Origin of the sequence: Paenibacillus arenilitoris (genome assembly GCF_014705655.1) — a bacterium.
Taxonomy (GTDB): Bacteria; Bacillota; Bacilli; order Paenibacillales; family Paenibacillaceae; genus Pristimantibacillus; species Pristimantibacillus arenilitoris.
Window position 1 is genome coordinate 56,947 of record NZ_JACXIY010000019.1, and the last position, 56,636, is coordinate 113,582.

Annotated in this window: 52 protein-coding genes, 3 pseudogenes and 2 riboswitches (1 of these 57 running past the window's edge); of the genes and pseudogenes, 19 read left to right on the forward strand and 36 right to left on the reverse strand. The window is 58.2% G+C overall.

All coding sequences use genetic code 11. The features are described 5' to 3' along the window. Positions 1–909: the 5' portion of a LacI family DNA-binding transcriptional regulator gene (locus IDH41_RS16975; RefSeq protein WP_190863073.1), read on the reverse strand. Its footprint begins 168 nt before the window's first position; 909 of the gene's 1,077 nt are visible here — the first part of the coding sequence; its start codon is at positions 907–909; the stop codon falls past the left edge of the window. Between the two features lie 381 nt (positions 910–1,290). Between IDH41_RS16975 and IDH41_RS16980 the strand changes: the two are divergent. Beyond that, positions 1,291–2,223: pseudogene (locus tag IDH41_RS16980) on the forward strand (glycoside hydrolase family 172 protein). Between the two features lie 427 nt (positions 2,224–2,650). On the opposite strand, the gene IDH41_RS16985 reads toward IDH41_RS16980, so the two are convergent. From IDH41_RS16985 to IDH41_RS17045, 13 genes are all read right to left on the reverse strand, one after another. Continuing rightward, positions 2,651–4,210: a DUF3369 domain-containing protein gene (locus tag IDH41_RS16985; protein WP_223829799.1), complete on the reverse strand. Its 1,560-nt coding sequence runs from the start codon at positions 4,208–4,210 to the stop codon at positions 2,651–2,653. Then, positions 4,191–6,302 (reverse strand): sensor histidine kinase, encoded by a 2,112-nt coding sequence (locus IDH41_RS16990; RefSeq protein WP_190863075.1) that lies wholly within the window; start codon positions 6,300–6,302, stop codon positions 4,191–4,193. Before IDH41_RS16990 ends, IDH41_RS16985 begins: the two co-directional genes overlap by 20 nt. Before the next feature lie 231 nt (positions 6,303–6,533). After that, positions 6,534–7,625: a 23S rRNA (adenine(2503)-C(2))-methyltransferase RlmN gene (gene rlmN, locus IDH41_RS16995; RefSeq protein ID WP_190863076.1), complete on the reverse strand. Its 1,092-nt coding sequence runs from the start codon at positions 7,623–7,625 to the stop codon at positions 6,534–6,536. A 141-nt stretch (positions 7,626–7,766) separates the two neighbouring features. Further along, complete coding sequence (locus tag IDH41_RS17000; RefSeq protein ID WP_190863078.1) at positions 7,767–8,429, reverse strand: glycosyltransferase; 663 nt, start codon at positions 8,427–8,429, stop codon at positions 7,767–7,769. Positions 8,430–8,573: 144 nt separating this feature from the next. After that, positions 8,574–8,807 carry a hypothetical protein gene (locus tag IDH41_RS17005; RefSeq protein ID WP_190863079.1) on the reverse strand — a complete coding sequence of 78 codons (234 nt, stop codon included), beginning with the start codon at positions 8,805–8,807 and terminating at the stop codon, positions 8,574–8,576. Next, positions 8,804–9,940 (reverse strand): GerAB/ArcD/ProY family transporter, encoded by a 1,137-nt coding sequence (locus IDH41_RS17010; protein ID WP_190863080.1) that lies wholly within the window; start codon positions 9,938–9,940, stop codon positions 8,804–8,806. The genes IDH41_RS17005 and IDH41_RS17010 overlap by 4 nt, the downstream gene beginning before the upstream one ends. Before the next feature lie 42 nt (positions 9,941–9,982). Continuing rightward, a complete protein-coding gene (locus IDH41_RS17015) occupies positions 9,983–11,161 on the reverse strand; it encodes a Ger(x)C family spore germination protein (RefSeq protein ID WP_190863082.1) in 1,179 nt (392 codons plus the stop codon). Between the two features lie 3 nt (positions 11,162–11,164). After that, positions 11,165–12,739, reverse strand: coding sequence for a spore germination protein (locus tag IDH41_RS17020; protein WP_190863084.1), 1,575 nt, complete (start codon positions 12,737–12,739; stop codon positions 11,165–11,167). A 283-nt stretch (positions 12,740–13,022) separates the two neighbouring features. Beyond that, on the reverse strand, positions 13,023–14,183 hold the full coding sequence (locus IDH41_RS17025; RefSeq protein WP_190863086.1) for a trans-sulfuration enzyme family protein: 1,161 nt from the start codon (positions 14,181–14,183) through the stop codon (positions 13,023–13,025). A 24-nt stretch (positions 14,184–14,207) separates the two neighbouring features. Further along, a complete protein-coding gene (locus IDH41_RS17030) occupies positions 14,208–15,035 on the reverse strand; it encodes a carbohydrate ABC transporter permease (protein WP_190863088.1) in 828 nt (275 codons plus the stop codon). Continuing rightward, on the reverse strand, positions 15,035–15,901 hold the full coding sequence (locus IDH41_RS17035) for a carbohydrate ABC transporter permease (RefSeq protein WP_190863090.1): 867 nt from the start codon (positions 15,899–15,901) through the stop codon (positions 15,035–15,037). Before IDH41_RS17035 ends, IDH41_RS17030 begins: the two co-directional genes overlap by 1 nt. A 70-nt stretch (positions 15,902–15,971) precedes the next feature. Beyond that, complete coding sequence (locus IDH41_RS17040) at positions 15,972–17,300, reverse strand: ABC transporter substrate-binding protein (protein ID WP_190863091.1); 1,329 nt, start codon at positions 17,298–17,300, stop codon at positions 15,972–15,974. A 92-nt stretch (positions 17,301–17,392) separates the two neighbouring features. After that, entirely contained in the window at positions 17,393–18,076 is a 684-nt protein-coding gene (locus IDH41_RS17045) for a FadR/GntR family transcriptional regulator (protein ID WP_190863093.1), read from the reverse strand. Between the two features lie 164 nt (positions 18,077–18,240). Here IDH41_RS17045 and IDH41_RS17050 point away from each other — a divergent pair, with 164 nt between their 5' ends. From IDH41_RS17050 to IDH41_RS31815, 4 genes are read left to right on the forward strand one after another with little or no spacing between them, the layout of a single operon-like run. Then, a complete protein-coding gene (locus IDH41_RS17050) occupies positions 18,241–19,839 on the forward strand; it encodes a spore germination protein (RefSeq protein WP_190863095.1) in 1,599 nt (532 codons plus the stop codon). 17 nt (positions 19,840–19,856) lie between these two features. Further along, the gene (locus IDH41_RS17055; RefSeq protein ID WP_190863097.1) at positions 19,857–21,032 is read left to right on the forward strand and encodes a Ger(x)C family spore germination protein; all 1,176 of its coding nucleotides are present in this window, start codon (positions 19,857–19,859) and stop codon (positions 21,030–21,032) included. A gap of 42 nt (positions 21,033–21,074) precedes the next feature. Beyond that, positions 21,075–22,172 (forward strand): GerAB/ArcD/ProY family transporter, encoded by a 1,098-nt coding sequence (locus IDH41_RS17060; protein ID WP_190863099.1) that lies wholly within the window; start codon positions 21,075–21,077, stop codon positions 22,170–22,172. Next, positions 22,173–22,301: a hypothetical protein gene (locus tag IDH41_RS31815; RefSeq protein WP_263364588.1), complete on the forward strand. Its 129-nt coding sequence runs from the start codon at positions 22,173–22,175 to the stop codon at positions 22,299–22,301. It begins immediately after the preceding gene. A gap of 31 nt (positions 22,302–22,332) precedes the next feature. On the opposite strand, the gene IDH41_RS17065 is transcribed toward IDH41_RS31815, so the two are convergent. Together IDH41_RS17065 and IDH41_RS17070 are read right to left on the reverse strand one after the other, a co-directional pair. Next, the gene (locus tag IDH41_RS17065) at positions 22,333–23,073 is read right to left on the reverse strand and encodes a Bax inhibitor-1/YccA family protein (RefSeq protein WP_190863101.1); all 741 of its coding nucleotides are present in this window, start codon (positions 23,071–23,073) and stop codon (positions 22,333–22,335) included. Positions 23,074–23,151: 78 nt separating this feature from the next. Further along, positions 23,152–23,514 (reverse strand): winged helix-turn-helix transcriptional regulator, encoded by a 363-nt coding sequence (locus IDH41_RS17070; RefSeq protein WP_190863102.1) that lies wholly within the window; start codon positions 23,512–23,514, stop codon positions 23,152–23,154. Positions 23,515–23,670: 156 nt separating this feature from the next. Between IDH41_RS17070 and IDH41_RS17075 the strand changes: the two genes are divergently transcribed. Together IDH41_RS17075 and IDH41_RS17080 are read left to right on the forward strand one after the other, a co-directional pair. Beyond that, a complete protein-coding gene (locus IDH41_RS17075; RefSeq protein WP_190863104.1) occupies positions 23,671–24,876 on the forward strand; it encodes an MFS transporter in 1,206 nt (401 codons plus the stop codon). Positions 24,877–24,888: 12 nt separating this feature from the next. Beyond that, positions 24,889–25,734, forward strand: coding sequence for an aldo/keto reductase (locus IDH41_RS17080; RefSeq protein ID WP_190863106.1), 846 nt, complete (start codon positions 24,889–24,891; stop codon positions 25,732–25,734). A gap of 567 nt (positions 25,735–26,301) precedes the next feature. Here IDH41_RS17080 and IDH41_RS17085 read toward each other — a convergent pair. The 3 genes from IDH41_RS17085 to IDH41_RS17095 form a co-directional block, all read right to left on the reverse strand. Continuing rightward, positions 26,302–26,706 carry a DUF1761 domain-containing protein gene (locus tag IDH41_RS17085; RefSeq protein WP_190863108.1) on the reverse strand — a complete coding sequence of 135 codons (405 nt, stop codon included), beginning with the start codon at positions 26,704–26,706 and terminating at the stop codon, positions 26,302–26,304. 26 nt (positions 26,707–26,732) lie between these two features. Next, complete coding sequence (locus IDH41_RS17090) at positions 26,733–27,677, reverse strand: AraC family transcriptional regulator (protein WP_190863110.1); 945 nt, start codon at positions 27,675–27,677, stop codon at positions 26,733–26,735. 63 nt (positions 27,678–27,740) lie between these two features. After that, entirely contained in the window at positions 27,741–28,190 is a 450-nt protein-coding gene (locus IDH41_RS17095; protein ID WP_190863112.1) for an SRPBCC family protein, read from the reverse strand. Between the two features lie 210 nt (positions 28,191–28,400). On the opposite strand from IDH41_RS17095, the gene IDH41_RS17100 reads away from it, so the two are divergent. Genes IDH41_RS17100 through IDH41_RS17110 form a run of 3 tightly spaced genes read left to right on the forward strand, consistent with a single transcriptional unit; the run spans position 28,401 to position 29,376 of the window. Beyond that, on the forward strand, positions 28,401–28,724 hold the full coding sequence (locus tag IDH41_RS17100; protein ID WP_190863114.1) for an ArsR/SmtB family transcription factor: 324 nt from the start codon (positions 28,401–28,403) through the stop codon (positions 28,722–28,724). Further along, positions 28,708–29,169: an SRPBCC family protein gene (locus IDH41_RS17105; protein WP_190863115.1), complete on the forward strand. Its 462-nt coding sequence runs from the start codon at positions 28,708–28,710 to the stop codon at positions 29,167–29,169. Before IDH41_RS17100 ends, IDH41_RS17105 begins: the two co-directional genes overlap by 17 nt. A 27-nt stretch (positions 29,170–29,196) precedes the next feature. Then, complete coding sequence (locus IDH41_RS17110) at positions 29,197–29,376, forward strand: hypothetical protein (RefSeq protein WP_190863117.1); 180 nt, start codon at positions 29,197–29,199, stop codon at positions 29,374–29,376. Positions 29,377–29,436: 60 nt separating this feature from the next. Here the strand turns inward: IDH41_RS17110 and IDH41_RS17115 are convergent, their stop codons facing one another. The 4 genes from IDH41_RS17115 to IDH41_RS17130 all read right to left on the reverse strand — a co-directional run bounded on the left by IDH41_RS17115 (position 29,437) and on the right by IDH41_RS17130 (position 32,414). Then, on the reverse strand, positions 29,437–29,952 hold the full coding sequence (locus IDH41_RS17115) for a DUF2179 domain-containing protein (RefSeq protein WP_190863119.1): 516 nt from the start codon (positions 29,950–29,952) through the stop codon (positions 29,437–29,439). Between the two features lie 136 nt (positions 29,953–30,088). Next, positions 30,089–30,583 carry a hypothetical protein gene (locus IDH41_RS17120; RefSeq protein ID WP_190863121.1) on the reverse strand — a complete coding sequence of 165 codons (495 nt, stop codon included), beginning with the start codon at positions 30,581–30,583 and terminating at the stop codon, positions 30,089–30,091. A gap of 4 nt (positions 30,584–30,587) precedes the next feature. Continuing rightward, positions 30,588–31,361: a DUF5683 domain-containing protein gene (locus IDH41_RS17125; RefSeq protein WP_223829800.1), complete on the reverse strand. Its 774-nt coding sequence runs from the start codon at positions 31,359–31,361 to the stop codon at positions 30,588–30,590. A gap of 267 nt (positions 31,362–31,628) precedes the next feature. Continuing rightward, positions 31,629–32,414, reverse strand: coding sequence for a phosphotransferase (locus IDH41_RS17130; protein ID WP_190863125.1), 786 nt, complete (start codon positions 32,412–32,414; stop codon positions 31,629–31,631). A gap of 280 nt (positions 32,415–32,694) precedes the next feature. Here IDH41_RS17130 and IDH41_RS32280 point away from each other — a divergent pair. After that, positions 32,695–32,958 (forward strand): annotated as a pseudogene (locus IDH41_RS32280) (hypothetical protein); the annotation flags it as partial. Positions 32,959–34,165: 1,207 nt separating this feature from the next. After that, a complete protein-coding gene (locus IDH41_RS17140; protein WP_190863130.1) occupies positions 34,166–35,233 on the forward strand; it encodes a phosphatidylglycerol lysyltransferase domain-containing protein in 1,068 nt (355 codons plus the stop codon). A gap of 311 nt (positions 35,234–35,544) precedes the next feature. On the opposite strand, the gene IDH41_RS17145 is transcribed toward IDH41_RS17140, so the two are convergent. Continuing rightward, positions 35,545–37,074 carry a sulfatase family protein gene (locus IDH41_RS17145; protein WP_190863132.1) on the reverse strand — a complete coding sequence of 510 codons (1,530 nt, stop codon included), beginning with the start codon at positions 37,072–37,074 and terminating at the stop codon, positions 35,545–35,547. 15 nt (positions 37,075–37,089) lie between these two features. Then, positions 37,090–37,200, reverse strand: a pseudogene (locus IDH41_RS31450) (carbohydrate ABC transporter permease); the annotation flags it as partial. 160 nt (positions 37,201–37,360) lie between these two features. On the opposite strand from IDH41_RS31450, the gene IDH41_RS17155 reads away from it, so the two are divergent. After that, on the forward strand, positions 37,361–38,398 hold the full coding sequence (locus tag IDH41_RS17155; protein ID WP_190863263.1) for an LLM class flavin-dependent oxidoreductase: 1,038 nt from the start codon (positions 37,361–37,363) through the stop codon (positions 38,396–38,398). Positions 38,399–38,468: 70 nt separating this feature from the next. Here the strand turns inward: IDH41_RS17155 and IDH41_RS17160 are convergent, their stop codons facing one another. Next, positions 38,469–38,840: a winged helix-turn-helix transcriptional regulator gene (locus IDH41_RS17160; protein WP_190863136.1), complete on the reverse strand. Its 372-nt coding sequence runs from the start codon at positions 38,838–38,840 to the stop codon at positions 38,469–38,471. A gap of 258 nt (positions 38,841–39,098) precedes the next feature. On the opposite strand from IDH41_RS17160, the gene IDH41_RS17165 reads away from it, so the two are divergent. Further along, entirely contained in the window at positions 39,099–39,647 is a 549-nt protein-coding gene (locus tag IDH41_RS17165; protein WP_190863138.1) for an NAD(P)H-dependent oxidoreductase, read from the forward strand. 761 nt (positions 39,648–40,408) lie between these two features. On the opposite strand, the gene IDH41_RS17170 is transcribed toward IDH41_RS17165, so the two are convergent. Further along, a complete protein-coding gene (locus IDH41_RS17170) occupies positions 40,409–40,912 on the reverse strand; it encodes a VOC family protein (protein ID WP_190863139.1) in 504 nt (167 codons plus the stop codon). A 230-nt stretch (positions 40,913–41,142) separates the two neighbouring features. Here IDH41_RS17170 and IDH41_RS17175 point away from each other — a divergent pair, with 230 nt between their 5' ends. Next, positions 41,143–42,060 carry an aldo/keto reductase gene (locus tag IDH41_RS17175; RefSeq protein ID WP_190863141.1) on the forward strand — a complete coding sequence of 306 codons (918 nt, stop codon included), beginning with the start codon at positions 41,143–41,145 and terminating at the stop codon, positions 42,058–42,060. A 63-nt stretch (positions 42,061–42,123) separates the two neighbouring features. On the opposite strand, the gene IDH41_RS17180 is transcribed toward IDH41_RS17175, so the two are convergent. Beyond that, positions 42,124–42,732 (reverse strand): TetR/AcrR family transcriptional regulator, encoded by a 609-nt coding sequence (locus IDH41_RS17180; RefSeq protein WP_190863142.1) that lies wholly within the window; start codon positions 42,730–42,732, stop codon positions 42,124–42,126. Between the two features lie 144 nt (positions 42,733–42,876). On the opposite strand from IDH41_RS17180, the gene IDH41_RS17185 reads away from it, so the two are divergent. The 3 genes from IDH41_RS17185 (at position 42,877) to IDH41_RS17195 (ending at position 45,528) form a co-directional block, all read left to right on the forward strand. Next, positions 42,877–43,569, forward strand: a complete 693-nt coding sequence (locus tag IDH41_RS17185) for a DUF1295 domain-containing protein (RefSeq protein WP_190863144.1) — start codon at positions 42,877–42,879, stop codon at positions 43,567–43,569. Positions 43,570–43,719: 150 nt separating this feature from the next. Beyond that, positions 43,720–44,184 (forward strand): MarR family winged helix-turn-helix transcriptional regulator, encoded by a 465-nt coding sequence (locus tag IDH41_RS17190; RefSeq protein ID WP_190863145.1) that lies wholly within the window; start codon positions 43,720–43,722, stop codon positions 44,182–44,184. A 54-nt stretch (positions 44,185–44,238) separates the two neighbouring features. Then, a complete protein-coding gene (locus IDH41_RS17195; RefSeq protein WP_190863147.1) occupies positions 44,239–45,528 on the forward strand; it encodes an MFS transporter in 1,290 nt (429 codons plus the stop codon). A 1-nt stretch (position 45,529) separates the two neighbouring features. Here IDH41_RS17195 and IDH41_RS31455 read toward each other — a convergent pair whose 3' ends face one another. The 5 genes from IDH41_RS31455 to IDH41_RS17215 all read right to left on the reverse strand — a co-directional run bounded on the left by IDH41_RS31455 (position 45,530) and on the right by IDH41_RS17215 (position 52,450). Beyond that, entirely contained in the window at positions 45,530–45,922 is a 393-nt protein-coding gene (locus IDH41_RS31455; RefSeq protein ID WP_223829801.1) for an allophanate hydrolase-related protein, read from the reverse strand. A 22-nt stretch (positions 45,923–45,944) separates the two neighbouring features. Further along, entirely contained in the window at positions 45,945–47,321 is a 1,377-nt protein-coding gene (locus IDH41_RS17200; protein WP_223829802.1) for an allophanate hydrolase, read from the reverse strand. Between the two features lie 24 nt (positions 47,322–47,345). Continuing rightward, positions 47,346–50,966, reverse strand: coding sequence for an urea carboxylase (gene uca, locus IDH41_RS17205; protein ID WP_190863149.1), 3,621 nt, complete (start codon positions 50,964–50,966; stop codon positions 47,346–47,348). Between the two features lie 64 nt (positions 50,967–51,030). Next, the gene (locus IDH41_RS17210) at positions 51,031–51,687 is read right to left on the reverse strand and encodes an urea amidolyase associated protein UAAP2 (protein ID WP_190863151.1); all 657 of its coding nucleotides are present in this window, start codon (positions 51,685–51,687) and stop codon (positions 51,031–51,033) included. Positions 51,688–51,721: 34 nt separating this feature from the next. Beyond that, complete coding sequence (locus IDH41_RS17215; RefSeq protein ID WP_190863153.1) at positions 51,722–52,450, reverse strand: urea amidolyase associated protein UAAP1; 729 nt, start codon at positions 52,448–52,450, stop codon at positions 51,722–51,724. 95 nt (positions 52,451–52,545) lie between these two features. Continuing rightward, positions 52,546–52,647: riboswitch (guanidine-I (ykkC/yxkD leader) on the reverse strand. A 131-nt stretch (positions 52,648–52,778) separates the two neighbouring features. Further along, positions 52,779–52,877, forward strand: a riboswitch (guanidine-I (ykkC/yxkD leader). Between the two features lie 154 nt (positions 52,878–53,031). Here IDH41_RS17215 and IDH41_RS17220 point away from each other — a divergent pair. Then, a complete protein-coding gene (locus IDH41_RS17220; RefSeq protein ID WP_190863155.1) occupies positions 53,032–54,378 on the forward strand; it encodes an APC family permease in 1,347 nt (448 codons plus the stop codon). A 401-nt stretch (positions 54,379–54,779) separates the two neighbouring features. On the opposite strand, the gene IDH41_RS17225 is transcribed toward IDH41_RS17220, so the two are convergent. The 3 genes from IDH41_RS17225 to IDH41_RS31820 form a co-directional block, all read right to left on the reverse strand. After that, the gene (locus IDH41_RS17225) at positions 54,780–55,529 is read right to left on the reverse strand and encodes a hypothetical protein (RefSeq protein WP_190863157.1); all 750 of its coding nucleotides are present in this window, start codon (positions 55,527–55,529) and stop codon (positions 54,780–54,782) included. Between the two features lie 292 nt (positions 55,530–55,821). Beyond that, entirely contained in the window at positions 55,822–56,364 is a 543-nt protein-coding gene (locus IDH41_RS17230; protein WP_190863160.1) for an NADPH-dependent FMN reductase, read from the reverse strand. A gap of 94 nt (positions 56,365–56,458) precedes the next feature. Next, positions 56,459–56,635 (reverse strand): helix-turn-helix domain-containing protein, encoded by a 177-nt coding sequence (locus tag IDH41_RS31820; RefSeq protein ID WP_190863162.1) that lies wholly within the window; start codon positions 56,633–56,635, stop codon positions 56,459–56,461. Position 56,636 lies beyond the last annotated feature (1 nt).

Sequence of the window (56,636 nt, forward strand, 5' to 3'; positions counted from 1 at the left end):
AACCGTGGTCAGCGGCGGATCGACGATCGAGCCCAAATAGACCCCTTCGTAACCGCCGATCGAGATGTCGTCCGGAATGCGGAGACCCATCTTCTTGATCGCGATATAGACTGACGTCGCCGTAATATCGTTGCATACGAACAGCGCGGTCGGACGGTTGCCGCTCCGCAGGGCGCGCTCGAATGCCGGATTCGACTCCAATATCGCGTTGTCGTCCATATCCTCGAGATTATAGTGCAGAGCGAAGGGAAGAAGCCTATCGTCGCCGTGCTCGATGCCCTGCTCGGCCAGCGCCCGTCTCATTCCTTTCAGCCGCTCGACGACTTCAGACGATTCCTTCAGCTTCTCGTCGTATACAAAACCGATGTCGACGTGGCCCAACTCGAGCAAATGGCGCGTCATCAGGTAGCCGCCCAGTTCGTCGTTGCATACGACATAGTCGCTCTCGAGGTCGTAGAAAAACTTCGTGTACAGCACGTAAGGCATTCCGTCGTCCTTGAGCTTCCGGTAGTTTTTGACCTCCGGCGACGGGAAGGCCATGACGCCGTCCGCGACGATGTCTTTGAATTTCTCGATATAAGAGCTTTCACGCTCCGGATTGCCGGCCATCGGACTGACGGAGATCGTATACCCGCGCTTCATCGCATACGGCACGGCGCCTTTAATGATTTGATTCTGGTAATCGTCATGAAACGGCCCGGCGATGACGAGGGCAATCGTATACGATTTGCCGCGAACGAGGCCTTGCGCCATCCGATTGGGGGTATAGCCAAGCTCGCTCGCCTTGCTTCTCACCCGTTCCGTCGTTTCCTTGCTGATCGAGGTGTCTCCTCTTAGCGCCATGGAGACCGCCATCTTCGACAAGCCCAGCTCGTTTGCGATATCCGCAAGTTTTACCCGTTTCTTCATCTTATCGAAGTCTCCTTGAGCAAATGATCGTAATAGGGAGCAAATTAACGAATAAGTTAATTATAAGTGGCCGTTCCAGTCAAATCAAATGAATATCGCTCCTTGCGGATCAGAATAAAGCGCTTGCAATTATATCGCGACTCATTTTATAATCGCTTTATCGATAAAGTGAAATTGGGAGATGATGAAGCCGTGAACAGCACATTAAGCGGACTGTACCAATTCCGCGAGGCAAAAACGAAGCGCGTATCGAGCTACGACCGCTCCGGAGGAAACGACGACCGAATCCCCATTCAGGCCGGGGAGACGGCCGTCATCGCCGACATTCCGGGTGCCGGCATCATTAAGCACATCTGGATTACCGTCAATTCGGAGGACCCGATGTACAACCGCAATTTGATCCTCAGAATGTACTGGGACGGCGAGGAGGAGCCAAGCGTGCAATCGCCGCTCGGCGACTTCTTCGGCCAAGGCTGGGGCGAGAACTACGCGTACGCGTCCCTGCCGCTCGCAGCGGCGCCGAAGAACGGAAGAGGGCTGAACTGCTACTTCCCGATGCCCTTCGCCAGCGGGGCAAGAATGACGATCGAGAACGATTCGGAATTCCCGGTCATGGCCTTTTATTTCTGTGTCGATTACGAGGAGCATGCCGCCATACCGGACAACGCGGGCCGCTTTCACGCTTGGTGGAACCGCGAGGTTACCGAGCCGTCGATCGAGCGGGAGAACGAGTGGGGCACCTTCGCTCCGCCGCCTTCCAACGTCTCGGACAAGGACAACTATTTGTTCGCCGATATTGAAGGACGCGGCCATTTCGTCGGCGTGAATTATTACGTGGACAGCCCGGGTCCGATGTGGTAAGGCGAGGGCGACGACATGTGGATGGTCGACGGAGAACCGTGGCCGGGCTCGCTGCACGGCACGGGCACGGAAGACTTCTTCAACTCCGCCTGGTGTCCGAACGAAGTATACGCGCACCCTTACTTCGGCTATGCCAAGGTGCCGGATAAGCTCGGCTGGATGGGCCGCACCCATTGCTACCGCTTCCTGCTGGAGGATCCCGTCATATTCGGGAAGTCGCTCCGCTCCAGCATTGAGCACGGCCACGCCAACGTGCTGACGCTCGATATCGCCAGCGTCGCCTACTGGTACCAGAGCGAGCCGCATAAGCCGTTCCCGGAGCTGCCTGACCGGGATGGCCGGAAGAATATGCCCGCCATTCAGCCAAGGGACGTCCACCGGTGGCGCGACGCCTGGAGAAAATCGATGGGCGGAGGCAAGCTGTGGGGCAACGAGGAGGAAGGGCAATCCTAACTCATTTCGTTTAATAATAATGGTCCTGCTCTCTAATCGATAGGAGAGTCAGGACTTTTTTTCCATCTTGACGGTCGTCCCGCCCATGCCCCCGACATCCATCCATTCCGTCCGTCCCGGCTTCGAGCGGCCTCGTCTTGACCATCCAGCATTGCAGCGGCGGAGGACTGCACGCGGACGGTGCCGGCTCTTTAGGCCGATACGGATAACGGTAATTAATGGTCTTATTCCGGCCACTCGCAGCCTTCGCCGTGCAAATAAGGGAAAAGATCGGCTCTATTTATGCCAAATGGGAGCCACTCTTCTCAAATCCGACAAAATAACGGAAAACTTATCCGTTATTTCAATCCATCTATGCGATAAGTGCCGGATAGCGCCGTTTTGTTCCCTTATTGGTGCATCCCATCCGATCCGATCCGTACGCAACTTAGAACACCTTCTCGTCCGCGTACTTCTCCCGAATAACGAGAAACTCGTCCAGATGCGCAAGGAACAGGTCGGTCAGGACGGGGTCGAAATGCTTGCCCCGCTGCTCCTTCAACAAACCGATGATGTCAGGCAGCGGCCACGCCTTCTTATAGACCCGGTCGCTCGCGAGCGCGTCGAACACGTCCGCCAGAGCGGTCAGGCGGCCGTAGATATGGATCTCTTCGCCCTTAAGCCCTTGCGGATAGCCGGTCCCGTCGTATTTCTCGTGGTGCTGCAGCGCGATGATGGACGCCGTCTTCATGATCGGCCGGCCCGAATGCTTGAGCATGTCGTAGCCGGACTGCGCGTGCGTCTTCATGATCTCGTATTCCTCGCCCGTCAGCTTGCCCGGCTTGTTCAGGATCGCGTCGCTGATGCCGACCTTGCCGATGTCGTGCATCGGGCTCGCGAGGCTGATCAGCTCCGCCTCTTCCTTCGGCAGGCCGTGCTTCAGCGCGAGCAGCTTCGTGTATTCGGCGACGCGCTTGACGTGGAAGCCCGTCTCCTTCGAACGGGTCTCCGCGATCTCGCCGAGCGTATAGATGATCTCCTTCTGGGTGCTCTCGATCTCGCGGTTCAGGTCGATATTCTCGAACGCCGCCTGTATGTTCGCGCAGTAAACCTCGATCAGGTAACGGTCCCATTCCGTCAGAGCCTTCCCGCACTTAAAGCAGACGACCTTCTCGCCCCCCGCGCTGTTTCGAAAATAGAACGTAAAGCCTTCGCTGTAGAAGGCGCGCTCCCGCATGGCTGCGGCCGACTCCGCCTCCGCCATGACGCCGGGGGGCAGCTCCTCGAGAGCGGCCTCGGCGAACGCTCCGCTGCCCGCCAGCTTGCTCCAGCCGCCCGCGTCCTTCTGCAGGACGAGGCCGCCGGAGCCGCCCCCGGCGCCCAGAATGGAGCCGATCTGCGCCAGCGCGTCGCGCGCCAGCTCGTGGACGGAATAGACGTTCATGATCGAGGAGGAGGAACGAACCACGTCCTCGAGCCCTTTCTTGTTGCTTTGGATGATCCGCAAATCCCTGTAGGAGCGAAGAGAAGAGATGATCGTCGTGAACAGCTTCTGCGAGGTCAGCTCGGTCTTTTCCTTGTAATCGTTAATATCGTATTTGAGGACGACCTCATGCTCCGGCGCCTGGCCCGGCTGCCCCGTTCGGAGCACGATCCGGACCGTGTCGTTGCACAGCTTGCGGCGGATGAACTCGATCACCTGCAGTCCCGCATCGTCCTTCTCCATGACGACGTCCAGCAGCACGAGCGCGATATCCGGCTCGGCCTGCAGCAGGGCGATCGCCTCCGCCCCGGAATAGGCGTGAAGAAGCCGCAGCCGCTTCCCGTCGAATTCGAAGCCGCCGAGGACGAGCGAGGTCACCTTATGGATTTCGTCATGATCGTCGACGATCAGTATGTTCCAGCCTTCCCGCAAAGGATCGCGCGCCGGATCGTCCGATTCGTCCAGGAAGACGAGTTCGTCTTGCTCCTCCGGCGACTGCAGCCCTTCATCTGTCCGAAACATCATGTTCATCTTCCTCCAGAGGTAAATTAATCGTAAAGACGGCGCCGCGGCCCGGCTCGCTCTCGCACTCGATCCTGCCGCCCAGCGTCTGGGTAACCAAATTATAAATAATATGCATGCCGAGCCCGGTGCCGCCGCCGCCGCGGTTCGTCGTGAAGAACGGATCGAAAATTTTGTCCCTGACTTCCGGCGCCATCCCTCTTCCGTCGTCCGCGTACGTCAAGATCAGCGTCGATTCGTCCTTCCTGACGGCAACCCGGATGACCCCTTCCTCTCCCGGCTCGTAGGCATGGATCATCGAATTCATGAGCAGGTTGGTCAATATTTGCGAGAACGCGCCTGGGTAACCGAATAGTTCCGCATCGTCCGGGCCTTCGAGAATCACTTCCAGCTTCGTCTTGTTCAGCTTCGGCCCCAGGCTGACGAGCACCTCCCGCAAATAAGACTTGACGTTGAAGGACCGCTTGCTCTCGTGTGACCGGTCGGCGGCGACCAGCTTGAAGCCGTTGATCAGCTCCGACGCCCTCTTGAGGTTGTAGGATATAATATGGGACGACTCGCCCGCCAGCTTCACGTAGTGGTCAAGATCGGATTTCTTCAGCTTATTGCTTTGCAGCGCGGCCGCGAGCTCGTCGGTCTTGCTCCCCAGATGCGACGCAGCCGTCACGCTGACGCCGACGGGCGTATTGATCTCGTGGGCGATCCCGGCCACCAGCGCGCCAAGCGCCGCCATCTTCTCGGACTCGACCAGCTGCCGCTGCGCGTCCTTCAAATCGCCGAGCGTCTTCTGCAGCTCATTCGTCCGAGCATCGACCGTTTGCTCCAGCTCCTGCGACCAGCGCGCCTGCTTGTTCGACAGCTCCTCGACGGCGTAGAACGCCTTGGAGAACTTCCTCGACAGCAGGAACGCCTGCGCGAAAATAAACGCGAACACGCCGAACTTCGCCATATCGATCGACTGGATCAGGCTGTTGTAGTACAGCAGGTCGTTAAAGATCGTCAGCGCCATAATGACGAACAGCACGCAGCAGAACAAGGCGCCTTCCCGCCTTCGGATCGCGGCGCGAATGAACACCGACACGACGTAAGGCGCCAGAACGAGCAGCAAAATATGCGTCAGCACGAGCGTCGGCGTGAAGACGGATGCGCTTGCCGCCACTACGACGACGCCGAGCACGCCGTACACGGCCGTTCCGAACCGGACCATTCCGATGTGCGTCTCCTCCGGGAACAGCTTCCGCACGTACAGCAGAAACAGGGCCGGCCCGAAGTACTGGCCGATATATTCGATTTTTTTGTACAGCTCGAAGCCCATATCCGGAAAAACATGATGGATGACGACCTCGCCGAGAAACAGCGACCTCAGGCCGAACAGGAGACAGAAGCCGCCGAAGTAGAGCGGGGTCAAATCCTTCCTTCGAATAAAATAAAGCCCGAGATGGTACATGCCCATAATGACGATGCCGCCGGCCACGAACAGCTCCTGGGCGACGCGCATCGTCCTGAATTCCGTCACTTCCTCTTCGTACCCGAGCCGAAGCTCGTCCCATATGCCCCCCGTCCGCTGGACGTAATTGGATACTTGGATGACAAGCTCCACTTCATCCGCCGCGGGAAAGACGACGGTCTGCGGCAGGTACTTCGCCTCCATCCCCGCCCTCGAAGTCCCGACCTTGCCGGCCGCCGCCTTCTCTTTGCCGTTAATCCACAGCCTGTAGGCCGATTCAATCCCGAACGGCATATAGACGGCCATAAGCCGCCCTTGCAGCCTCTCGTCCAGCTTCACGAGCAGCCGATACGTGCCGTGGCCGTGCCCGGCCTTCACGTAGCCGTGGTTGCTCCAGAAGGCCGGCACCTTCGCATAGCCGCCCGCGCCTTCCCGCGGCAGCTCATCCGGTCCGATCAGCTTCCCGTCGTAAAACGCCCACTCCCCGTTCAGCTTCGCGCTCCCGTCGTCGCCGAACGACCAGCCGCGAAGGTCGATCGTGCCCGCCCTCGCCTCCGGCACCGGATCCGCGTTCCCCGGCGCCGAGCAGCCGCCGAGCAGCGCGAGCAGCAGGAGTAGGACAAGAGGCCCATAATATAATTTTTTCATAGCTATTTCGTCCTTGTCGGAAGTTAATCTTCTCTATCACTTATACCATATTTCGACAAGAACCGGATATAGCTTTCGGCAAACAAAGTGTAAACGGCTGACGCTACGCATGAACCGCCAGCTGCATCTTGCGCAGCTCGGTTCTGTGCCGTCCTCTGGCGGCATAAGCTCGTTCCGTGACGAAATAAAAGCGCATCCGTCGTCGGATGCGCCCTTCTCTCCCGCCTTGGCTTAACCGAGCGCCACGCCGCCCGTGCCGCCCCGGTCTTCCTTCCTGATCTGCTTGCTCCTGAGCTGCCCGCAGGCGGCGTCGATGTCGGTGCCGTGCTCCAGCCGGACGCTGACGCTCATGCCCCGCTTCTTCAGCGCGTCGTAGAACGCCAGTATCGATTCCTGCTCGCTGCGCTGATACTGGCTGTGCTCGTCGACCGGGTTGTACGGGATCAAATTCACGTTGACGAGCTCTTTCCTCGCTTCGAGCAGACCGGCCAGCTCCTCGGCATGCGCGGTGCAGTCGTTGACGTCCTTTAGCAAAATGTACTCGATCGTCACGCGCCGCTTCGTGCGCTCCAGGTAATAATCGATCGACGCCATCAGCTTCTCGATCGGGATGGCGCGGTTAATCTTCATGATGCGCGTCCGAAGCTCGTTATTCGGCGCATGCAGCGAAACGGCGAGATTGACCTGCAGATTCGCGTCCGTGAAGTCCACGATCTTGTCGGCCAGCCCGCTCGTCGATACGGTAATATGCCTCGCGCCGACGGCAAGCCCCTTGTGATCCTTGACCACGTTCAGGAAGTCGACCATGTTCGCGAAATTATCGAACGGCTCGCCGATGCCCATGACGACGATATGCGTAACCCGCTCGCCCTCCCCCGCGGCGTCCAGATGAAGCTGCACCTTCATGATCTGCTCGACGATCTCGCCGCTCGCGAGGTCCCGGCTCTTGGCAAGCAGCCCGCTGGCGCAGAAGCTGCAGCCGATATTGCATCCGACCTGCGTCGTGACGCATACCGACAGCCCGAATTTATGCCGCATCAACACCGTCTCGATCAAATTGCCGTCCGCCAGCCGGAACAGAAACTTGTTCGTCCCGTCGACCGACTCCTGCCTCGTATGCTCGCCCAAGGTCGAGACGGCGAAGCTGTCCGCCAGCAGCCGAAGGCATTCCGGATTCACGTCGTGCATCTCCGCGAAATCCGTCGCCCGCTTCCGGTACAGCCACTCCCACACCTGCGCCGCCCGGGACCGCTTGTGGCCGCGCTCGCCGAGCCAATTCGTCAATTGCTCTAATGTTAATCCATAAATGGATGGCTTGTTCATGTTAACCCTCTTTTCCGCGTTGCCGCAGCTGACAATCTGCTTCTTATTGTCCCAAAATATACAGGCGAACACAAGTGGCAGAGCCCGGCAATTCGCTTGAAGGAATCAAAAAAGCGCCCTCTCGGGCGCTCTTCGTCATCGTCATCTGAACTTGTCCGGGAACTGCTTGATGATGCCGTCCGCAAGCACATCCGCAAGCATAATAATGTGATCTTCGCCCTTGTCGAAGGCGGCGATGCTCGCGTCCCAATCCTTCTTCAGCCTCGCCTCCATGTCGGCCCACAGCAATTGCAAATGCACGTGCAGCATCTCCCGCAGTTGCTGGTTGCTCCAGTTCGGATTGGCGTCGCTCAGAAACTTGGCGATATCGTCGGCGTTCCGGTACCATTCCTTATTGGCCTTGTCGAACTCCCTCTGATTGCCGCTCTTCGCCGCGTTCAGCACCTGTCCGGCCAATTCGATATGCTCGGTCAGCAGCTTGGCCAGCTGGTCTCCTGCCGCGTCGCCGTAATACGGCTTGATTGCATTGCCGATGTCCTGCTGGTTCTTCAGCAGCCTCGCCAGCACTTTATCTTGATCCTGCAACCCGGCAAGAGCGCTGACGATAAAGCTTCTCGACCAGATGACATGTTCGAACCACAGCTTTCTCATGTCGCCCTTCAGCTTTGCCATCGCAGGGGTAATGCCGTGTTCAGGCCTATGATGGTAGTCCTCCGCGGATGCGGATGCTCCCGCCGCAGCTAAACCTAGAATCGAGACGGCGAGCATGCCCGCCAGGACCATTTTTAACAGCTTGCTTTTCATGATCGTTCTTCTCCTTTTGTCGGCAAATAGGGATGTTCCTGTTTTATTGTGAACCAATTCTTGCCTTTCATACCTGCCGCGTCCAGAATCCGGCGTTTCCCAGCCGCAGTAAGCTGAAGCGGCAGCTTTTTTTGCGAAAATCGGCTATTCGGGAAAAAACCATCGGCCGACCGGTTCAAACACTGCCCGTAAAGGAAAGGCTGGGCTCGGTACCGGGATGCCGGCAATTAGGAGCGAGCCGATCACTACGGCCGCAAGCATCAGCACCGCATAATAGGCCGCCTCCTTCTTCTTTCCTTCGGGGAGCAATGCCAGGAGTTGCACATAGATGAGTGCTGCAGCAAGAACAGTGAATAAAGCGATATTTAATGTCTTCATTCGATAGCGGCCTCCGTCGATCCGGTTTCTTCTTTGCAACGGCGGGCCGTATTTCGTTTTCTTTTTACAAACAACGCAGCCAAAAGCAGAAGCACCGGAACGAGAATTTGAAAAGGTACGGAATACCACTGCCACACATTTGTTGCAAATTGGATCAGTTCCGTATTGTTCCGATATATCAAGCGGGAAAACTCGATCATCAATAGAGTGAGCGGAACAAGATACGTTCGGAACCGGCTGCCGGCCAGAGCCGTTGAAAGCGAATTGGCAGCCACATACAAGCAGACGCTCAATTTGATAAATACGCCCGTTACCCATGTTACGATCACAATCGGTTCAACCCGTTCGATGAAATCGGCGATGGAAATGTACTGGTATGCGGTATAACTCGGATAGATCAATCTGGACGACAGCTCTCCCAATACAAGCGTATTGCGCAAATTGACGAGAAGCAGCAGTGAGCCGGCGGCTATAAGCGTCCAAATTACGGTTCTTTTCGCCTGCCCGACTTTGTTCAGATGCGGGATGATCATGGCAAATAAGATCGTTTCTCCGAACGGAAAACCGACCAGTTCGGTCATTCCCTGTACAATCGGACTCCACCCCCTATCGATGATCGGCAGCAAGTTCCCGGCTTCAAAGTTTCCACCCATAAGGATCATGGAAACAATGCCTTCCAGCAACACAAAGGCAAGGATGGCGAGGGAGCAGCGGCATACCGTTTCCACGCCCGAATAGGTTACCCAAAGGACGATGGCCATCATGGCAGCGGAAACGGTTAGAGGCGGTGTCTTTGGCAGGGCGACCATCATAATGAATTCGGTGAATGCGCGAAGAACAAGCACGCCGAGATGGAAGCTGTACCACGCATAGCAAAGACCGAGAATGCGACCGGTCCATGCGCCGAATAGATCGCTGCCGATCTCAACGAGAGACCTGCCGGGAAACAGCTGGCATAAGGTGGTGTACACCCAGACGATGCCGCACGAGACGGCAATGGCGAGAAGAATGGAAATCCAGGCGTCGTGTCCGGCGACGGCCGCCAGCGGCACGGTGAGGGAGCTTCCCACAATAAACATAAACATGACCGCAGCGAGCCCGGTGCTGGGGATTTGTTCATTACCCCGTTCCATAGAACCATCCTTTTTTTATCGAATTTGCAATCCGTTGAGCCTTCATTTCACGATCTCTCGCTCCTTCAACTGGAGCGGCGGTCCTATCATTCCCGCCCGTGTTACTTCAAAGTCGGTCTTCACGATGAATTCAGCATTCGCAAATAGTTCATCCCAACTGTGTCTTAGCTTTCTCCAGACTTTCGGTTTTTTCTTATGCAGCACCTCGCCAAACCCGAAAATGTCGGAATTATATTTTTTTTGCACGAGTTCAATCATTTTCCGGGTCTCGCCGGGGACCGATTTTTCGAGCGCGGATTCTATCAGATGCAAGTATTTGGGGTTTGCCAGATCAAGGCCGCTCTTATTCTCTTCGACCGTTCCCTGCCCTTCCAGTTGAATCGTAAATTTCACCTTGCCGCCCTGAATCGATGGCACGACAGTCCGTTTGGCGGAGGTCAGTCTTATGCTGGCGCTGCCTTTTCGATCAGGCAGCCTGGCCGTCAGCATGCCGGAATTCAGCTTTCCGGTTACCCACATCATCAGCTGCGTATCCCGGGCGTTCAAATAACCGACCAGCTTCAAATCCTTGAAAACCGCGGTTCCGGTCAAATTGAACGTTTTTCTCGTATTCCCCGCGTTAACCTTCTCCGAGCTTCGCGTCAATTCAACGACGCCCATTACCGGCTCTATTCCTTCCCCTGAAGCTGCCAGGAACAGATCACGCATCGTTACCGCCATGCCGCCGACCAGTTTCTCCATCTCCCTGACCGCTTCCGTCGGGACGAACTCAAGCGGGTAGTCGATGTTAAGCGCATTTTTCCCCTCTCCTCCCTTAACGAGCACCACATACGTACGCAGACGTGTCGTCGGGTTGCGGCCGAAATGGTCGAGAAAATCCTTGATCCCTTGACGCCCGAGTTTCTCCCCAATAAACAGGACCCGCCGATGCGCGACGAACAGCCTGCGTGACAGCTTAGACTGCTCTGTCGCAATCAATTCCTGAATACTGGATCCGGTTCCCGATTCGACAAAATATTGCTTAGTCTTTTGCGATGTATTGCCGATTTGTCGGGCCGGTATGACCATTTGAACCGTACCCGAATAGCGGCCGTTTTCCTCCAGATCCATGGAGGAAGCCATAACCAGCGCCATATCGTTGATTTCCATACGGTCCCAACAGCCCGTGCATACAAAGATCATGGTAATAAGAATAATTACGACCGATCCTCTACGAAACATGTCTCATTCCCCCTCGTTCCTTCCCGAATGATGCGGACCCGGTTTCTGTCCCGGCGGAACGCGCAGCGGTTCTTGGTAACCTGTCAACCGGGGGCGGAGCTTCATAGCCCAATGAGGCGCACGGATCAAGACGTCTTTCAATCCGCCTGCTGTTAACGGAGCCACTGGCGATAAATATGGAATGCCGAACGACCGAAGCGAGCTTAGGTGAATCAATAAGCCGAGCAGTCCGATACCGATGCCGTACAGTCCAAGGGTACCGGCGAGCAGGATGAGCGGGAAGCGCAGCAAACGGACGGCGATCGCCACATTAAACCGCGGAATGGCGAAGTTTGCGATCCCTGTGATGGAAACGACGATAACCATCGGGGCGGATACGATGCCTGCCTGGACAGAAGCCTGCCCGATAACGAGGGCTCCGACAATGCTGATCGCCGAGCCGACCTGCCTCGGCAAGCGGGCTCCGGCTTCCCGGAGCGCTTCGAATGTAACTTCCATAAGCAGCGCTTCCACAAGCGCCGGGAAGGGACTTGCTTCGCGCGCACCGGCAATGCTGAGTAATAGATTGGTCGGAATCATCTCCGGATGGAACGTCGAGATCGCAACATAGATCGAGGGCAGCAGCAGGGCGATAAGAAAAAAAACAAATCGCACCCATCGAAGGAACGTTCCGATCATGAAGCGTTCATAGTAATCTTCCGAGCTTTGGATCGCAGTCCATAATGTCATCGGCACAAGAAGGGAAATAGGCGTTCCGTCAACGAGAATGGCAATTTTACCTTCAAGCAGATTGGCCACAACCGTATCAGGCCGCTCCGTGTTCTGCACTTGCGGAAATGGAGAGTAGGGCAGATCTTCAATAAACTCCTCGATATAGCCAGATTCAACGACCGCGTCAATTCGGGTGCGCGACACGCGGCTGCGCACCTCCTCCACGACCGAGTCAGTGGCGATGCCTTCGATATAAGCGACTGCTACCTTTGTTTGTGATAGCTCTCCGACCGTAAACGATTCGATCTTCAGACGAGGCGTCTTCAGCCGTTTACGCACCATGATAATATTGGTTTGGAGCTGTTCGATAAACCCTTCGCGCGGACCGCGGATAAGCGGCTCCATTTGAGGCTCTTCCACGCTGCGCGAAGGCGCCTGATCCATGCCGGAGATTAGAACGGATTTCGCGCCGTCAGGTATTAGCGCCACATTGCCGTCGAGTACGCCTTTCGCAAGCTGATTCAATGTCAAAGCCGCCAAAACTCGGCCGACCGTCAAAGCCTGATCCAATTGGCTGCTCATGCTGACTGACGGCTCTTCCTGATATCCGTTAAGGCTGTTCAATGCCGTATGCAGCAAACCTTGATCGAGCAGTTGGCGGTCGACCATCCCTTCGATATACACCAGAAGAGCTTTGCGCTCCCCGAAAAGGTTCACCTGACGGAATACGACATCCGAGCAGTTCTCAAACGCCTTCTCGAGCAGCGCCTGAGTGGCATTCATATTCTCACTCAAGGCGAGGTCTTCCTGTAGGGAAACATTTTGCAGCTTCTTAGTCTGCTTATTGCGGAAGAGTGATTTTGTCATGACGGAATCTCAGTCCTGTAACAAAGAGTTAATTCTGCTTATTATTTCGAAGATAATTGGTATTTATGCACAGTATGGATCGGGGGAAGGCTCGATGGGCATATGATGCTGCCCATAAACAAATGAGAAGTCAACCAGTCCGTTGATCCGACGGAACATAATTAAAAAGCACAGCCTCCTCAAAATTTGAGAAACTGTGCCTTTTTACCTGTAAAGGGACGTTATAGCGGCCTCCGGAAGCCGGGCGGCTTTCTTCAACTATTAGAATTTATACGTTCTGCTCTTATTCGGCGGCATCCTTCCACGCCTGCTCCAAATCGTTGATCAGATCCCGCGGATCCTCCAATCCGACGTACAGGCGGACGACCGAGGACGTCTCCTCCTCCGCGCCTGCCGCCAGCTTGTTCACCGTCACCAGGCTCTCGAACCCGCCCCAGCTGACGGCGATCTTGAAATACCGCAGCCGGGTTGCCCACGCTTTCAGCTTCTCCCTCGGCTCGTTCGTGATGAAGGAGAACAGGCTGCTGGAGCCCGACATTTGCCGCTTGGCGAGCTCGTGCTGCGGATGGACGGACAGTCCGGGATGGTTGACGCGCGCAACGTAGTCCTGCTTGCCGAGATATTCGGCTACCTTAAGCCCGCTCTCCTCGTGCCGCTGCATGCGCAGCGGAAGCGTCCGCAGCCCCTTGGATACGAGAGCCGCCGTCTGCGGCGTCATAATGCCGCCGAGCAGCATGTATTCGTTGTCCGCGACACGGTCCATCAGCTCCTTCGACCCGAGCACGACGCCGCCGATGCAATCGCTGTGCCCGCCGATGTATTTCGAGATCGAATGGACGACCAGATCGACGCCGAGCGCCAGCGGATTCTGGAAGCACGGCGTCGCCCACGTGTTGTCGATGATCGTCCGCGCGCCGATCTCTCCCGCAAGCTTCGCGCATTCGGCAAGCTCCTGCAGCTCGAACATGATCGTCGTCGGGCTCTCCAGGTAGAGCAGCTTCGTATTCGGCCGTACGGCGGCACGCCAATTGGCCATCGAGCTGCCGTCGACGTACGTCGTTTCCACGCCGAACCGGCTTAAGAATTGGCTTAGAAATTGCCTGGTCGGACCGTAAGCCTGATGGGTCGCGACGACGTGGTCCCCCTGGCCGACGACCGACAGGATGGCCGAAGAGATGGCCGCCATGCCCGACGCGAAGCATTTGGCCGCTTCCGCCCCCTCCATGTCCGCAAGCTTTCGCTCCAAATACTGCACGGTCGGGTTATTGCCGCGCGAATAGACATGATGGTCTTGAAGACCGTTCATGGCCCGTTCGAACTCGTCGTAGCCTCCGAAAGCGAACAGGCTGTTCTGATAGATCGGAACGTGGATCGCGCCGTGATGCCTCTCGTCAACGGGATCATAGGCCGCCTTGGTGAAAAAACGCTCTCTTTCTTGTCTCATATGCCTCGCAGCCCTCCTTCTTCTTCATCCTTTCTCCGCCCCTTGCGTCAAGCCTTCCACAATAAACCGCTGGGCAAACGCAAACAAGAGAATGGTCGGTACAATGGATAACACCGTTCCGGCCGACATCGCTCCCCAATCCACGTCGAATTTCAAAATGAAGGAGTTCATCGCGACCGGCAGCGTCTTCAATGCGTCGCTGTCGATGAACATGACGGCCAGAAACAGCTCGTTCCAGTTCTGCACGAAGGCGAAGATGAACGTCGACGCAATGCCCGGCAGCATGACCGGGATGACGACCCGGACGAGCGCCGACCAGCGCGAGCAGCCGTCGATCATTGCCGCCTCCTCGAGCGAGGAGGGAATCCGCTGAAAGAAGCCCCGAAGCATGATGGTCGAGAACGGGATGAGGCCGACCGTATACATCAGGATCAGCGACAGGCGGCTGTTAATCAGGTCCATGCTGCTCATCATGAAGTAAAGCGGCGCGAGCGCGACGAACCCCGGCAGCATCTGGGTGGCGATGAACGCCAGCATGATCTGCTTGTGCCCGCGGAAGGCGAAGCGCGCCAGCACGTAAGCGCTCAGAATCGAAATGACGAGCACGATCGCGGCGGCCGTAACGGACACGAGCAGGCTGTTGCCGATGTAGACGTGGAACTTGGATATTTTGAATATATTCTCGTAATTTTCAAACGACAGCCGCTCCGGCCAGTACCGGATCGGAAACGAGAAAATGTCCTTTTGCGGCTTCAGCGACGTAACGATAATCCAGTACAGGGGAAATACCATCACGAGCAGATGCAGCGTCAAATAAACGATTTTGGATAGGCCCATCAGCCGCAGCTTCATCAGAAATCCCCCGCTTTCTCCGCCCTGGTGACCGACAAGAAGAAGATCGTGTACAGCAGCAGGACCGCGATCATGATGACCCCGATGGCCGATGCCGCCCCGTAATCGCCGCCGTAGATGATCTTGTCCAGCATGAGCGAGGATAAAATATGCGTACTGCCCGCAGGCCCGCCGTTCGTGAGTCCGTAGATGATCGTCGGGTCGTTGAAGATCCATATCGCCCGGAGCAGCGTCGTCGCGATAATAGTCGGCATAATGTACGGCAGCGTGACGTTCCACAGCTTGCGCGCCCCGCTCGCCCCGTCCATGTCCGCCGCCTCGTACAGCTCGTGCGGCACCGACTGCAGAGCGGCCAGCAGCATGATCGCGAAGAAGGCGACGCCGTACCAGACGTTGGCGGCGATGACGGAGAACATCGCCCACCTCGGATCCGACAGGAAGCCGATCCGCTCCTCGATCAGGCCGATCCGAAGCAGCAGGTCGTTGATGACGCCGATTTGGGAGTTGAACATCCATTTCCAGATCATGCCGATGATGAACCCCGACAGCGCCCAGGAATAGAAGATGAATCCTTGGTAGACGCCGCGGCCCTTGAACGGCTTCTTCAGCAGCAGCGCCAGCGTCAGGCCGAACAGGAACTGGAACGCGAGCGAGAAAAACACCCAATACCCGCTGTTCTGCAGCGCCGACAAAAACTTCGGATCCGAGAACGCGGCCGTAAAATTGCGGAAGCCGATGAAGCGCACGTTGCGCAGATCGAACAGCTTATATTCCTGAAAGGCCATCACGATGCCCTTAAGGAACGGATAATAGGTGAAAGCAAGCACTAGCAGCAGAGCCGGAATCAGCCCCGACAATATCAACATTCTTTGCCTCTTCAAGACCTCACCGCCTCGGACAAAATGATAATGGGCGGCCTCGACCGCCCATCTTCGCTTACTTGTTCAATTTCGTCTTCTGGTCGACCCAATAGGCGTCCCACTGCTTCAGAATCTCTTCCGCGCCCGTCTGTCCGAGCAGGAACGACTGTCCCGATTCCATCGCGACCTGTCCCCATTGTCCCGTGCCCGGGTATTCGAACGGCGCTTTATAGTTCACGAACGTATCGGGCTTGTTCGTCATGTCGATGAGCGTCTTGTAAGGGCCCGTCTTGAAAAATTCGTCCTCCGTCGCGCTCGTATGGATCGGAATGAGGCCGAAATCCTTCGAGAAGCCGGTGTTCTCCTCCGGGCTCGACAGAAACTCGATCAGCTTCCAGGCTTCCTCCTTATGCTCGGAGTTCGCCGCGATGCCCCATCCCGCTCCGCCGGCGGAGATGAGCGCCTTGCCGTCCGGTCCGGTCGGCATCGGGGCCGTTGCCCACGTGCCCTCCTCCATCTTCTCCGTCACGACCTGAATGACGTCCGGATCCTGCAGTAGTATGCCGGTTACGCCCGACGTGAACGCCTGCACCTGCTCCTGGAAGCCCCAGTTGATCGAATCCGGCGGCGACGCGTCCTTGTAGAGGCTGAGGTACAGCTCCAGCGCCGTCTTCGCTTCCGGCGTCGAGAAGATCGTCGCGCCGTCCTTCGTGAACATCGAGTCGTCCAGATTCACGTTGTCGCCGTTAAAAGCAAGAATCATCGCGTCGGAGTTGCCGTTCGCGCCCGGGCCGCCGCGGAAGGAGAAGCCGAACCGGTTCTTGGCCGAATCGGTCAGCTGCTTGCCGACCTCGTACAGCTCGTCCCACGTCTTCGGGACGTTCAGCCCCTTTTCCTTCAGCCAATCCTGGCGATAGAACATTTGGCGCTGGTAGAGGCCGTTCGGCACGAAATACAGCTCTCCGCCGACCGCGCCGACGGACTTCGGCACGGCGCCTACCGTGGCGAAATCCTCCCACTTCTCCGTATATGCGTTCAACGGTTCGACGTAGCCGTTGTTGACGAACTCGGCCACGTTCAAATCTCTGACTTCCAAAATATCGAGCGTTTCGTTCGACGCAAGCATCGTTCTGATTTTGTTGTCGGCCTGATCGAACGGGGGTGAAATAAATTCGACTTTAATGTTCGGATTCGCTTCCTCGAACTTGCTGATCATCGCTTGAATAAGCTCGGTCCGCTTCGGACTCGTCAAGCTCTCGATCATGCGAAGCGTTACTTGTTCTTCTCCCGCTCCGTTGCCGGTGCCGGACCCGTCGTTCTCCTTAGCGCCGCTGCAGCCTGCCAGCAAAGCCGTCGTCATGGCCGCGGCGAGCGCAGGAGCAAGCCATTTCCTGTAACCCGTCATGCTCTATCGTCCCCCTCCCAAATGTATCATACAGTCACCCTGTCTGATAGGTTGATTATAGGGGCGCCTTCTCGGCGGTGTCAACAAAAAATTTACATTTGAAACGCTCTTATTTTTTCTTCGATGCAGGCCATCATTTTATTGAATTCGGCCATCGCCCGTTCCGTATCGTGCGCGGCGATCGCCTCGAACATCGTAATATGGAAAGGGTAGGTTTCGTCGAACAGCTGCTTGTCGCCGAGCGGCTCGTTAAAGAACTTCTCGTATAAGCCGGAGATCGAGTCCATGACCGTCTCCAGAATGACGTTATCCGCCGCCTTGATGACGTAACGGTGGAACGCCAGGTCGATCTGCGACGTATCCTTGCCGCCATCCTTCAATATCCGGTATTCCTCGAGGCAAGCTTCGAGCTCCTTGATCTGAATCGGGGTTATCCGGTTCGAAGCGAGCTCGACCGCCTTGCCTTCCAGCGCCTTGCGCACCTCCAGCGTGCTCAGCAGAAAATCCCGCTCCCGCTCGACCTTCACCTTGCCGGTGAAGCGGAACGTGTCGACGTCCCGGACGAAAATCCCTTTGCCGTTCTCCACGCGGACGATATCGATCGCCTCCAGGTAGCGCAGCGCTTCCCTGAGCGAGGAGCGGCCGACTCCGAACATCTGCGTCATCTCTTCCACGGAAGGCAGCTTGTCCCCTTCCTTCAGCTCTTTCTCTTGAATATAGTTTTGAATTTCCTGGGATACGAGCTCGTGCACGAGCAGCTTTTGTATTTTTCTCATTCTCTCTATCTACGCCTCCAGCTTACTGCCTGTCTGATAGGAAGATTGTATAGGAAAGCGGAAAACGTTGTCAATTTCCGTCCGCTTCTTCTTCATAAAACCCGCCTTTTTGGCCATAATAACCCAAGTCATACATCCTTAAGGGAGATGGGGGGAAGGCCGCTATGCCGCTCAGGTTCAAGGGCAGCCGCGATTGGAAGCCGGATAAGAGCAAAGACGCGGCCGCGGCAGCTCCCGCGCAGGAAGAAGCGGACGGCCAAGCGCTAAGCGGCGACCTCGCGTCCGATCTGGCAACGTTCAAATCCTGCTTCGATCGCCTGTCCGACATGGTGTTTCGGGAAATCCGGCTGGCCGGCCCGCGCAAAGCCGCCCTTATCTATTTGGACGGGATGTGCGACGTCGGCCGGATCGATACCGATATTCTCAAGGCTTTGCTGCAGGAATCGACGGGGCAGGCGCTGAAGGATGCGCCCGTGGACGCCATGCTCGGCCGCATCGACGAGCAGATTGTGCATGCCGCACAGACGACGAAGGACCGCCTTATCGGGAGCATCGCCGATCATATCCTGGGCGGCAAGACGGCGCTGCTGCTGGACGGCGTCAAGGAAGCCTTGCTCATCGGCACCCAGAAATGGGAGTCGCGATCGATCGACGAATCGCCCTCCGAGCCGGTTATCCGAGGCCCAAGAGACGGATTCACGGAGAACATAAGGACGAATACGAGCCTCATCCGCAGGCGGCTGAAGGACAAGAACGTCAAGATGGAGGCGATGCAGACCGGCCGGATTTCCAAGACGCAGATCGTGCTCGTCTACGTGGAAGGCATCGCCGATCCGAAGCTCGTCGACGAGGTGAAAGCGAGAATCAAGCGCGTCGACATCGACGCCGTTCTGGAGAGCGGGTACTTGGAGGAGCTGATCGAGGACAGCCCGCTCACCATCTTCCCTCAAATCATGAATACGGAGAGGCCCGATCGGGTAGCCGGCCTCGTACTGGAAGGGAAGGTCGGCATTCTCGTCGACAATACGCCCTTCGCCCTCGTCGTGCCGGTTACGATGTTCGATCTGCTCGAAGCGTCCGAGGACTACTACCAGCGCTTCATCCCGTCGACGGTGACCAGATGGCTGCGGTTATGGCTTGCGTTCAGCGCGCTCGTCTTTCCGTCCCTCTATATCGCCATCACCGCGTTCCATCAGGAGATGCTGCCGACCTCCCTGCTGCTCAGCATCGCCGCCTCGCGCGAGGCGGTGCCGTTCCCGGCGATCGTCGAAGCGTTCCTGATGGAGCTGGCCTTCGAAGGCTTGCGCGAAGCCGGCGTGCGTCTTCCTCGTCCGGTCGGTCAAGCCGTAAGCATCGTAGGTGCGCTGGTCATCGGCCAGGCGGCGGTGCAAGCCGGCATCGTGTCGGCCACCCTGGTCATCGTCGTATCGTTCACGGGGATCGCCTCCTTCATCTTCCCGGCCTACAGCTTAGGCGTAGCCGTCCGGCTTCTCCGGTTCCCGCTTATGATCATTGCGGGGACGATGGGACTGTACGGCATCCTGCTCGCCTTGCTCGCGCTGCTTATCCATCTCGCCGGCCTCCGCTCCTTCGGCGTGCCTTATTTGTCGCCGGTCTCCCCCTTGCGGGCGAGCGAGCTGAAGGACGTCCTCATCCGGGCGCCGTGGTGGGCGATGTGGTGGCGGCCGATGGAGACGGCCCGCATGAATCCGAACCGAATGAAACGAGGCCTGCGTCCGCGCAAACCGGAACGCAAGGGCTGAACAAGGAGGCGATTGGGATGGCAAAGTCGGCGCCGGTCATCGCCGTGATCGCCCTGGCATGCCTGCTCACCGGCTGCTGGAGCCGGACGGAGGTGAACGATATCGCCATCGTAACCGCAACCGGCCTTGACCGGTTGAAGTCGGGCCGGCTGAAGGTTTCCCTGCTGCTGGCGGTCCCGAGAACGGTGGGCAATACCGGTCAGGGCGGCGGCGGGGAACTTGAGCAAACGTCCGGCTGGGTCGTGTCCGACGAAGGGGAGACGATCATGGACGCGTTCCGCAATATTCAAAAAAAACTGCCGCGGAACATTTTTTATCCGCACAACCGGGCGATCGTCATCGGGGAAAGCTTGGCCAAGTCCGACATTTTGGCCATATTGGACTTCTTCCAGCGCTCCAGGCAGACGCAAATGCGCAGTTACGTCCTGTTCACGAAGAAGGAAGCGGCGGATATTCTCCGGTTCAAGCCGAAATTCGAGAAGCTGACCGCCGAGATCATCAAGGAAGAGATGAAGACGGGCGTCAATGTGCACGTGCGACTGAACGAGTTCATCAATATGTTTCTGGAGACAGGCCGGGAGGCGTACGCCCCCCGCATCGAGGTCGTCCCGGCGGAGGTGAAATCGGCCTCGAAGGAGAAGCTGACGAGTCTGAAGCTGACGGGCATGGGCGTCATGCGCGGGAACCGGCTGATCGGATGGCTCAATGCCGAGGAGACGAGAGGGGTGCTCTGGCTTCGCGACGAGATGGAGGAAGGGGTCATCACCGTCGATATCCCCGATGAACGCGGCGGCGGCAAAATAAGCGGAGAGGTTCAGAAGGCGCGCTCCAGGCTCAAGGTCCGTCGGGCGGGCCAATCGTTCATAGTGGACGTGCGCGTCGAAACCGAGCTGGACATTTACGAGAACCAGTCGCCGCTGTCGCTCAAGGAATTGAACAATCTGACTTATGTGGAATCGCTGTTCAAGCACGATATCGAGAACCGGATTTTGACGGCCTGCCGGAAGGCCCAGCAATACGAAACGGATTTTATCGGGATTGGCCGCTCGCTGTACATGACGCATCCCGGGCAGTGGAAGCAGCATCGGTCCGGATGGAACGAATCGCTGCGGACTTTCGACTTTCAGGTCGGCGCCAACGTCCATATCGTCCGCGTCGGAATGATCAACGAGCCGATTACCGAAAGGGAATGAATTTACATGGGGTGCGGCCCTTGGCCGGAGGACGGTGAACCGATGACGAAAATTTCGCTCTATCAATTGTTTTGCGGCATTTTGTTTTTCCAGCAGGGCACGACGATCATCTTCGGGTTCTCTTCCGGCGCGGGCAGGGACGCCTGGATTTGCACCTTGCTCTCGACCGCGTTCGGAGCGTGTCTGGTCTATCTGTTCACCGTATTGATGCGGCTGCAGGACGGCCTCATGCTGACCGAATGGTTCCCCGCCTTATTCGGCCGCTATGTCGGCGTGCCGATCGCCTGGCTTTACTTCGTCCTGTTTTTCTACGACGCGAGCCGAATCATCGCCGACTTGAAGTTCACGATCAATATGATCATGCTCCCCGACACGCCGGAATGGGCCGTGCTGGCCATGTTCATGCTCGTGGCCGTCTATATGCTGTTCAACGGAATCGAGGTGCTCTTCCGCATCGCCGGCATTCTCGTGCCGATCGTAACGGCGCTGTACGCGCTGCAGATCATCCTGCTTCTGTCCTCCGGCACGATGCATGCGGACTTTCTGCTGCCCGTGGCCGGAGAAGGCTGGGCGCGCATCTGGCGGAACGTATGGCCGCTCAGCGTTATGCAGTCCTTCGGAGAGACGCTCCTGTTCGCGATGTTCTGGCCGCTCGTCGTCAACCGGCGCAAAGCAGCCAAAGTATCGGTGTCCGTCGTTTTCTGCAGCGGATTATTTCTGACCGTGCTGAATCTCCTGATCATTACGACTTTGGGAGAAGGCGTGTACAAGCGAAGCATCTATCCGACCATATCGATGCTGCGGCTCATCAGCGTGGGCGATTTCATCGAGAACCTGGACGCGCTCGGCCTCATGTTCTTCATCGTCACGACGTTCTTCAAGCTGTCGTTCTATATGTTCGGCTGCGTCTTCGCCTTTCGGCAATTGGCGTTCGTCAAGAACGATCGGCGCATTATCGTTCCGCTTGCCGCCGTCTCGTATTGTGTAGGCATTACGATGTCCAACGACATCGTCGAGCATATCCAATCGGGCTTCGAGGAGCTGCAATATTACGTCTGGATACCGCTCATGATCGGAATTCCGGTCCTATTGCTGCCCTTTGCGTGGAAGAAGAGTAAGAAGCTGAAGGAGGGAACTTAAGTGAAGGACGTATTATGGCCTTGGGGGGCGCAGATGTTCGTTCATTATCCGTGGGTCGTGTCCATGGCGTTCGGAGCCGCCGCGCTCCTGCTATCCTGTCTCACCTGGATCAGATGGAACAAAAAATAGCGGAGGGCGGCGGCCCCCCTCTAACCGGCGGCTAGTCGCGGCTCCAAATCTTCGAGAGCAGGCGAAGCATCTCGATATACAGCCATACGAGCGTCACCATAAGGCCGAATGCGCCGTACCACTCCATGTACTTCGGCGCGCCGTGCCGCGAGCCATTCTCGATGAAGTCGAAATCGAGCACGAGATTGAGCGCGGCCACGATGACGATGACGAGCGAAATGCCGATGCCGATCCAGCTGTTATCGTGCAGGTAAGGGATATTGACGCCGAACAGCCCGAGAATGAAGCTGAGCAGGTAGACGAGCGCGATGCCGGCCGTGGCGGCGAATACGCCGAGCTTGAAATTTTCCGTCGCCTTGATGATTCTGGTTTTGTAGGCGAGGAGCATGGCGACGAACACGCCCATCGTCAGCAGCGCCGCCTGCAGCGTAATGCCGTTGTAGAGCGATTCGTAATTGGCCGAGAGCGCGCCGAGGAACAAGCCCTCCAGCACGGCGTATACCGGCACCAAATAAGGTGCCGAGGTCGGCTTGAAGCTGACGATCAGCGCAAGGACGAGTCCCGCGATCGCCCCGCCGACGGCGTAGGGCACGACGTTCTGCCCGTTGAAATACATCGACCAGGTCGAGAACGCGCCGCCCAGAAGCAGGGCGAGCATGATGAACGCCTTGTTCACCGTCCCTTCGATCGTCATGGCGTTCTGGCCGGAGTAATGCCCCGCTTGTCTGAACGTGCTTTCTTTCAATGTCGGATTGCCGCTGCGACCGATCATTGGATAATCCCCCTATCGTAGATTTTGTGATGATTCTATCATATTTCCCCATAACATCCCAGAAATTTCATAGGCAGGTCACTTATTCAAAATATTGTCCTCGAGCACCGCGTATTTGTCGCCGTATTCCTTAATGATATGCTTCTCTCCCCAATCGCATAACGAGTCCAAAATCGATTTGAGGCTCCAGCCGTACTCGCTCAGCTCGTATTCGACCTTCGGCGGCACCTGGTTGTAGCTGATCCGGTTCACGATGCCGTCCTGCTCCAATTCCCTCAGCTGCTGGGTCAGCATTTTTTGCGTAATGCCGGGCATGAGGCGCTTCAGGTCGCTCGTCCTTTTTTTCCCGTACGTCAAATGGCACAGGATGACGCATTTCCATTTGCCGCCGATCACCTCGAGCGTCGCTTCCACCGAAATATTGTATTTTTTCTTGATCATTTGCGCCGCCTCTTCATCCTTCATTTGCTACAAATATGCCTATAGAGTACTTTTTGGTGCCTATATCACTTCAAAGTACGTACTGTTCATGGACAACCGAATAATCCATAATAGCATTTGCCGGCCGGCCAATACAACCATTCGGGAGTGGAACGAATGAAGATAGAGAAAAAAAGGAGCACCATGGCGCTTCTCGCGCTCGCGGTCAGCGCCTTTGCCATCGGAACGACCGAGTTTATCAGCGTCGGGCTGCTGCCTCTTATCGCTGAAGACTTTCATATATCGGTTACGACCGCGGGATTAACCGTCACCCTGTACGCGCTCGGCGTAACCTTCGGGGCGCCCGTGCTCACTTCCCTGACCTCCGGCATCTCGCGCAAAACGCTGCTGCTGTGGATCATGGTCGTCTTCATCGCGGGCAACCTGCTCGCCGCGGCCGCGGACGGAATCGCCCTTCTGCTGACCGCGCGCGTCGTCTCGGCGCTCGCGCACGGCGTCTTCATGTCGATCGGCTCCACCATCGCGGCCGATCTGGTGCCCGAGGACCGGAGGGCAAGCGCGATCGCGATCATGTTCTCCGGCCTGACCGTCGCTACGGTGACCGGCGTGCCTCTCGGCACGTTCATCGGGCAGCAGCTTGGCTGGCGGGCCGCGTTCTTCGCCATCGTCGGCGTCGGCATCGTCGCTTTCCTGGCGAACCTGCTGCTCGTTTCTTCCCGGTTAAGCAAGGGAGCGAAGACGCGGCTTAGCGCTCAGCTTAAGCTGGTCGCGAACGGCCGGCTGCTCCTTGCGTTCGCCATTACGGCGCTCGGATACGGCGGAACGTTCGTCGTCTTTACCTATTTATCCCCGCTTCTTCACGAGATAACCGGGTTCCGGGAACGGACGGTTGCCGTCATTCTGCTGCTGTACGGCATTGCGATCGCCATCGGCAACGTCATCGGAGGCAAAGCGGCCAACCGCAAGCCCGTAGCGGCCTTGTTCTATATGTTCCTCGTCCAGTCCGCCGTCCTGCTTGCGCTGGCCTTCGCCGCGCCTTTCAAGATCGCAGGCTTGATCGCCGTCTTCTTCATGGGGCTGCTCGCCTTCATGAACGTGCCCGGCCTGCAGGTCTACGTGGTCATGCTGGCCGAACGCTTCGCGCCGCAGGCGAAGGATGTCGCGTCCGCCGTCAATATCGCCGCGTTCAACGCGGGCATCGCGATCGGCGCCTACCTGGGCGGGGTCGTGACGGACGCGATCGGGCTCATTCATACGACATGGGTCGGCGCTTTAATGGTGCTGGGGGCCGTCGTCCTGACGGGATGGGCCCGCGCATTGGACAAGAAGGACGGCTCGCTTAACCAAACCTATTCGGTGTAGGAGGAAATCATCATGACGGCAAAACATTTGCAAGATACGGTCAAACTTAGCAATGGCGCGCAGATGCCCTGGTTCGGGCTCGGCGTGTTCAAGGTCGAGGACGGTCCGCAGCTCGCGGAGGCGGTCAAGACCGCGATCGGGCACGGTTACCGCAGCATCGATACGGCTGCCATATACGATAATGAAACGAGCGTCGGACAAGGACTCCGGGAGGCCATGCGGGAGCATCGCCTCGCAAGGGAAAGCCTCTTCGTGACCTCGAAGGTATGGAATGCCGATCTCGGCTACGAATCGGCCTTGGCCGCCTACGAGACGAGCCTTGCGAAGCTTGGCCTCGATTACCTCGATCTATATCTGATCCATTGGCCCGTGCAGGGCAAATACAAAGAGGCGTGGAGAGCACTGGAAAAGCTGTACAAAACGGGGCGCGTCAAAGCGATCGGCGTCAGCAATTTTCATATCCACCATCTCGAGGACCTGCTGCGGGACGCGGAAATCAAACCGATGGTGAACCAGGTCGAGTTCCATCCGCGGCTAACGCAGCCGGAGCTGCGCGCCTTCTGCGCGGCGCACGGCATTCAGCTCGAAGCATGGTCGCCGCTCATGCAAGGCGGGCTGCTGGATAATCCGACGATTGCGGACATCGCGGCCAAATACGGCAAATCCGCCGCTCAAATTATTTTGCGCTGGGATCTTCAGCACGGAGTCGTCACGATTCCGAAATCGACGAAGGAGCGCCGCATGATCGAGAACGCGTCAGTATTCGATTTCGAGCTAAGCCCCGAGGATATGGCGCGAATCGACGGATTGAACCGCCATCGCCGCGTCGGCCCCGATCCGGATAACTTCGATTTTTGAACAAAAACCCGCCCGTACCAAAACCTGCATAGCGGCAGGATGGGGGTTAACGTTCATTAGCGTCGGCTTGCCCGAGCCCGATGGGCACATGATGGCGATAAATTCGCCTAACGCGACTGACACCGATCGATAGTTTCAATCGAAGCAATCGGAAGCCGAGCTTAGTGTCAATCATTGAAACTAATCGATCATCTGGCTCTAAATTTGGTGCAATAATTTCAATTATTGCGCTTAAGCCTCGGCAAACAGTGGTACGAACCACCTATCGTGCGGTTTAATTTCAGTTATCGAAACTAAACGGCTGCGGAGTCTGCTATTTTTGAAAATAGTTTCAATTTCTGAAATGAACTGCGAGCGACGGCAGCGGCCCGTTACGGCGGCGAATCAAGTGTAAACGGCTGACGCTACGCACGAACCGCTAGCTGCATCTAGCGCAGCTCGGTTCGGTGCCGTCCTTTGGCGGCAAAAGCTCGTTTCGCGATGAAATATAAGCTCATTTATAAGTGCAAAACTTTTAAACTCTTATATTTATAAAAAGAGCGCCCCGACCGGGCGCTCTTCCTCGTTTCAATGCCACAAGCCGTGCAATAGCCCGAGCGCCGCAAAGGATATGGCGTGCTCGCAGACGGCGATGGCGTATACTTTTTTCGGCATGAGGCCGAACGCCGCGTTCTTCAAATAAACAAGCGCGATCGCGAGCGCGACGATCAGCCCGGTCGCGAGTCCCGTTGCCGGATCGTCCGAGCTCGTCGCCTGTACGAGAACGGCGATCAGAAGCGAGCTCAGAAACGCCGTTGCCGTAGACGCGACATAGATGAGCGGGTTGCTCATATGACCGTCCTTGATGTTGTTGAGACGCGTCCAGCTCCCCCCGAACAGAATCGGCGAAAAGTACAGCGCGCCGAAGGCCATGTAGAAAACGGCGCCCGCGAGCACGGCCCAATAGTTCAAATCGGCGAAAGAAATGGCCATGAATGATGTCTCCTCCGTAACAATCGTTATTTCGGATCGATCGGCAGCGTAATGGCCGTGATCCGGCAGTCGAGATCGAGCGTGCCCGCCTTCGGCGTAATCCGCACCCGCTCCACCGGGTTTCCGAGGTACCGGTACCCGCTGCGCGGCAGCCAGAAGCTGTACAGTTCCGAATAGCACTCGATCAGCAAATCGCGCCGGCTGTAAGCGATGGGCTCTTCGAATTCGTAAACGACGAATTTGCCCCCCTGTATGACGGCCGTCTCGGCGTCGCTGCCGACGTTCGCCCCTTCGGGCAAGGCAATGCAGCAATCGTACCGGCATTTGTCCATCGGCGTAAGGTACGGGTTATTCCTCGGCACGCCGAGCAGCCGGGTATCCGGCGCAATGAAGTCCCTCGCTTCGGCCCAGCGGTAGATTCGCTCCCAAGCCGCCTCGAGCTGCTCCGTATACGCTCCGAACCGGTGGTTGAGAACGGTTAAGGCTTCCGGATACACCTCCGTCCGAACCTTCGACAGGTCGACCCACTGGAAACGAGTATAGCTTTTATCGGCATCGGTTTCTTGCTCGTTTCTGCTATTTTGTTTCGATTTCTTGCCATGGAGATACCGCCTCGGGAATTTCTCCAAATACGTCCCTTCTCTCCACGCCCTCGGACTGTGCGAGTACCGCTCGGTAAAGGCCGTGGCGAAATAGGACAGAGAAGAAAATCCGCATCTCAAGGCGATTTCGGTAACGGACAGCTTCGGCTCGTAGATCAGGTCGTGGGCCGCCTTCTCCAGCCGCTGCCGCTTCACGTAATCGGCCGGCGTCTCGCCCATCCGCTCGGCGAACAGCCTGTGGAAGTGCGACGGCGAATACGTGGATATTTTGGCCAGCTTCTCCAAGGTTAACGGCTGATCCAGATGGCTTTCGATATAGTCCAGCACTTTGTTGATCAAAGCGCGCTGCTCGTGGTCGAGATCCGGCATTTCGATGGCTCCTGTTCGCGTAATGGCTTGACGTTCCGTTCAAAAAAAGCATCAGTACCCATCCTAGGGACTGACGCTTCGGTTTTCAAGTATTTTTTTGATTTTTTTCAAATCCTTCAGGTTGGCGCGCCGCATCATGACGGACATGAACGGGGCGGCGATCATCGAGAACCCTTTCGGATTGCCCCTGTTCCGCAGCGTCATTCGCGTCGATCGGTCGTCGACCGCTTCCCAGACATACGTCGTCTCCATCGGGAAAGGCCCGTCGGCCGTTCGCATGACGAGCCGCTCGCCCGGGACGTATTCCGCGATCTCGTAAACGTAGGCAAGCCGTTTCCCTAGAAAGTCCGCCTGAAAAGCGACCAGAGAGCCTACGGCGAGAGGCTTCGGCGTCCGCCATTCCACCGACTTGATATTCTCGTACCATTCGGGGGCGCGGTCCGGATCGGCCGCATAGGCCGCCGCCCGGTCGCGCGGACATTGAATGATCATTTCCGTTCGTACGTCTACCATGGCCCCGGTCCCCCGTTCGTCTTCAATACAGTATGCCCATCATCGGTATGCAATACCGGCATCGAATTCCTCTCCTTCGCGCTTTATCTCCCGCAGGACGCCGCGTATCGCGTATCGCCGCCGCATCCAAGGTCAGAATATAGGATGTTCATTCCGATTGCAAGCATTATTTTAGTTGACACTTAATTAAGTGTATGCTAAATTAATGGCATGATCGATAAAGCCATCCAAGCCATAGCGGAGCCGAGGCGCAGGGAAATCCTGCACCTCGTGCGCGACGGGGAGCTTGCCTCCAGCGCCATCGCGTCGCATTTCGACATTTCGGCTCCCGCCGTTTCCCAGCATCTCAAAGTACTGGAGGAAGCCGGCCTCGTCGTCGTCAGACGGGCGGGCACCAAACGATTTTACGGCATTAGGAGGGAAGGCTTCGCGGAAATCAGACAATTGATCGAGAGCTTCTGGGACGACAGCTTGCTGCGCCTGAAGGAAGCCGCGGAAGAAGAAGAAAGGAGAAAGCATGAATCCAATCCATAGCAATGATGCGATTACGAAAGAACTGTTTATCGAATGCCGGCCGGAGACGTTATTTGCGTTCTTCACCGACCCGGACAAGCTCGTTCGATGGATGGGACGCCATGTCCTGCTCGATCCGAGCATCGGCGGCAAGTACCGGATCGATATTAACGGCAGCGACATCGCGATGGGCGAGTACAAGGAGATCGTTCCGAACGAGAAGATCGTCATGACCTGGGGCTGGGAGAAATCAAAGACCGTGCCCCCCGGATCCAGCACCGTCGAATTCAAGCTGACGTCCCATCGTAACGGGACGCTGCTGACGCTGACGCATTACGGTCTGCCGACCGCGAAGGAAATCGCCTCGCACGAGCAGGGCTGGACGCATTATATGGCCCGCATCCAGACGCTTGGGCAAGGAATGGATCCGGGCAAAGACCCTTGGTCCGAGCAGGCTATGCACTAAATCCATGTAGAGGAGACGATTGCGACCATGCATACTTTATCCTGCAACTGCGGGTTTGCCGCAACGGAAGACGATAAATACAAGGCGGAAGCCGCCATGTGGCATCATGCCATCCACGATCACGCGGACATGCTCAGAAGCATGAGCGTCGAGATGCTGGAGCAATGGCTGCGCGGCAAGGACGAGCAGCTGAAGAAGGGTGCGTGACGATAGTCCCGCACATAAGAAGCAGCGCGGCCGTACGGCCGGCTGCTTCTTTTTTTATCCCTATCTTTTGATCGCCTTCGTCCAGAAGCCGCCGTGAATCTGATTGGGCTCATGGAAAATAACGAACGCTTTCGGATCGTGCTCCAGGATCAAATCGTTCAGATGCTTCTGATTTTTGCGTTTGGCCAGTATCTCCATCACGAGCCGGTCCCCGTCCCGCCCGGCGCCGAGCCAGGAGGTTACGCCGTAGCCCGCTTGACGAAGCGCCTGCGCGAGCTTCACATCCGGATTGTTGCAGATGACCTTCAGCGTGATATAGCCAAGGGCAAGCTTCTCCTCGATCCAGGAACCCGCGAGCACGCCCAAGGCGTATCCGATCGCATATACCGCCAGGCTTGCAAAGTGATCCAAGTAGGACAAGACCAAATTCAGACCCAGCACATAGATCGTCACTTCCATGGTGCTGATTAGCGCCGCGACGTACTTCTGCCCCTTCAAGGTCAAGATCATGCGCAAGGTGAAGGCCGACACGTACACGATCTGGATTCCGAAGATGAGGATCAAAATCTTCAACATCTAACGATCACGCTCCTTCCGAAAAATCGAAAACCCCGGAATGGAGGTTCCGAGGTTTCTTATCGTCTCATCCCTATTTTAACACCATCCAGCCCCTTTGAATCAATAACCGGACGGACGGCGTTTCGCGCCGGTTCTACCCGTGCCCGGCCCTCCCGACGGATATGGCCTCATGCTCCCACAAAATCCGGCTGACATGCTCGGCCCGTTCCTCCTCGCATTCAATAAGCACCGTAAGCTCGGGGCGGTTCGTTTTTTTCACATAGGTCGCGGCTGTCTTGCCGGAAAGCCGGCTTCGCTTGCGCCTGATCGCCCGCTTGATCCCTATCGTGAGGCCGAAGCTGACCAAGAATCCGCCGAACGCAAAGATGACGCCCCACAGCAGCGGCCCCAGCTTCAGCCCGAATCCGATGCTGACGCCGATCACGCTCATGGCCGTGGCGAATGCCATGCCGACCTCGAACGCCCGCTCCGCGTCGGTGGCGATCCTAGGGGAATACGCGGACTTCGAGTCGCGGTTCAAATCCATCGGCACGACCATGATCCGGCTCTTGTCGATGCCGTTGCGCTCAAGCAGCGAAAGCGCGAGTTCGAGCTCCGTGCAATGATTGAATGTACCTACGATCAGCATATCGTCACCTCGGCCGCGGAAAGATCCGGATGGAACAATTCCCGTATCTCTCGGCGAAATACTGCCTTTGCTCAATGGCGAAGAGCCGGTTATGCTCGATGGCGGTCGTGAAGGAATGATAGACCGCCCCCCCGATCACGGAAGGCATGAAGAGCAGCCAGTGCGGGTGCAAAATTTGGGTGGACGCTTGAATTCTCCCGTAGAACAGCAGATAGCAAGCCGTATGCAGCCTTGAGGCCGTCAAATAAAACCACCACCAGAAAATCGCGTAAAAAGCAAGGCCGACCCGATGATTGTACAAATGCCCCATTCCCGGAAATGCGGCGGAGAACAGGGCCGCCTTGACCGGGCTTTTCTTCTCCAAATACTGAACCTCCATCCTTCCGAGAAAAAAAGGTTTCAACCGGCTATTCTCAAGCTCCGCCAACTGAAAAAAACGGTTGTTCTGCAAGCTGGACCGGTAGCTGTCCCAGATGGCGACCATATAGACAAGCAAATAACCGTATGCCCACCTCGGATCCAGCACCCCGACGGCAAGCGAGAAATTCCCGGAGAAAGAATAGACCAGCGCCTCGTTGATGTGAGCGAGCGTATTAAAGACCACTTCGGACAACGTGAGCAACGTTGCGCGGATGTACTGGTTCAGCAAATAATGGCCGAAGCCGGGAAACGCCGCGGACCACCATGCCACGATAAGCGGGTTGATCCATCGAATATGCGTGACGCCGTTAGAGCTGATCCGCGCGCGCGGCCATCGCGCCTGCTCGTTCCCTTCCACCTGCATCCCCCTACCTGCGCGTTTTCCACAATTAATTTAATTGTCCCAGCTTATGACAATAATTATTCACCGCAGCTTCCGCGCGGCAAGGAAACTTTCGTCCCTTCGCCGCCGGGCGCGGTTAAGTTCGAATAATCAAGGACGGCTTCGACCCTATCGGAGGAGGACTGAAGCCGGATCCACTTCAAGCGGATTCCCGTCAACGCGCGTGCGCATGACGCAACAAAGCGGCCATCCCGCACAGGAATGACCGCTTGTTTGTTTCCGCTAGTCCAGCGCTCCTTGCAGAAGCGCGCGATGCCGCATGATCCATGCTGCCGCCCGGGCCCGCCAAGCGATGCCCCATAGCGGGCCTTCGCTGTCCGGCCCGACCCGCTGCTCGACGGCCTCCTCGGCCGTCTCGCGTACGACGACTTCCAGAATCAAGTCGTACAAGCGGCGCCTCCGATCGGCCGACAGCCCGTACGCGTCCGTCAGCAGCCTTAGCTGCCTGGCCCTCGTCCCGGCCGGCGGCAGCCCAACCCGCTCGGCGACGTCGTCGTCGTGCAGCTGCGGGAAGAGCCAGCATACGCGCGCAAGCTCGGCCATCGGATCGACGGGACCGGCGAACTCCCAGTCGATGAGCGCGATCGGCATGCCGCCCTCCGTCACCATGTTCCATGGCGCGATGTCGCCATGGCCGAATACGACGGCCGGCCCGCCCACTCCTCGCAAAAACCACGGCTTCCACGCCGCGTCCGGAGCGGGCTCGAACGTTGCGGCCGCGTCATGCAGCCTTCTGACCATCCGGCCGACCTCGACGATCGCGTCGTCGCTCCACGGGCCGGGATGCACGAACTCCCCTTCCATGAAGCCGAGCGTCTCGCGGCCCTCCTCGTCCACCCCGGTGCCGATCACGGGCGGAACCGGCTGTCCTTCCTGCCGCAGATGCCGCAGCAGCGCGTGCACGCCCGGGGTCCAAGGACCCGACGGCCGAAGGACGATATCTCCTTTTTGATACACCGACTTATCCGATGATAGTACGATTTCTTCGTTCGAACCGTTCGCTTTCATGTAGGAATGCCCCTTTCGTTATCGGGGAAATCCGCAGGTTGACGGGCTAGCGATGCGTATTCCCCATCCCTTGTGCTGCAGCCCGGCCGTATACAACGCTTTCTTCCATCAACAACGCCTCCTTCTTCTTATTGCCTCTATCCTATCATATTGACCGTATGATCGGCACATTCCCGCGGGCATCCCCCCAAATTTGCGCCCGATCGGCGCTCGTCCCTTACGAATTAGGCTTGGATTCATAAAATAAAGAGAAAAACGAAACGCAAGGGGGAGAGTCCGAATGAGAAAAAAATCGGGCCGCGTCACCGTCATCATCCAGAAAGGACGGAAGCGCATTATTACGAAAACGTCGCTGTCCGGCGTTAAACGGTTCGTATTCGTCATCAACCGGCAGTTCACGAACGCGCCGAACACGACGCAGATCGCAAGCGGGGCGGGACGCAGCAGCGCCGCCGGCAGCAACGCGGCCATCAAGTCGCCGCATACGAAGCAGCAGCAGAGCGTCGGAGCGGGCGGTACGGCGAGGAATGTCAGCGTGAAAGGCGGAAAGCATCGCGGCTATCGCGGTCATGGCGGTCATGGCGGACGTGGCGGTCATGGCGGACGTGGCGGTCATGGCGGTCATAGCGGACATGGAGGATCTGGAGGTCATGGAGGATACGGCGGTTACGGCGGACATGGAGGATATGGAGGATACGGCGGACATGGCAAGCCGCGTTACGGAGCCAAAAAGCGGCGCGGCGGCAAAGAAGTCGTCTTTGTCTTCAACGACCAGATCGTCAAGCTGCCTAGAGGCCAACAGGCCGCAGGGACTACGCAAGTGGCGAGCGGCGCCGGCAAGTACAGCACGGGAGGAACCAACTCCGCCATCGAAAGCGCCGGTACGAAGCAGCAGCATGCCGTCGGCGGCGGCGGAACCGCAACGAACAAATGGATCGGCAAAAAGAAGCGGAAAGCAAGACGCTATTGGTAAGGCAACAATGGGGCTGTCCATAAGTCATCGCTAGATGGCCGAAGGGACGCCCCTTTTCCATTTGTAAAGGGAACAAATTTATACGCTGGACGTCAACACGACTATCTAGGCAAAATGCCTGCAAATGTGCAGCCTTGGGGCAATCGATGGGGCACCCCGACGAAACGCCTGCGAAAGTGCAGGCATTTCGGGGACGCGAAGCCTTTATCGAGCTTACCAAACGGAAAAAGATGCACGTTCGCAGGCATTTCCTTCTCAGCACGGATGCAGCGACCAAATGCCTGCACTTTTGCAGGCTCAGACGCTAGGCGCGCTGCCAGGGCGCGTCGCGCGGCGGCTTCGGCGCTAGGCGCGCTGCCGGGGGCGCGTCACGCGGCGGCTTCGGCGCTAGGCGCGCTGCCTGGGCGCATCACGCGGCGGCTTCGGCGCTAGGCGCGCTGCCGGGGGCACGTCATGCGACGGCTTCGGCGCTAGGCGCGCTGCCAGGGCGCGTCGCGCGGCGGCTTCGGCGCGAGATGCGCCTCGTTTTCTGTATGGCTTGCCGGAAAACCGCCATGTTCCGGCAAGCTTCCAGATTTCTACTGGCTTAGTGGTCTTCAATCTACTAGAATTAAGACCGATGTATTGGTGTTAAAAAAAGTCGTACGCCGCCGCGCGTACCGCGGGCAGCGCCCCGGCGCCGGCGCGGCCGGAGGCCGCCCTATACGGTGGCGTGCGCCCGGTTTACATTGCGATTATTCCGTCATCCCAGATTTTACCGACATTGGAGGTTCCCTTTTTGATCGATACGACATGCGAAGAACGGCTGAACCGCTTGCTTGCGCGCTGCGGCTACAATTCACACGCTCATCTGTACTATCTCGGCGACAAGGAGTGGTTCTGGGATTCGGAGCATGAGGCTCTGATCGCGTACCGGTCGGTCGGCACGAGAAGAATCGTGCTCGGCGACCCGATCGGCAGCCCCCGGGCGATTGAACGCGTCATTGAGCAGTTCGTCGCGGACTGCCGCAATCTTCGGCAGGTGCCCGTCTTCTATCAGTCCAAAGCTTCCAATCTGCCGCTCTATCACCGCCTGGGTCTGCAAAGCATCAAGATCGGGGAGGAAGCCCGAATCAACCTGACCGGCTTCCATACGAACGGCAAGCAATGGCTGAAGCTTAGGAACCGCCTGAATAAATTCGAAAGAGGCGGTTACGCCTTCGAAGTGCTTCATCCCCCGTATGCGGAGCCGTTCCTGAACCGTCTTCAAGCGATATCCGATGAATGGCTTCAGGGCCGAAGCGAGAAAAGCTTCTCCGTAGGCGCCTTCTCGCCGGAATATATAAACCGGTTCCCCGTGGCCGTTCTGACCGGTCCGGACGGCACTTGCGAGGCGTTCGCGTCCATCGCCGGCGATCACGGGCCCATAGCCGCTTCGTCCGATGCGGGCGCCGGCGCCGCTTCCCGGCGAATAACCGTGGATCTGATGCGCTACGCGAAGGCATGTCCGCACGGCACGATGGACGTTCTGTTCCTGTCGCTGTTCAAATGGGCGCGGGAGAACGGCTTCGACGTATGCAGCCTCGGCATGGCTCCCTTCGCGAACGCGGACGATTCGTTTATCGTCAGGCTGCTTTACAACTACGCGAACAAGCTGTACAACTTCAAGGGGCTGTACGATTACAAGAACAAATTTTCGCCCGAATGGGAGGATGTCTACGTCATTTATCCGCCCGCCACGCTGCCCGTGTCCGCCCTTCTGCTCGCCTTCATCATACATACGCCCGTCATCGGCAACCAAGCGAGGCTCGGCGCCGATCCGATGCGGCTTTGGAATAAAAGCGTCCGTCCGAGAAAAAAAGCCTGACGGCGGCATGCCGGCAGCACAATTTTTAATTTCAAAACCAGAAACAAAAGGCGAAAGAAGGAGGTTATATTTACGTTCAGTTTCAAATTTTGAAACTAGATCGGTTAAAACCGAATGGAACAGCGCGAGTGATACCTTTTAATTTCGAATATTGAAGCTAAAAGCAGACGTGTGTAGAGTTAATAGCAATTAGTTTCATTTTTTGATATTAGTATCGCCATCTCGTCGCTGAAACGCCACCTCAACGAAACGGGGCTGTCTCTCCGGTCGCTTCACGATCTTTAGAGACAGCCCCTATGTCTATCGCTTCGTTAGCTCGTTTTGTATTTCTCGCGGTAGTTCAGATTCACGGTTGAATTGGCCGGCGACGCGTCCTCCTTGCGCATGAACCATTGCAGCAGCTTGCGCTCCAGCGACGCGATGACGTCTTGGTAGCGGGCATCGCCGTACAGATTGACCAGCTCGTCCGGATCGCCGGCCAGATCGTACAGCTCCCCTTCTCCGTTCTCGTACAGGTTAAGCTTCCATTCCAGGGTGCGTATGCTCTTCCCCTTCCCGAGCCAAGCCTCCCGCCACGCGCACCAGACGAAGCAGCTTTCGTCGTAAGGATGCTCGGGTCTCGCGCTTATTTCCGATAATCCGATCGGCTCGCCCGCCTCGCCGCTCTCGATGACGGCGTATTCCCGCGGCGCGTAGTCTTCTCCGCGCATATAAGAGGCGAAGCTCTTCCCTTGCACCCCTCCCGGAACGCGGCACCCGGCCGCCTCCAGAATGGTCGGCATCAGGTCGACGAGTTCGATCAGATGCCCGCATCGCCCGGCTGCCGCCTTGCCCGGCCAGGAGACGATAAGCGGAACTTGCGTGAACGAATCGTAGAACATATTATGCTTCTGGATCAGCCCGTGCGCCCCCATCGAATCGCCGTGATCGGACGTGAACAGGATGAGCGTATCCTCGGTCAGGCCGAGCTCGTCCAGCTTGGCCGTCACTCTTCCGATCGCGTCGTCGACGAAATTGATCATCCCGTAATGAATCGCCCGGACCTTCCGCAGCGTCTGATCGTCGGCGCGGTCCATCGCATCCATCATATGCGCGACCCGCTGGCGCTCCGGCTTGGTCGACAGGTCGTCCTTCGGCGGCAGCGGCACGTCCTCCGGCTTGTACAGGCTTGCATACGGCTCAGGCGCCTGGTAAGGGGTATGCGGGTCGGGGAAGGACAACCACAAGAAGAACGGCCGCTCGCGGTCGCGCGCATGCTCCAAGTACTCGAGGGCGGTCTCGCCCAGCAGGTAAGTGCTGCATTTCTCATACGGCGCGGGGTTCGTCCCATGGCCGAGCGGGCTCTTCCAGCAATGATCGACCGCCCACTGGTGGGCTGCCTTCACCTCCGGGTCGTCCCGGTAACCGTCGACCAAATGGCCGTGCGTGCCCTCCCGGACATAATCGAACACGCTTCGAAGCGTGTCGGCCTTCTTCCCTTCCTCGCCGCTTGCCGCGTACTCGTTAACCCGCGTGCCGTCCATGAAAGCGTGATTTTTGCCAATAAGCGCCGTCTGATAGCCGGATTCCTTCAGCACCTGCGGCAGCGTCGTTTCGGTCGGGTTAATGAGCATATGATTGGCATGGCAGCGAATGGTCGACGCATAGCGTCCCGTCATCATGGACGAACGGGAAGGCGAGCAAGCCGGGTAATTGCAATAGGCATGCTCGAACACGACGCCTCTCTCCGCCAACGCTTGCAAATGCGGGGTACGGACGATGGCGTTGCCATACAGCCCGAGCGTTTCCGCCGATTGCTGATCGGTCTGAATAAGCACGATATTAGGCCTGTTATTGCTCAACGAAGCTCACTCCTCTTAACCTTTGATAGAACCGATCATAACACCTTTCACAAAATATTTCCGGATGAACGGATAAAAAAGCAGCACCGGCGCGCTGGACATGATAATAACCGAATATTTGCTCTCGGCCAGCATGATCTGCTCCTCTTTGACGGCGACCGTGATTCTGGAAATATACGACTTCTTCATTTATACTTACTATAATTGAGAAACAATAAAAAATTTAGTACACTGGAGCTAACGACAAAAAAGGGGGAGAAACGACATGACCGATCATACAGCACAAATGGAAATAGGAATCAGCACGTTTTTGGAGGCGACGACCGACCCGGCGACCGGGAAGGCGATGAACCACGCGGAGAGGCTTCGCAACGCGGTGGAAGAAATCGTGCTGGCCGATCAGGTCGGCCTCGACGTCTACGGCGTCGGGGAGCATCACCGCGCCGACTATGCGGGCTCGGCGCCGGCCGTCGTACTCGCGGCAGCCGCGGCTGCGACCAAGCGGATTCGGCTGACGAGCGCCGTCACCGTCCTGTCTTCGGACGATCCGGTTCGCGTGTACCAATCGTTCTCGACCCTTGACGGCCTCTCGAACGGCCGCGCCGAAATTATGGCCGGACGGGGCTCGTTCATCGAATCGTTCCCGCTGTTCGGCTACGATCTGGACGATTACGACCGGCTGTTCGACGAGAAGCTCGAGCTGCTGCTCGCCATCCGGGCTTCGGAGAAGGTGACCTGGCGCGGCGGCCTTCGTCCGGCCATCGATAACCTCGGCGTCTATCCGCGCGCCGTGCAAAACCCCCTCCCGGTATGGATCGCGAGCGGAGGCAACCCGGAATCGGCCGTACGGGCCGGCATGCTCGGCCTTCCGATCGCCTTTGCCATTATCGGGGGCATGCCGGAGCGGTTCGCGCCGCTCGTCTCCCTCTACAAGGAAGCTGCCGCGCGGGCCGGCCATAATCCGGATACGCTGCAGATCGCCACGCATTCGCACGGCTTCGTCGCGGATACGACCGAGCAGGCGGCCGATATGTTCTTCCCGCCCACCCAGGCGCAAATGAACGTCATCGGCCGCGAGCGGGGATGGCCGCCTTATACGCGAGACAGCTTCGATGCCGCGCGCAGCCTCAGAGGCGCCCTCTATGTCGGCGATCCCGAGTTCGTCGCGGAGAAAATTGTGCTGCTGCGCAAAAATCTGGGCGTGACGCGCTTCTTCCTGCACGTCAACGTCGGCACGATGCCGCATCGCGAGGTGCTGCGCGCCATCGAGCTGCTCGGCACCAAGGTCGCGCCGATCGTGCGCAAGGAATTGGCGAAATTATGATGCAATAGAAAGTGGCGGATGTTCGGCGCATCCACCTCTTTCTATTGCGCGCGATCGATCAAGTCCGCTCTCACCGCGATTCCCGGCGGGATTCACCCTCCCCGTCCTTGCCGTTTATGAACTCGATATGCTTGAAGCCCCAGCCGCACATATCGGTGAGCACCGAGCTCAGCGAGTTGCCGTGCTCGGACAGCTCGTATTCGACCTTGGGCGGAATCTCCTGATACACCCTGCGCACAATCAGGCCGTCCCGCTCCATCTCCCGCAGCTGATTCGTCAGCATGCCCTGCGTAATGTTCGGCAGCATGCGCCTCAGTTCCCCGAACCGCTTCGTCCCTTCATTCAGCAGAATGAACAAAATAAGCGGCTTCCATTTGCCTCCGATGACCTGCAGCGTCGCCAAAATTCCCTGCGTATTCGAATCGCCGTTTGTTATCGTCACCGCGCCCAGCTCCTTCCGCCTGCTTTTCGATTGTTTACGGTTACCTGCTACTTTAGCACAGTATCCGGAATTCCGTTAGTACGACGATTTTCCGTACCTAGTACGTTTTTTCGTACTATACCCGGGGCGCAGTCGCCGCCCATGCTACGTTTGATAGGACTTAGTACGGTAAAAAAGCGTACTTTTCAGCCATCCGGTTTTCCGCAATAATGGGGCTGTAAATCGCGACTTCGCGAATATCCAGAAAGGGTGATCGTTTTGAAAACCATGATTATCGCGGCGCATCCCGATCTTCGGCAATCCCGGGCTAACCGCATGCTCGCGCTTGCGCTTGAGCCGTACACCGACATTCATGTCCGCGACCTTTATTCCGAATACCCCGATTGGCAAATCGACGTGGAGAAGGAGCAGCAAGCGCTGCTTCAATACGACCGGATCGTATTCCAGTTCCCGTTCTACTGGTACAGCTGCACGCCTCTGCTCAAAAAATGGTTCGACGACGTACTGACGTACGGCTGGGCTTTCGGGCCCGGCGGCGACCATCTGTCCGGCAAGGAATTCATGGTCGCCACGACGACGGGCGGCACCGAAGGGGGCTACCGCTCGGGCGGCGACAACTGGTTCACGCTCAGCGAGCTGCTCCGGCCCATCCAGAGCACGATTACGCGGTGCAACGGCACCTACCTCCCCGCTTTCGTCATGTACGACGCCGACCGGGGCACGGACGACTATATCGCGCGGGAGGCCGGAAGGTATGCCGAGCACGTACGCGCCTCGCATGAGCGGCTAACGAGCAGCGTGATTTAAGCCTTTCGCCCTCGCGGCTGGCTGGTTACGCCGTTCATAGCCTCTCAATGCAGGCTGACCGTTATGCAGTTCATGGTCCCTCGCGGCTGGCTTGCCAACACGATTGCCAATGTCTCCTTCGGCTGACTTGCGGGCACCTTTACTTGCATATGACCGCCTTCATTCGGCAAGCTTGCCGGCTAGGCTACTTACTCATGCCCAGCCACTCGCGGCAGGCTTGCTAGCCTCTCACTGCCGAAGCTTCAGCGCCACTGCGGCGCTGAAGCCTTTTCTTCTCCTCGCTCATTCCCGTCATTAGACTCAAAAATTGAAACTCTAACCCGGTCGACCGAGCTAATTAAGGATTTAGTATCAAAATTTGAAACTAACCAATCGAACAGAGCGTCACTCAACCCGACTTAGGAGGATTAATCACAATTCTTGAAACTAATCCCCCATTCCGTCCGTCTCAACCATCTTTAATGTCAATTTTTGAAACTAAATAGACAAGTACCGCTCCCCTGACGCCTGGTTCTCTGCCCACGCCTCCGCAGACACCGCTTACCCCGGCCGCGTCTCCAAAAAAACGACCGCCATCTCCTCGTGATGGCAGTCGTTTGCAATTGAAGCCGCTGGCCCGCTTCCCCGATTATCCCGCCTTCGCAAGCTTGAACCGCGCCAGCTCATCCCGCGCGCGCTGCTCCGCTTCCCGCGGCAGATCGCCCGAGGCGATTCGCGATGCACCTTGCTTGGCAATGGATTATAAAGGACGAGGCGGCACGCTATCTCTCGTACGCCCGCAGAAGCGAGGCGATGTCGATTTTGCTCTTCGTTGCCAGAAGAGCTTCCATCACTCTGCCCGCCTTCTCCCGATCGGGATCGGTAATCAGTTCGGTCAGGTTGGCCGGTATAATTTGCCATGATACGCCGAACTTATCCTTCAGCCAGCCGCACACCTGCGCCCTCTCGTCGCCGCCTTCGGACAGCTTCTCCCAGTAATGATCGAGCTCCTCCTGCGTCTCGCAATGGACAATGAACGATATGGCCTCCGTAAACCGGAAATGCGGTCCGCCGTTCAACGCGACGAACGATTGTCCGTCCAGAAAAAACTCCACGGTCATGACATCCCCTTCGGAGAAATCGTGGTGCTCGTTCTTTTCCTTCCCGTACCGGGTCACCCTTCCGATTTCCGAGTTTTCGAAGATCGACGCGTAATAATTCGCCGCCTCTTCGGCCTCGCGATCGAACCACAGGTTGGGGGTGATTTTTTGGATTTTTGCCGCCATCTTCCATCTCTCCTTCAATCTATAAATTGGCAAAACGTCCTTCTTCTATTCCTCACAATACCACAGAAGCGGCGCCGGTATTTCTTCCGGATTGCGGTCTTGGTTACGTTGCTTTTACCTACTATATAATTTTTCAGCACTTACGCTCGTCCGCTTCTTCCGCTATACTTTCACTGTGGAAGAGGCTTGTACGAGCCCCGGTTACCGAACCAATGAAGGAGGACTTACCCATGAGAACGATTAAACTTGGAAATAGCGCGCTCGAAGTGCCGGTTGTCGCGGTCGGCTGCATGCGCATCAATTCGCTGGACAAAGCCGAAGCCGAGCGCTTCGTCCAAACGTCGCTGGAGGAAGGCGCGAATTTCTTCGACCATGCCGACATATACGGCGGGGGCAATTGCGAGGAAATTTTCGCCGACGCGATCCATATGAGCGACAGCGTTCGCGAGAACATTATCCTGCAGTCCAAATGCGGCATTCGCAAAGGGATGTTCGACTTTTCGAAGGAGCATATCCTGGCGTCGGTCGACGGCATTCTGAAGCGCCTGAGAACCGATTATTTGGACATCCTGCTGCTGCACCGTCCGGATACGCTCGTGGAGCCGGAAGAAGTCGCGGAAGCGTTCGACATCCTAGAAAGCTCGGGCAAGGTGCGCCATTTCGGCGTGTCCAACCAAAATCCGATGCAAATCCAGCTGCTCCAAAAATACGTGAAGCAGCCGATCGTCGCGAACCAGCTGCAGCTGAGCATCACGAACGCGACCATGATCACGAACGGCTTCAACGTCAACATGGAGAACGAAGCGGCCGTGAACCGCGACGGCAGCATCCTGGATTTCTGCAGGCTGAACGACATTACGATCCAGCCTTGGTCCCCGTTCCAGTACGGCTTCTTCCAAGGCGTATTCCTCGGCAACGAGAAGTTCCCGGAATTGAACAAGAAGATCGACGAAGTCGCGGAGAAGCACGGCGTCAGCAACACGACGATCGCGATCGCGTGGCTGCTTCGCCATCCGGCCCGCATGCAGCCGGTGACCGGCACGATGAACGTCGAGCGCCTGCGCGATTGCTGCAGGGCAAGCGAAGTTCAGCTGTCCCGCGAAGACTGGTACGGCATTCTGCGCGCGGCGGGCAACGTGCTGCCGTAAGCCGGCGATAGGCGTCGAATCGAAGCAGCCTCCGATCCATGCGGACCGGAGGCTGCTTTGTCGTTATACGCGGAAACGCGGGCTCAGCAGCCCATGAAAGAAAAAATCGATAAAGCGCTCCTCCGATACGGCACCGGCCGCACCGGTCCGCTCCTCCCTATCCGATCCGTCGAGCATCCGGATCATCTCCCTCTGATACATCCCGAAGTAGAACAGAAGCTCCGCTTCGGTCAAATCCTCCGCAATACGGCCCTCGCGTACCCCCTTCTTCACCAATTCGATGAGGAAAGGCGCCAGCTGTACGTCCTGATATTCCCGCAATCGCGCATGGACGAAGCCCGAATCGGCCGACTGCCGGACGCAAGCTATGATTCTCTTCACGAACCGGGCCTCTTCCAGCATAATGCCGCCGACCAGCTTCGAATAATCCGCCTCTTCCGACAGGCGCCGCCGGTATTGTTCCAGCTGCTCGTCCATCATTCCTCTTACCGCTTCGATCAGCAGCTCGTCCTTGCTCCCGAAATAATTATAAATCGTCACCTGGGATACCTTCGCATCGGCGGCGATCTCCTTCATCGTCGCGCGGTTATAGCTCAGCTCCGCCAGCTTCCGCCCGGCCACTTCGATGATCGCCGATCTTTTCCTTTCCGTTTGTTTGCCGAAACCGTTCATACCCGCTCACCTCCCTACCATCTTATCCGGATTTTGAAACAATTTAAACTTAAATTTCAAAATGGCATTGTAACTTACCCGCTGATCGACCATAATATGAAATATAGGGTTAGTTAATTTCAAAACTAAAGGAGCGATCCGATTTTGCCGTCTTTATACAATCAACAAACGAACACGATTTTTCCGCGCCTGACCTTGCTTTTTCTTGAAACGCTCATTCTGGCCGCATCGGCTTGGCTTCTTCTCCTTCAGGGCCCGCGGCGACTCAACGATTGGTTTCATGTCGGTCTTGGCGCGGGCAGCACGGATCGGAACGTTTTGTTATTCGTTCTCATTGCCTTCGTCTACGCCAGGATGCTCTTCACCCTCTTCTATTTGCTTAAGCGGGCGGTGCCATGGCAGGAAGCGTTCGCCGTTCCTCTCGCCTTCGCGCTCTATTACGTCGGCTTCCCTCTTCTTAGCCAGCAGCGGGAATCGGCGCTGGACGGATGGGACGCGCTCTTCGCCGCCCTCTTTCTTGCCGGGTCGTTCATCAACACCTATTCCGAGCTGCAGCGGGACCGGTGGAAGAGAAGGCTTGAAAATAAAGGAAAGCTGTATGCGTCGGGGCTTTTCCGCCACTGCGCGCATATCAATTATTTCGGCGACTTGCTGTGGGTACTGGCGCTGGCCTTGCTGACCCGGAACCTATGGTCGTTGGCGATTCCCGCCGCGCTGTTCGGCTTATTCGCTTTTTACAACATCCCGATGCTCGATCGGCATCTCGAAAGCAAATACGGCGAAGACTTCCGTCTCTACCGGAAACAAACGAGCAAGTTGATCCCGTATATATACTGAGCCAACCCGCATTCCGCAAGGCAGCACGCACGCAGGCGCGCGGCATGCCCCGGAGAGCAGGCGGTTGACAAAAGCGGCGAAATACATTATCGTTCGTTGTACATACAAAAGAAATAGCTGTCAATCGCGTACCCGCAAGGAGGGCTGCAAATGTCAATGGAATCAAACCCGGCAGAGGACCGCTCGACAGGGCCGGACGATGCCTTTCTGCATAATTGCATGTACTTCACGGCCAACCGGCTCAGCCGGGCCATCACGCGCATGGCGGACGAAGCATTCGCGACGACGGGCCTAACGCCGGCATACGGCTATCTGATCCGTCTCGTGGTCGGCAAGCCAGGCATCACGCAGAAGGAGCTGTCGGAGAAGCTTTACATTACCCCTTCGACGCTGACGCGCTTCATCGATAAGCTGGAGGGCAAGCGGCTCGTCGAGCGCAAGGTGCAGGGGAAGACCGTGCTCGTCTATCCGACCGGCCAAGGAATCGAGCTGGTTCCCGCGCTCCGCCAAGCGTCCAAAAAACTGAAGGAAGCTTACGTCGCCGTGCTTGGGGAGGACATGGCCGAGAAGCTGACGCTCGATCTCGAAACGACGAGCGAGCGGCTGGAGAGGTAATTTTTTTTGCTCATTATTTTGTATGTACAAACAACATAAGAATGAGGTGTTAGGATGAGCTCAACCGCTCTGCCCGAACGATCGAACCGAAAGCCCCGCTTTCATTACGGATGGATCATCGTCCTGCTTACGTTCGCCACGCTTCTCGTCTCCGCCGGCATCCGTTCGCTGCCCAGCGTCCTGCTCGTCCCGTTCCAGGACGAGTTCGGCTGGAGCCGGGGAAGCATCTCGGGCGTCATCTCCATCGGCATTTTCCTCTACGGCCTGGTCGGACCGTTCTCGGCAGCGATGCTGCTGAAGTTCGGCACCCGGAAGGTCGTTGCCTCGGCGCTGTCTATCCTTGCGGTCAGCCTGGCCGTAACGCCGCTTATTACGTCGCTGTGGCAGTTCGAGCTGCTGTGGGGGATCGTATCCGGCCTTGCGACGGGCATGATGGCCAACGTGCTCGGCGTTACGGTCAGCAATCTATGGTTCGTGAAGCGCAAAGGGCTCGTCGTCGGCTTGCTGACGGCAAGCGCCGCCACCGGACAGCTGCTGTTCCTGCCGGCGATGGCCAAGGTGTCGGCCGATTACGGCTGGAGGACGGCCGTCTACGCCGCTGTTGCCGGCATCGCGCTCGTGCTGATCGCGGTCGCGATCTGGATGCGCAACCACCCGTACGACGTGAACGCCGCGCCGTACGGGACGGATGAGATCGTGAAGCCTGCTGCCTTCACGGGCAACCTGTTCCTCGCGCCGCTGCAAAGTCTCCGGCTGGCATCGAAGAGCCTCGCCTTCTGGCTGCTTGCCGGCACCTTCTTCTTCTGCGGCTTCTCGACCAACGGCCTGATCGGCACGCATCTCATAGCGGCATGCGGCGATCACGGCATGCTGGAGGTCGCCGCCGCTGGCCTGCTCGCCATGATGGGCCTCTTCGACCTGTTCGGCACGACGATATCCGGCTGGCTGTCCGACCGCTTCGACAACCGCTGGCTGCTGTTCTGGTATTACGGGCTGCGCGGACTGTCGCTGCTGTTCCTGCCGTACGCGCTGGACACTACGCCAGCCATGCTCGTCGTCTTCTCCGTCTTCTACGGGCTCGACTGGATCGCGACGGTTCCGCCGACAGCCAAGCTGGCCGGCCAGACGTTCGGCCAGGAGAAATCCGGCATGATCTTCGGCTGGATCGTCGTCGCCCACCAGATCGGCGCCTCCACGGCAGCCTATGGCGCCGGCGTCATGCGCGATTGGTTCGGCACCTACTCGCAGGCATTCGTCCTTGCCGGGTTTGTCTGCTTCATTGCCTCGCTGATGGCGCTGCGGATACGAAGAGCCGCCGCGGGAAAGGTCGCCGCGGCGGCGTAAGTTAAGCGATCACGTTCCGCCAGCCGCCGGAAGCCGTCACGTCCTCGGCGCCTGGCATCTCCGGCGCATAGCCTTCGCATATAAAGCCGGGCACTTCGGTGCCGTCGACGAGCTCGACCTTGCCGATGCCGAGCGGTGACGGAATGCCGATCACGAAGGCGCCGAAAGCCTCGCGCGGCATCGTCCATACTTCAACGGCGATCGAAGCGCCGCCTTCCCGCTGCTTGAGCAGCCCCGGCTTCGCCGGCTCGGTCGGCAGCTTCACCATTTTGTAGCGCGGCGCCGTCACCGTCTCGTAGGCGAATACCGCCCCGTGCTCCCGCATTTGCTTCTCCAGCGGATACCCTCTCATGTGCAGGCCGCATACCGCGACCGGCGTCGTTTCCAAGGACATGCCTTGCACCTTCTTTCTGCGTTTATTGAAGCGTCGATTCGACGCCGTCGCTGTTCAGGAAAGCTTGCGCGGCGCCTCGAATGAGATCTTCGCGCTCCGCGGCGGCGAACAACGTGATGCCGAACGGCAGCGCCTCCGCCGCCTCGCCGGCAGGCACCGCCACCGCGCACAGGTCGAGCAGATTGCAATGATTCGTATAGCGCCCCATGGCGCTGTTCGTCACGATGGGATCGGCTCGCACCTGCTCGCGCGTCCAGGTGCCCCCCGCCGTCGGCATCGCCAGCACGGCTCCCTCCAATCGTTTCCTCGCTTCCCGCTTCAGCGCCTGCAGCCTGTGCATCGCCCGGAACAGCGAAGCGGCCGTATGACTCGCTTCCACCCCGGAGCGCAGAATGCGCTCGGTGACCGCGAGCGCCGCCCCTTCGTTGCCTTCGACGAAGGCGCCGAGTCCCGCCCATCTCTCCGCCACGTAAGGCCCTTCGTACAAGAGAGAGGCCGCTTCGCTATAAATCGAGATGTCCGTCTCTTCGACCGCTGCGCCAAGCCGGTTTAGCCGATCCACGGACCGCTCCCATGCCGCTTCGTACGCCTTCGCGAACGGGCCGTAGAAGGCGAGCGTTCCGGCGGCGGGCACGCAAATGCGCGCAGGCATCGCGCTCCCGGAAGCCGGCAGCTCGCGCGACCATGGGTCGTCCGCATGCGCGCCTCTCGCAACCCGGTCGACCGCGAGCGCGCCGCCCAGCTCCGCGGCGAACACCGTCACGCAATCGAGACTTTCGCAGGCGGGAACGACGCCTCTGACCGGCCACGCGCCGAGGCTCGGCTTGTAGCCGACCAGGCCGTTCAGCAGCGCCGGCACTCTGCCCGAGCCCGCCGTGTCCGTCCCGAGCGCGAACGCCGCTTGGCCGCGCGCCACCGCGACGGCCGAGCCGCTGCTCGAGCCGCCGCTGATCAGCTCCGGGCGAAGCGCGTTATGCGTCTCGCCGTACGGGCTTCGCGTCCCGACGAGCCCCGTCGCGAACTGATCCAGATTCGTCTTGCCGACGGGGATCGCTCCCGCCGCGATCAGCCGCTCCACGACCGCGGCGTCCGCGGCCGGCTCGTAGGCGAACGCCGGGCAAGCCGCCGTCGTCGGCGCCGCCGACCAGTCGATGTTGTCCTTGACGGCGAACGGAATGCCCCACAGCGGCGCATCGTCCCGGTTCAGTACGTCAAGACCGCGCAAGTACGGCTCAATGCGCGGCAGCTCCGGCGGCGTAATCCAGATGTTCATCCCCTCGTCCGCGCGGGAGCGGCGTATAATTTCCTCCACCACTTCCAGAGGAGACGCTTCCCCGCTCCGGTACAGCTCCCGAAGTCCTTCCACCGTAAGAACCGCGGGCAGTTCCACCTTATTCATCGCTCAGTCCCCTTCCTTACCGCCTTAAGTCAAAATGCTGACGATCAGCTGGCCCGATTGGACCGATTCGCCGGGATTGACGAAGATCGACCCGACCACGCCGTCGCAGGGCGCCTGCTGGGCGAATTCCATCTTCATGCTCTCCTGGATGATGAGCGTGTCGCCCTTCCGGATTTCCTGCCCTTCGGACGCCATCACCTTCCATACGCTCCCCGGCATCGCGCTTCGGACGGCGACGGCGCCGGCGGGAAGCGCCTCCTCCTCGGCCGGCTCCGCGCTCTCCTGCTCGCTTACGTATTCGGCGAGGCCCAGCCTCTTCCAGTTCTCGCGCTCCTCTTGGAAAGCCGTCCGCTGCCGGTCGCGGAACGCATTCGCGCTATCCTCGATCGAATCCAGGAAGCGCAAATATTCGCCGAGGTCGAACGTCGTCTCCGCAATATCCGCTTCGAACCGTCCGCGGAGGAAATCCTCCCGCATGACGAGCAGCTCTTCGGCGGATACCGGATAGAACCGGATCTGGTCGAAAAAGCGCAGCAGCCAAGGCTGCCCCGGCATGAAGCTCGCCGTCGGCCGGAGCCGGTTCCACATCTGAACCGTCCGCCCGACGAACTGGTAGCCGCCCGGCCCTTCCATGCCGTAAACGCACATATACGCTCCGCCGATGCCGACGGCGTTCTCCGGCGTCCAGGTGCGCGCCGGATTGTACTTGGTCGTCACGAGCCGGTGGCGCGGATCGGTCGGCGTCGCAACCGGCGCGCCGAGATACACGTCCCCGAGCCCGAGCACGAGGTAGTTCGCGTCGAACACGATGCGCCGCACCTCATCGACGCTCGCAAGCCCGTTAATCCGGCGGATGAATTCGAGGTTGCTCGGGCACCAAGGCGCGTCCGGGCGGACGTTCTGCTGATAGCGCTCGATGGCTGCCCGCGTTGCCGGATCGTCCCACGAGAGCGGCAGGTTGACGATGCGGGACGGCACCCGGATCGACTCCAGCGGCGGCAGCGCGCGGTCGATCTCCGCAACAAGCGCGCAGGCTTCCGCGACCGTTATCCGGGACGGGTCGATATGAACCTGCAGCGAGCGGATGCCGGGCGTCAAGTCGAGCACCGGCAGGCTTCCGCTCTCCCGGATCGCCTGCATGAGCGCGTGCGCCCGGAAGCGCAGCTTCAAGTCGAGCTCCATCGCGCCGTATTCGACGAGCAAATATTGATCGCCGCAGCACCGGATCGCAATCGGAAAATCCCGCCCCGCGGACTCGCGCAGCAGCACCGGATAGTCGGTACGGAAATCGGAAGCCGCCGATACCGGAAGGACGGCCGGCTCCAGAAGCTCCCGCTCCCCATCGCCGATCATAAGCAAGTTCCGCTCCTGTAGGGCGCGCATCGCTTCCGCCTGCTCAAGCGTCAGCAGCCGGAACCGGATTTTGTCGCCGGGATGAAGCTGGCCCAGCTTCCACAGCTCGGCCGTCGCCGTCGTGGCCGGGCAGACGAAGCCGCCGAGGCTCGGGCCGTCCGGGCCGAGCAGAATCGGCATGTCGCCGGTCAGGTCGAGCGTGCCGATCGCATAGGCGTTGTCGTGCACGTTCGATGGGTGCAGGCCCGCCTCCCCGCCGTCCTCGCGTGCCCAGAGCGGCGCCGGTCCGATCAGCCTCACGCCCGTTCGCGAGCTGTTGAAGTGGACCTCCCACTCCGTCTCGGCGAGCTGCTTCAAATAATCCGGCCGCAAAAACTCCTCCGTGCAATGCGGTCCCGGGACGACGCCGATCGTCCATTCATTCGTCATGGCCGGCCGGTGACGCAAGGCCAAGTCCGCATCCAACGCGAATGCCTCCCCCGCCTCTTGCTTGACGCCGAGCACGTCGCCCGTCCGGATCGCGCGCCCGCCATGGCCGCCGAAGTTGCCGAGCGTGAACGTGGAGGCGCTGCCGAGGATATGCGGCATATCCAGCCCGCCCGCGACCAGCAAGTACGCGCGCATGCCGACCGCGGCTTCCCCGAACGCCAGCACCTGGCCCTCGCGCGCGGTGACCGGCCGGTACATCGGCACGGGCTCTCCGTCAAGCGCCGGATTCATGTCGGCGCCGGTCACGCAGAACGTCATGCCGCTTCGGAACTTGTACGTCCCGCCCCGCAGCGTCATCTCCAGCCCCGGCGCGTCGTCGCCGTTGCCGAGCAGCTTGTTGCCGATACGGAACGACAAGGCGTCCATCGGCCCGCAAGGCGGAACCCCGACGTCCCAGTGTCCGACGCGGCCCGGGTAGTCCTGCACCGTCGTCTGCACGCCGCCGTCCAGCGCCTCGATCGCCCGCTCCGAAGGGGCGAATCCGTTCAGCATTCGCGTATGGACGTTGCCGGACAAGCATTCCTCGCTCGTGAGCAGCGCCCGCAAATAGGATAAATTCGTCGTCAGCCCGTAGAAGCGCGTCTCCGCGAGCGCCTCGCCCAGCTTGCGGATCGCCTCGGCCCGGTCCGCCCCCCGCACGATGATTTTCGCCAGCATCGGATCGTACAGCGTCGTGACGGTCAAGCCGTCGCGCACCCACGTCTCGTTGCGGGCTTGCGCCGAAAATTCGGCCCGGTCCAGCTGGCCGGCGCTCGGCCGGAAGTCCTGCAGGCAGTCCTCGGCGTAGATGCGCGCCTGAATGCTGTGTCCCTGCGGCTGCGGCACGAGCTCCGCAAGCCCGGTCAACTCGTCCGCCGCCTCGCGCACCATCCATTCGACGAGATCGATGCCGAGCACTTCCTCGGTTACCCCGTGCTCGACCTGCAGCCGGGTATTGACTTCAAGGAAGTAAAAATCGCAAGAGGCCGGGTCGTACAAAAACTCCACCGTGCCCGCGCTACGGTAGCCGGTCCCGGCCGCGAGCCTGCGGGCGCATTCCAGCATCCGCGCGCGGACGGCGTCCGGCAATCCGGGCGCCGGCGTCTCCTCGATCACCTTCTGATTCCGCCGCTGGATGGAGCAGTCGCGTTCCCCGAGCGCCACCACTTCGCCGAACCGGTTGCCGAAAATTTGCACCTCGACGTGGCGGGCCTTGGCGATATATTTCTCCAGGAACACGCCGCCGTTCTTGAAATTCGCCGCCGCCAGATGCCGAACCGCGTCGAACGCGGCGAGCAGCGCCTCCTCGTCCTCGCATACCCGCATGCCGATGCCTCCGCCGCCGGCCGTGCTCTTGAGCATGACCGGATAACCGATCCGATCCGCTTCGCGAGTCGCCTCGCCGGCCGTTGCGATCAATCCCGTGCCCGGCAGCATCGGCACGCCCGCCCGCTCCGCCGCTTCGCGCGCGGAATGCTTCAGCCCGAACGTCTCCATCTGCTCCGGCTCCGGGCCGATGAAGGCGATGCCGCGCTCCCTGCAGGCCCGGGCGAACTCGGCGTTCTCGCTCAGGAAGCCGTATCCCGGATGAATCGCCTCCGCCCCGGCTTCGAGCGCCGTTCGCAGAATGAGCTCCGCGTCCAAATAGCTTTCTTTGGCCGGCCCTTCCCCGATCGGCACCGCCTCGTCGGCGCCGTCGACGTGAAGGCTGTCTTGATCCGCCTTCGTATAGACGGCTACGGATGCGATGCCGAGCCTCCGCAGCGTGCGCTCGATGCGGACGGCAATGGCCCCTCGATTGGCAATGAGCACTTTGGTGAACATATGCGACCACTCTCCCTGTCAATAAATCGATGTTTGCGAATTTCGCGCCGCTTTCGGCGCGGGATCAGTTATCCCAGATCAACACCCGAATCGGCGTCGGGTTATAGGCGTTGCAAGGATTGTTGAGCTGCGGACAGTTGCTGACGAGCGCCATCGTCCGGCAGGCGGACCGCAGCTCGACGTAAGCGCCCGGCGACGACACGCCGTCGGCGAACGTCAGCCCGCCAACCTCCGTCACCGGCACGTTCATGAAAAAGTTAATATTCGGCGCCAAATCCCGCTTCGCGTATCGGCCGCCTTCCGGATGCTTCGCCAGCTCCAGCATGTACGTGTCGCGGCAGTTGTGCATGTGCAGCTTATCGTGCGCGTACCGGACCGTGTTGCTCTGCGCCGAGCAAGAGCCGCCCAGCGTATCGTGCCGCCCGCACGTATCCGCGACGATCGTCAGCAGCTCCTTGCCGGACTCGGCCCGCAGGACGGAGCCGGCCGTCAAGTAAATGTTCGATTGACCCACGATCGTCCTCGCCGCGCTGTAATGGTCCTCCGGATTGTCGGCGTCGTAGAACAGCGTATCGGCCGCCTGGTTGCCCTCCAGGTCGACGATACGCAGCACCTGCCCGGCCTTCAGCTCATGCATCCAGCCGTCTCCCGCGGGAATGACGGCATCGTAGACGGCGGTTTCGGGCATGCGGGAACTTTCCACTCGATGAAATGCGGACATAAATGAATTCCTCCTTGGTTCATGGGTAGTTGCTCTATGGACGGCTTTGCAGCGCGTAATAACTCCACGTATTCTCGAAGGCGCGGCGGTTCTCCGGACGGAACCGGACGCAGTAATCGTCGTCGCCGGCCTCCCCTTCCGCCGGCTCGACCGTCATCAGTACCGGCACGGAGGGGTACGTCTTCCGGGGATCGAGCGGATTCGGCGTATTGGACAGTACGAGCAGCACATCCATCTCCGTGCGCAGCGTGACGGTCGCCCCGGCCTCGCAATGATCGGCGTCGAACCGCATGCCGCCCTCGTCGTCGCAGCTTACCTTCGAGAACAAGTTGACGACCGGCGACAGATCCCTCGGACCAAGGCCGCTGCGAACGAGCTCGACCTTCAGATTCTCCTCCCCGCTGCGCAGCCAATCGTTGCGCATCTCCTGATAGCGGGTCGCGCCGTACCTCGCGTCCGTCTCCGCCCGCGACGTGTAGCCGGCCATCGCATCATGCCAGCCGAGGCTGTCCTCGACGATGCTGGCCAGAACCCGGCCGTTGTCGCTGAGCAACGCGTGGCCGCGGGTCAAATGCGCCGTATGCTGCGCCTTCAGCGTATCGGGCATATTGTACTTCTCCGTCAAGTCGTCCGAGTTGAAGAGCAGCAGCGACACATTCGCTCCCGCCCCCTGCGCGGCAAAACGCAGCAGCTTTCCCCTTCCGATCTTGCCCGACCACTTTCCTCCGGGACTGATCGTCATGCTCCACTCGCCTTTCGTCATGGCACTCGCTCCTTTTCGCTATCGATTCTTCGCCTGCGCGCCGCCCCGCGGAGAAACAAAAAGGGAGATATCGCAAGACGTGGCGTCTTGACGATATCTCCCAGGCTTTTATCCTTCCGTGTCGCTCCCGCGATGGGGGGCGGTTTACTCTCGGACCAGTCCCGGCATTCGCCGGCGGAACCCTAGTAAACTAGCTATTCGGTTTGGTTTTATGTGACTAAAGGTAACACACAACTCGAACTCCGTCAACAATTTTTGTAACAATACCTAACATAACTCTTTTCAAATCAAAAAACCCATGTTATATTACACTACATCAAACCTCATACACGATGTCTTCTAGGGTTCCGCGGCGCCTCGCCGGCCTGGTCCGAGAGAAGACGCACGGCGCGCGCCGTGTCCACGGAGGGACAAAAGCCCGGGAGAGATATCCATTGATATCCTCCCGGGCTTTATTTTTTTAAAAATATAAGAAAGTATAAGTTTCTCTTTATACTCCGCTTATATTTCACCGCGAAACGAGCTTCTCCGCCAACGTACGGCGAAGCCGTTTACACTAGTAAGACTGGGGGATTATGAGGATGACCGATCAACACGCAACCTTGCGCAGGACGCTTTCGATGCGCCATATCGTTTATTTGGGGCTGGCATGGATGACGCCGATGATTTACTTCACCGTGTACGGCGTCGCTTACGAAAGCGCGGGAGGTATGCTGACACAAGCTTACCTGCTCGCATTCGTGGCCATTTTCTTCACCGCCGTAAGCTACGGCATCATGTCCAGAACGTATCCGACCTCGGGCTCGTCCTACACGTACGTGGGCAAGAGCATCCATCCCTACATGGGCTTCCTTGTCGGATGGGCGATCCTTCTCGACTATTTGTTCTCGCCGCTCATCGCCTGCCTGACGTTCGGCATCTTCCTTAACGCCCAATTCCCTTCGGTTCCGGTATGGGCATGGATCGTCGGGCTGAACGTCGTTCTCGCCGCCATCAACATCCTCGGGGTCAACTTCTCCGCGCAAATCAGCAAATGGTTCGTCTGGATTCAAATGTCGTTCGTCGGCGTCTTCTGCTTCTTCCTGATCAAAAACCTGTCCGGAGGCCCCGCCGTCCATCCGCTGCAGCCGATCGCCCAGACGGACATCCCGCTGACGGCGATATTGGCTGGCGCTTCCGTCATCTGCTTCTGCTTCCTCGGCTTCGATTCCGTTACGACGATGTCGGAGGAGACGAAGGATTCGGGCCGCGCCATCCCGCGCGCCATCCTCATCATCATTACATTAGCCGGCGTCTTGTATTTGACGCCTTCCTACTTAACGCAGCTCATCTATCCGAATCTGGCGTTCGAGCATAGCGATACGGCGGGGATGGAGCTCGTGAAGCTCGTCGGCGGCTCGGGGCTGTCCGCGCTGTTCGTCACCGTGCTCGTGTTCGCCATCTTTACGCAGGGCTTGTCCTCGTTCGCGACCGTTTCCCGGCTGCTGTACGTCATGGGGCGCGACGCCGTCCTTCCGAAGAAGGTGTTCGGGGCGCTGCATCCGAAATACCGGACGCCGGCGGTCAATATCGCGCTCGTCGCCGCCTTCTCGATGCTCGCCCTCGTCATCAGCCTCGACATCGCGGTGAAATGCGTAAGCTTCGGGGCGCTGACCGCCTTCACCTTCGTCAACCTGTCCGTCATCGTCCGCCTCTACATCAAGGAGAAGCGCCGTTCCTTCAAGCAGACGCTGCTCTACCTCGTCTGCCCGCTGATCGGCGCCTGCTTCATCGGCTGGCTGCTGTCGCTCCTCGACCGCCAAGCGCTATGGATCGGCTTGTCCTGGGTACTGTTCGGCATCGTCTACCATGCCTTCCGCTATAAGCTGCAGCCGCTTCTCGCGCTGCCCAAGAAAGCCCGGGTTCCGTTCGCGCCGCGGCGGGACTGAAGCGAACTACGAAGGGGACTGTCCCGAATGCCGGTTTGTTTGCGGGATGAACGGTTCGCAGATGAAGCGACTCATGCCTATGCCTCGACGTGATCTGCCCCCAGGCAGCGCGTCTCATACCGAGCCTGCAGATGCGCAGGCTTTTGGTCGCTCCATGCGCGCTGCGAATCAAATGCGTGTGAATGTGCAGCCTTTTTCGCGTGGTAAGCACAAAAGAGAGGCTCACGTCCCGGAAAGCCTGCACTTCCGCAGGCTCTCCGTTCGACTGCCTCATCGATGGCGCAAAGACTGCACAATCGCAGTCTTGTGCTTATCGGATGCCCGCTCTAGGTCAAGGCGGTTTCGGAAAAAAAGAAAAAGGCTTGAAACCGCTCATCAGGGAGCCGCCCGAGCCTCGAGCATTACTTCCTAACACTTGATAATACCCGTTCGAAATAGACGCAATTAAGCAGCACCGCGACGTCCGAAGCCGCGAACACCAGTAAATCCCATACGTGCGTGAACGTAAAGAGCTGAAGCCGGATCAGGACGAAGTAGCTTGCCCACATCGCGAGCGGAACCGACGCCTTGATCGCCCAATGAAGCCTGCAATAACAAACGACCGCCACCAGGAAGCTCGCGATAAAGCAATCGATGAGAATGACCATGACCGTGTTCCTTGCCGGATCGTCGAACCAATGGACGGCAAACCGGTAATGGCCGGCCAAGGTCGGGATTGCGATAATATCGGTATAAAGCGTATAGGTCATACTGAACAAGGTGAAAAACCGAATAAAGCGGGACGATACCCAAAGCAGGCTGTCGTACCACTTTTTCGTCATCAGAAAATAAAGGAACAAGCCTATCGCGGTATACGCCGGATTCCACCAATTCAGCTTATAGATGCCGATCGCCAGAAAAATAAGCTCGATGCCGACGAACATCGCGGTCAGCAGCAGGACCGGCGCAACGCCGAGCCCGAACGCGGCGATGGACACCGCTACCGTCGAAACGAGAAACCGCTGCGAAATGTAGGCGCCCAGCGTCATATCGTAGTACCCGTTCTCTAATATTTGCGGATAATATTCGTAGCTTTGCAGCCAGAAAAAAATGATGTTTTCCAAAAAGCCCGCCATGCCGCTCATGCAAAAAAATAACGCGACGAGCTTCATGTCTCTTTTCTTCCATAAGGTATAAGCAAGCAAAATGACGCAAAGCACGGCCGGTATTAGGAACCAAACGGCGTTCCCCGCAAGTAAATTCACTCTCAATTGAAGTAGCGGCGGCAGCTGCATACAGGCCTCCCGGGCAAGATGTGATCGGACGCGTTATCACCATTATGGTTGGAATCGGGCCAAAGTATTCGATCGGACCTGGACGGGGGGCGATGAGGCTACCGCGCCGCCGGCGAGAGGCAATGAAAAAAAGCCCTTCCGCTCGATTCGCGGAAGGGCCATTCTTGTCCTATTGTCTTAACGTTTTCAAAGCGCCGCTCCAGGCAAGCACTTGATCGAGCATGCCGTTCACGTTCGTCAGATGCAAATCCGCCGGTTTGAACACGGTATAATTCTCGAAATCGGTGAACAGCGACAGAGCCGGATGGATGCGCACGTCGGCGATGGACAATTCGCCCAGGATGCCGCGCAGATGCTCGGCCGCGCGCCCGCCCCCCACGGAGCCGTAGCTCACGATGCCGGCCGCTTTGTCGTTCCAGGCTTCGCGGGCGTAATCGAGCGCGTTCTTCAAGGCGCCCGAAATGCTGTGGTTGTATTCCGAGACGATGAAGACGAAGCCGTCGAGGCTTGCCAGCTTCTCGTTCCACTTCGCCGCTTGTTCCGTCGCGTCGGCTTCGCCGAGCAGCGGAAGCTTGTACTCCGCGATATCGACGATCTCGTAATTCGCGTCGCCGCGCTTGTCGGCGATGCCCTTCACCCATTCCCCCACCTGTGGACTAACGCGCCCTTGGCGAGTGCTTCCCAAAATAATTCCGATATTCAGCTTTGACATGTTCTTCCCTCCTGATTTGCCATAATTTGAAAGGAAATCCCCTTCTATTTGCCATTATTACATGATGTTCAATGAAAAACAAATGATGAATTTCTTAAACGAATCGCTTCTTATAAAGGCTTGGCGGCACGCCGACCGAACCGCGGAACACCCTGCTGAAATACAAAGGATTCTCGTAGCCGACGATGGAGGCGACCTCCTTGACGCTAAGGGAAGACTCCAAGAGCAGCTTCTTCGCCTCGTTCATGCGGTTATCGGTCAAATATTTCACC

What these genes read in the sequence shown, in the direction of transcription:
- IDH41_RS17075 (WP_190863104.1), top strand. Translation starts at nt 23,671, where the DNA reads ATGAAGATAGAGAAAAAAAGGAGCACCATGGCGCTTCTCGCGCTCGCG.
- IDH41_RS16990 (WP_190863075.1), bottom strand. Translation starts at nt 6,302, where the DNA reads ATGAAAAAATTATATTATGGGCCTCTTGTCCTACTCCTGCTGCTCGCG.
- IDH41_RS17000 (WP_190863078.1), bottom strand. Translation starts at nt 8,429, where the DNA reads ATGAAAAGCAAGCTGTTAAAAATGGTCCTGGCGGGCATGCTCGCCGTC.
- IDH41_RS17050 (WP_190863095.1), top strand. Translation starts at nt 18,241, where the DNA reads ATGCCGCTCAGGTTCAAGGGCAGCCGCGATTGGAAGCCGGATAAGAGC.
- IDH41_RS17220 (WP_190863155.1), top strand. Translation starts at nt 53,032, where the DNA reads ATGACCGATCAACACGCAACCTTGCGCAGGACGCTTTCGATGCGCCAT.
- IDH41_RS17005 (WP_190863079.1), bottom strand. Translation starts at nt 8,807, where the DNA reads ATGAAGACATTAAATATCGCTTTATTCACTGTTCTTGCTGCAGCACTC.
- IDH41_RS17120 (WP_190863121.1), bottom strand. Translation starts at nt 30,583, where the DNA reads ATGCTGATCGTAGGTACATTCAATCATTGCACGGAGCTCGAACTCGCG.
- IDH41_RS17170 (WP_190863139.1), bottom strand. Translation starts at nt 40,912, where the DNA reads ATGGCGGCAAAAATCCAAAAAATCACCCCCAACCTGTGGTTCGATCGC.
- IDH41_RS16985 (WP_223829799.1), bottom strand. Translation starts at nt 4,210, where the DNA reads ATGATGTTTCGGACAGATGAAGGGCTGCAGTCGCCGGAGGAGCAAGAC.
- IDH41_RS17060 (WP_190863099.1), top strand. Translation starts at nt 21,075, where the DNA reads ATGACGAAAATTTCGCTCTATCAATTGTTTTGCGGCATTTTGTTTTTC.
- IDH41_RS17065 (WP_190863101.1), bottom strand. Translation starts at nt 23,073, where the DNA reads ATGATCGGTCGCAGCGGCAATCCGACATTGAAAGAAAGCACGTTCAGA.
- IDH41_RS17105 (WP_190863115.1), top strand. Translation starts at nt 28,708, where the DNA reads ATGAATCCAATCCATAGCAATGATGCGATTACGAAAGAACTGTTTATC.
- IDH41_RS17230 (WP_190863160.1), bottom strand. Translation starts at nt 56,364, where the DNA reads ATGTCAAAGCTGAATATCGGAATTATTTTGGGAAGCACTCGCCAAGGG.
- IDH41_RS17015 (WP_190863082.1), bottom strand. Translation starts at nt 11,161, where the DNA reads ATGTTTCGTAGAGGATCGGTCGTAATTATTCTTATTACCATGATCTTT.
- IDH41_RS17080 (WP_190863106.1), top strand. Translation starts at nt 24,889, where the DNA reads ATGACGGCAAAACATTTGCAAGATACGGTCAAACTTAGCAATGGCGCG.
- IDH41_RS17035 (WP_190863090.1), bottom strand. Translation starts at nt 15,901, where the DNA reads ATGTTGATATTGTCGGGGCTGATTCCGGCTCTGCTGCTAGTGCTTGCT.
- IDH41_RS17175 (WP_190863141.1), top strand. Translation starts at nt 41,143, where the DNA reads ATGAGAACGATTAAACTTGGAAATAGCGCGCTCGAAGTGCCGGTTGTC.
- IDH41_RS17030 (WP_190863088.1), bottom strand. Translation starts at nt 15,035, where the DNA reads ATGAAGCTGCGGCTGATGGGCCTATCCAAAATCGTTTATTTGACGCTG.
- uca (WP_190863149.1), bottom strand. Translation starts at nt 50,966, where the DNA reads ATGTTCACCAAAGTGCTCATTGCCAATCGAGGGGCCATTGCCGTCCGC.
- IDH41_RS17215 (WP_190863153.1), bottom strand. Translation starts at nt 52,450, where the DNA reads ATGACGAAAGGCGAGTGGAGCATGACGATCAGTCCCGGAGGAAAGTGG.
- IDH41_RS17190 (WP_190863145.1), top strand. Translation starts at nt 43,720, where the DNA reads ATGTCAATGGAATCAAACCCGGCAGAGGACCGCTCGACAGGGCCGGAC.
- IDH41_RS17025 (WP_190863086.1), bottom strand. Translation starts at nt 14,183, where the DNA reads ATGAGACAAGAAAGAGAGCGTTTTTTCACCAAGGCGGCCTATGATCCC.
- IDH41_RS17130 (WP_190863125.1), bottom strand. Translation starts at nt 32,414, where the DNA reads ATGAAAGCGAACGGTTCGAACGAAGAAATCGTACTATCATCGGATAAG.
- IDH41_RS17040 (WP_190863091.1), bottom strand. Translation starts at nt 17,300, where the DNA reads ATGACGGGTTACAGGAAATGGCTTGCTCCTGCGCTCGCCGCGGCCATG.
- IDH41_RS17090 (WP_190863110.1), bottom strand. Translation starts at nt 27,677, where the DNA reads ATGCCGGATCTCGACCACGAGCAGCGCGCTTTGATCAACAAAGTGCTG.
- IDH41_RS17020 (WP_190863084.1), bottom strand. Translation starts at nt 12,739, where the DNA reads ATGACAAAATCACTCTTCCGCAATAAGCAGACTAAGAAGCTGCAAAAT.
- IDH41_RS17055 (WP_190863097.1), top strand. Translation starts at nt 19,857, where the DNA reads ATGGCAAAGTCGGCGCCGGTCATCGCCGTGATCGCCCTGGCATGCCTG.
- IDH41_RS17155 (WP_190863263.1), top strand. Translation starts at nt 37,361, where the DNA reads ATGGAAATAGGAATCAGCACGTTTTTGGAGGCGACGACCGACCCGGCG.
- IDH41_RS17115 (WP_190863119.1), bottom strand. Translation starts at nt 29,952, where the DNA reads ATGTTGAAGATTTTGATCCTCATCTTCGGAATCCAGATCGTGTACGTG.
- IDH41_RS31455 (WP_223829801.1), bottom strand. Translation starts at nt 45,922, where the DNA reads ATGTCCTTGGAAACGACGCCGGTCGCGGTATGCGGCCTGCACATGAGA.
- rlmN (WP_190863076.1), bottom strand. Translation starts at nt 7,625, where the DNA reads ATGAACAAGCCATCCATTTATGGATTAACATTAGAGCAATTGACGAAT.
- IDH41_RS17095 (WP_190863112.1), bottom strand. Translation starts at nt 28,190, where the DNA reads ATGGTAGACGTACGAACGGAAATGATCATTCAATGTCCGCGCGACCGG.
- IDH41_RS17200 (WP_223829802.1), bottom strand. Translation starts at nt 47,321, where the DNA reads ATGAATAAGGTGGAACTGCCCGCGGTTCTTACGGTGGAAGGACTTCGG.
- IDH41_RS17100 (WP_190863114.1), top strand. Translation starts at nt 28,401, where the DNA reads ATGATCGATAAAGCCATCCAAGCCATAGCGGAGCCGAGGCGCAGGGAA.
- IDH41_RS17210 (WP_190863151.1), bottom strand. Translation starts at nt 51,687, where the DNA reads ATGTCCGCATTTCATCGAGTGGAAAGTTCCCGCATGCCCGAAACCGCC.
- IDH41_RS17195 (WP_190863147.1), top strand. Translation starts at nt 44,239, where the DNA reads ATGAGCTCAACCGCTCTGCCCGAACGATCGAACCGAAAGCCCCGCTTT.
- IDH41_RS17225 (WP_190863157.1), bottom strand. Translation starts at nt 55,529, where the DNA reads ATGAAGCTCGTCGCGTTATTTTTTTGCATGAGCGGCATGGCGGGCTTT.
- IDH41_RS17085 (WP_190863108.1), bottom strand. Translation starts at nt 26,706, where the DNA reads ATGGCCATTTCTTTCGCCGATTTGAACTATTGGGCCGTGCTCGCGGGC.
- IDH41_RS17010 (WP_190863080.1), bottom strand. Translation starts at nt 9,940, where the DNA reads ATGGAACGGGGTAATGAACAAATCCCCAGCACCGGGCTCGCTGCGGTC.
- IDH41_RS17070 (WP_190863102.1), bottom strand. Translation starts at nt 23,514, where the DNA reads ATGATCAAGAAAAAATACAATATTTCGGTGGAAGCGACGCTCGAGGTG.
- IDH41_RS17110 (WP_190863117.1), top strand. Translation starts at nt 29,197, where the DNA reads ATGCATACTTTATCCTGCAACTGCGGGTTTGCCGCAACGGAAGACGAT.
- IDH41_RS17045 (WP_190863093.1), bottom strand. Translation starts at nt 18,076, where the DNA reads ATGAGAAAAATACAAAAGCTGCTCGTGCACGAGCTCGTATCCCAGGAA.
- IDH41_RS17180 (WP_190863142.1), bottom strand. Translation starts at nt 42,732, where the DNA reads ATGAACGGTTTCGGCAAACAAACGGAAAGGAAAAGATCGGCGATCATC.